Source organism: Aeromicrobium massiliense JC14 (assembly GCF_000312105.1).
Classification (GTDB): Bacteria; Actinomycetota; Actinomycetes; order Propionibacteriales; family Nocardioidaceae; genus Aeromicrobium; species Aeromicrobium massiliense.
Window position 1 is genome coordinate 297,281 of record NZ_HE978638.1, and the last position, 54,808, is coordinate 352,088.

At 72.8% G+C, this 54,808-nt stretch carries 58 protein-coding genes and 6 tRNA genes (2 of these 64 cut by a window edge); 44 read left to right on the forward strand and 20 right to left on the reverse strand.

Translation table 11 applies throughout. The features are described 5' to 3' along the window. The 3 genes in view from HGAM_RS14160 to HGAM_RS14170 are tightly spaced (at most 55 nt apart) and all read left to right on the forward strand, a layout consistent with a single transcriptional unit that may run on beyond the window. On the forward strand, positions 1-493 hold the final stretch of the coding sequence (locus tag HGAM_RS14160; RefSeq protein WP_019146159.1) for a hypothetical protein. It extends 821 nt beyond the left edge of the window; 493 of the gene's 1,314 nt are visible here — the last part of the coding sequence; its start codon lies beyond the left edge, outside the window; the stop codon is at positions 491-493. A gap of 55 nt (positions 494-548) precedes the next feature. Next, the gene (recO, locus tag HGAM_RS14165; RefSeq protein ID WP_019146160.1) at positions 549-1,277 is read left to right on the forward strand and encodes a DNA repair protein RecO; all 729 of its coding nucleotides are present in this window, start codon (positions 549-551) and stop codon (positions 1,275-1,277) included. Positions 1,278-1,288: 11 nt separating this feature from the next. After that, positions 1,289-2,047 carry an isoprenyl transferase gene (locus tag HGAM_RS14170; RefSeq protein WP_019146161.1) on the forward strand — a complete coding sequence of 253 codons (759 nt, stop codon included), beginning with the start codon at positions 1,289-1,291 and terminating at the stop codon, positions 2,045-2,047. A gap of 76 nt (positions 2,048-2,123) precedes the next feature. On the opposite strand, the gene HGAM_RS14175 is transcribed toward HGAM_RS14170, so the two are convergent. Next, positions 2,124-3,308, reverse strand: coding sequence for a zinc-dependent alcohol dehydrogenase (locus HGAM_RS14175; RefSeq protein WP_019146162.1), 1,185 nt, complete (start codon positions 3,306-3,308; stop codon positions 2,124-2,126). 106 nt (positions 3,309-3,414) lie between these two features. Here HGAM_RS14175 and HGAM_RS14180 point away from each other — a divergent pair, with 106 nt between their 5' ends. From HGAM_RS14180 to HGAM_RS14200, 5 genes are all read left to right on the forward strand, one after another. After that, complete coding sequence (locus HGAM_RS14180; protein WP_019146163.1) at positions 3,415-4,194, forward strand: fumarylacetoacetate hydrolase family protein; 780 nt, start codon at positions 3,415-3,417, stop codon at positions 4,192-4,194. After that, positions 4,191-5,693 carry a glutamate--tRNA ligase gene (gltX, locus tag HGAM_RS14185; protein ID WP_019146164.1) on the forward strand — a complete coding sequence of 501 codons (1,503 nt, stop codon included), beginning with the start codon at positions 4,191-4,193 and terminating at the stop codon, positions 5,691-5,693. The genes HGAM_RS14180 and gltX overlap by 4 nt, the downstream gene beginning before the upstream one ends. Positions 5,694-5,779: 86 nt before the next feature. Next, positions 5,780-5,851 (forward strand) — tRNA-Gln (locus HGAM_RS14190). Between the two features lie 27 nt (positions 5,852-5,878). Continuing rightward, positions 5,879-5,954: transfer RNA gene (locus HGAM_RS14195), tRNA-Glu, on the forward strand. A gap of 181 nt (positions 5,955-6,135) precedes the next feature. Continuing rightward, positions 6,136-6,211 (forward strand) — tRNA-Glu (locus HGAM_RS14200). Between the two features lie 71 nt (positions 6,212-6,282). Here HGAM_RS14200 and HGAM_RS14205 read toward each other — a convergent pair. Beyond that, complete coding sequence (locus tag HGAM_RS14205; protein ID WP_019146165.1) at positions 6,283-6,993, reverse strand: hypothetical protein; 711 nt, start codon at positions 6,991-6,993, stop codon at positions 6,283-6,285. Continuing rightward, positions 6,990-7,829: a hypothetical protein gene (locus HGAM_RS14210; protein ID WP_019146166.1), complete on the reverse strand. Its 840-nt coding sequence runs from the start codon at positions 7,827-7,829 to the stop codon at positions 6,990-6,992. Before HGAM_RS14210 ends, HGAM_RS14205 begins: the two co-directional genes overlap by 4 nt. A 118-nt stretch (positions 7,830-7,947) precedes the next feature. Between HGAM_RS14210 and HGAM_RS14215 the strand changes: the two genes are divergently transcribed. The 3 genes from HGAM_RS14215 to HGAM_RS14225 all read left to right on the forward strand — a co-directional run bounded on the left by HGAM_RS14215 (position 7,948) and on the right by HGAM_RS14225 (position 10,442). Next, entirely contained in the window at positions 7,948-9,405 is a 1,458-nt protein-coding gene (locus HGAM_RS14215) for an AlkA N-terminal domain-containing protein (RefSeq protein WP_019146167.1), read from the forward strand. Next, a complete protein-coding gene (locus HGAM_RS14220; RefSeq protein ID WP_019146168.1) occupies positions 9,402-9,863 on the forward strand; it encodes a methylated-DNA--[protein]-cysteine S-methyltransferase in 462 nt (153 codons plus the stop codon). The genes HGAM_RS14215 and HGAM_RS14220 overlap by 4 nt, the downstream gene beginning before the upstream one ends. Positions 9,864-9,929: 66 nt before the next feature. Then, positions 9,930-10,442 carry a hypothetical protein gene (locus tag HGAM_RS14225; RefSeq protein WP_038951848.1) on the forward strand — a complete coding sequence of 171 codons (513 nt, stop codon included), beginning with the start codon at positions 9,930-9,932 and terminating at the stop codon, positions 10,440-10,442. Positions 10,443-10,446: 4 nt separating this feature from the next. Here the strand turns inward: HGAM_RS14225 and HGAM_RS14230 are convergent, their stop codons facing one another. Continuing rightward, positions 10,447-11,169 carry an IclR family transcriptional regulator gene (locus HGAM_RS14230; RefSeq protein WP_038951850.1) on the reverse strand — a complete coding sequence of 241 codons (723 nt, stop codon included), beginning with the start codon at positions 11,167-11,169 and terminating at the stop codon, positions 10,447-10,449. Positions 11,170-11,251: 82 nt separating this feature from the next. Between HGAM_RS14230 and leuC the strand changes: the two genes are divergently transcribed. From leuC to HGAM_RS14250, 4 genes are read left to right on the forward strand one after another with little or no spacing between them, the layout of a single operon-like run. Continuing rightward, positions 11,252-12,673 carry a 3-isopropylmalate dehydratase large subunit gene (leuC, locus tag HGAM_RS14235; protein WP_019146170.1) on the forward strand — a complete coding sequence of 474 codons (1,422 nt, stop codon included), beginning with the start codon at positions 11,252-11,254 and terminating at the stop codon, positions 12,671-12,673. A gap of 3 nt (positions 12,674-12,676) precedes the next feature. Beyond that, positions 12,677-13,273, forward strand: a complete 597-nt coding sequence (leuD, locus tag HGAM_RS14240; RefSeq protein ID WP_019146171.1) for a 3-isopropylmalate dehydratase small subunit — start codon at positions 12,677-12,679, stop codon at positions 13,271-13,273. Between the two features lie 54 nt (positions 13,274-13,327). After that, positions 13,328-14,065, forward strand: coding sequence for a lysophospholipid acyltransferase family protein (locus HGAM_RS19530; protein WP_019146172.1), 738 nt, complete (start codon positions 13,328-13,330; stop codon positions 14,063-14,065). Continuing rightward, positions 14,065-15,066 carry an NAD(P)H-dependent glycerol-3-phosphate dehydrogenase gene (locus HGAM_RS14250; RefSeq protein WP_019146173.1) on the forward strand — a complete coding sequence of 334 codons (1,002 nt, stop codon included), beginning with the start codon at positions 14,065-14,067 and terminating at the stop codon, positions 15,064-15,066. The genes HGAM_RS19530 and HGAM_RS14250 overlap by 1 nt, the downstream gene beginning before the upstream one ends. Position 15,067: 1 nt before the next feature. Here HGAM_RS14250 and HGAM_RS14255 read toward each other — a convergent pair whose 3' ends face one another. Then, positions 15,068-16,204, reverse strand: coding sequence for a trans-sulfuration enzyme family protein (locus tag HGAM_RS14255; RefSeq protein ID WP_038951851.1), 1,137 nt, complete (start codon positions 16,202-16,204; stop codon positions 15,068-15,070). A gap of 35 nt (positions 16,205-16,239) precedes the next feature. Here HGAM_RS14255 and HGAM_RS14260 point away from each other — a divergent pair, with 35 nt between their 5' ends. Further along, on the forward strand, positions 16,240-17,307 hold the full coding sequence (locus tag HGAM_RS14260) for a D-alanine--D-alanine ligase family protein (protein WP_038951852.1): 1,068 nt from the start codon (positions 16,240-16,242) through the stop codon (positions 17,305-17,307). A 119-nt stretch (positions 17,308-17,426) separates the two neighbouring features. On the opposite strand, the gene HGAM_RS14265 is transcribed toward HGAM_RS14260, so the two are convergent. Together HGAM_RS14265 and HGAM_RS14270 are read right to left on the reverse strand one after the other, a co-directional pair. After that, on the reverse strand, positions 17,427-17,873 hold the full coding sequence (locus HGAM_RS14265; RefSeq protein WP_245532136.1) for a DUF3515 domain-containing protein: 447 nt from the start codon (positions 17,871-17,873) through the stop codon (positions 17,427-17,429). 2 nt (positions 17,874-17,875) lie between these two features. Then, positions 17,876-18,112, reverse strand: a complete 237-nt coding sequence (locus HGAM_RS14270) for an Lrp/AsnC family transcriptional regulator (protein ID WP_019146177.1) — start codon at positions 18,110-18,112, stop codon at positions 17,876-17,878. Between the two features lie 99 nt (positions 18,113-18,211). On the opposite strand from HGAM_RS14270, the gene HGAM_RS14275 reads away from it, so the two are divergent. Next, the gene (locus HGAM_RS14275) at positions 18,212-19,156 is read left to right on the forward strand and encodes a thiamine-phosphate kinase (protein WP_019146178.1); all 945 of its coding nucleotides are present in this window, start codon (positions 18,212-18,214) and stop codon (positions 19,154-19,156) included. Positions 19,157-19,166: 10 nt separating this feature from the next. Here HGAM_RS14275 and HGAM_RS14280 read toward each other — a convergent pair whose 3' ends face one another. Continuing rightward, a complete protein-coding gene (locus HGAM_RS14280; RefSeq protein ID WP_019146179.1) occupies positions 19,167-19,961 on the reverse strand; it encodes a M15 family metallopeptidase in 795 nt (264 codons plus the stop codon). Between the two features lie 102 nt (positions 19,962-20,063). Continuing rightward, positions 20,064-20,249: a 50S ribosomal protein L28 gene (rpmB, locus tag HGAM_RS14285; protein WP_038951856.1), complete on the reverse strand. Its 186-nt coding sequence runs from the start codon at positions 20,247-20,249 to the stop codon at positions 20,064-20,066. Positions 20,250-20,408: 159 nt separating this feature from the next. Between rpmB and HGAM_RS14290 the strand changes: the two genes are divergently transcribed. From HGAM_RS14290 to HGAM_RS14350, 13 genes are all read left to right on the forward strand, one after another. Then, positions 20,409-21,998 (forward strand): DAK2 domain-containing protein, encoded by a 1,590-nt coding sequence (locus HGAM_RS14290; protein WP_019146181.1) that lies wholly within the window; start codon positions 20,409-20,411, stop codon positions 21,996-21,998. Positions 21,999-22,000: 2 nt separating this feature from the next. Next, the gene (recG, locus tag HGAM_RS14295; RefSeq protein ID WP_049798360.1) at positions 22,001-24,130 is read left to right on the forward strand and encodes an ATP-dependent DNA helicase RecG; all 2,130 of its coding nucleotides are present in this window, start codon (positions 22,001-22,003) and stop codon (positions 24,128-24,130) included. Positions 24,131-24,140: 10 nt separating this feature from the next. Next, positions 24,141-24,692 (forward strand): 16S rRNA (guanine(966)-N(2))-methyltransferase RsmD, encoded by a 552-nt coding sequence (rsmD, locus tag HGAM_RS14300; protein ID WP_019146183.1) that lies wholly within the window; start codon positions 24,141-24,143, stop codon positions 24,690-24,692. Position 24,693: 1 nt separating this feature from the next. Continuing rightward, positions 24,694-25,173 carry a pantetheine-phosphate adenylyltransferase gene (gene coaD, locus HGAM_RS14305; RefSeq protein WP_019146184.1) on the forward strand — a complete coding sequence of 160 codons (480 nt, stop codon included), beginning with the start codon at positions 24,694-24,696 and terminating at the stop codon, positions 25,171-25,173. A gap of 108 nt (positions 25,174-25,281) precedes the next feature. Further along, positions 25,282-25,824: a YceD family protein gene (locus HGAM_RS14310; protein WP_019146185.1), complete on the forward strand. Its 543-nt coding sequence runs from the start codon at positions 25,282-25,284 to the stop codon at positions 25,822-25,824. Positions 25,825-25,826: 2 nt separating this feature from the next. Beyond that, positions 25,827-26,012 carry a 50S ribosomal protein L32 gene (gene rpmF / locus HGAM_RS14315; RefSeq protein ID WP_020692271.1) on the forward strand — a complete coding sequence of 62 codons (186 nt, stop codon included), beginning with the start codon at positions 25,827-25,829 and terminating at the stop codon, positions 26,010-26,012. A 3-nt stretch (positions 26,013-26,015) separates the two neighbouring features. Continuing rightward, complete coding sequence (rnc, locus tag HGAM_RS14320; protein ID WP_019146187.1) at positions 26,016-26,726, forward strand: ribonuclease III; 711 nt, start codon at positions 26,016-26,018, stop codon at positions 26,724-26,726. 3 nt (positions 26,727-26,729) lie between these two features. Beyond that, complete coding sequence (gene mutM / locus HGAM_RS14325) at positions 26,730-27,587, forward strand: bifunctional DNA-formamidopyrimidine glycosylase/DNA-(apurinic or apyrimidinic site) lyase (protein ID WP_019146188.1); 858 nt, start codon at positions 26,730-26,732, stop codon at positions 27,585-27,587. A 34-nt stretch (positions 27,588-27,621) separates the two neighbouring features. Beyond that, positions 27,622-28,848, forward strand: coding sequence for a deoxyguanosinetriphosphate triphosphohydrolase (locus HGAM_RS14330; RefSeq protein ID WP_019146189.1), 1,227 nt, complete (start codon positions 27,622-27,624; stop codon positions 28,846-28,848). Between the two features lie 327 nt (positions 28,849-29,175). Continuing rightward, a complete protein-coding gene (locus HGAM_RS19535; RefSeq protein ID WP_019146190.1) occupies positions 29,176-30,486 on the forward strand; it encodes an HNH endonuclease signature motif containing protein in 1,311 nt (436 codons plus the stop codon). A 44-nt stretch (positions 30,487-30,530) separates the two neighbouring features. Beyond that, a complete protein-coding gene (gene dnaG, locus HGAM_RS14340) occupies positions 30,531-32,423 on the forward strand; it encodes a DNA primase (RefSeq protein WP_019146191.1) in 1,893 nt (630 codons plus the stop codon). Between the two features lie 64 nt (positions 32,424-32,487). Then, the gene (locus tag HGAM_RS20160) at positions 32,488-33,084 is read left to right on the forward strand and encodes a sigma factor (RefSeq protein ID WP_038951858.1); all 597 of its coding nucleotides are present in this window, start codon (positions 32,488-32,490) and stop codon (positions 33,082-33,084) included. Next, positions 33,075-33,147 (forward strand) — tRNA-Asn (locus tag HGAM_RS14350). Before HGAM_RS20160 ends, HGAM_RS14350 begins: the two co-directional genes overlap by 10 nt. A 70-nt stretch (positions 33,148-33,217) precedes the next feature. Here HGAM_RS14350 and HGAM_RS14355 read toward each other — a convergent pair. The 3 genes from HGAM_RS14355 to HGAM_RS14365 form a co-directional block, all read right to left on the reverse strand. Next, positions 33,218-33,685, reverse strand: a complete 468-nt coding sequence (locus tag HGAM_RS14355) for a hypothetical protein (RefSeq protein WP_019146192.1) — start codon at positions 33,683-33,685, stop codon at positions 33,218-33,220. A gap of 72 nt (positions 33,686-33,757) precedes the next feature. After that, positions 33,758-34,858: a sensor histidine kinase gene (locus HGAM_RS14360; protein ID WP_019146193.1), complete on the reverse strand. Its 1,101-nt coding sequence runs from the start codon at positions 34,856-34,858 to the stop codon at positions 33,758-33,760. Further along, positions 34,855-35,520 (reverse strand): response regulator transcription factor, encoded by a 666-nt coding sequence (locus HGAM_RS14365; protein WP_019146194.1) that lies wholly within the window; start codon positions 35,518-35,520, stop codon positions 34,855-34,857. The genes HGAM_RS14360 and HGAM_RS14365 overlap by 4 nt, the downstream gene beginning before the upstream one ends. An 86-nt stretch (positions 35,521-35,606) precedes the next feature. Here HGAM_RS14365 and HGAM_RS14370 point away from each other — a divergent pair, with 86 nt between their 5' ends. Next, entirely contained in the window at positions 35,607-36,188 is a 582-nt protein-coding gene (locus HGAM_RS14370; RefSeq protein WP_019146195.1) for a M15 family metallopeptidase, read from the forward strand. A gap of 57 nt (positions 36,189-36,245) precedes the next feature. Here HGAM_RS14370 and HGAM_RS14375 read toward each other — a convergent pair whose 3' ends face one another. Continuing rightward, positions 36,246-37,286: an NAD(P)-dependent alcohol dehydrogenase gene (locus HGAM_RS14375; RefSeq protein ID WP_019146196.1), complete on the reverse strand. Its 1,041-nt coding sequence runs from the start codon at positions 37,284-37,286 to the stop codon at positions 36,246-36,248. Between the two features lie 147 nt (positions 37,287-37,433). Between HGAM_RS14375 and HGAM_RS14380 the strand changes: the two genes are divergently transcribed. From HGAM_RS14380 to HGAM_RS14390, 3 genes are read left to right on the forward strand one after another with little or no spacing between them, the layout of a single operon-like run. Then, the gene (locus HGAM_RS14380; RefSeq protein ID WP_019146197.1) at positions 37,434-38,318 is read left to right on the forward strand and encodes a helix-turn-helix transcriptional regulator; all 885 of its coding nucleotides are present in this window, start codon (positions 37,434-37,436) and stop codon (positions 38,316-38,318) included. 17 nt (positions 38,319-38,335) lie between these two features. After that, positions 38,336-38,743, forward strand: coding sequence for a (R)-mandelonitrile lyase (locus HGAM_RS14385; RefSeq protein WP_019146198.1), 408 nt, complete (start codon positions 38,336-38,338; stop codon positions 38,741-38,743). A gap of 40 nt (positions 38,744-38,783) precedes the next feature. Next, positions 38,784-39,317, forward strand: coding sequence for a DUF488 domain-containing protein (locus HGAM_RS14390; RefSeq protein WP_019146199.1), 534 nt, complete (start codon positions 38,784-38,786; stop codon positions 39,315-39,317). Here the strand turns inward: HGAM_RS14390 and HGAM_RS14395 are convergent. Together HGAM_RS14395 and HGAM_RS19540 are read right to left on the reverse strand one after the other, a co-directional pair. Continuing rightward, positions 39,314-39,613: a hypothetical protein gene (locus HGAM_RS14395; RefSeq protein WP_019146200.1), complete on the reverse strand. Its 300-nt coding sequence runs from the start codon at positions 39,611-39,613 to the stop codon at positions 39,314-39,316. The genes HGAM_RS14390 and HGAM_RS14395 overlap by 4 nt on opposite strands. 79 nt (positions 39,614-39,692) lie before the next feature. Beyond that, positions 39,693-40,385: an alpha/beta fold hydrolase gene (locus HGAM_RS19540; RefSeq protein ID WP_020692273.1), complete on the reverse strand. Its 693-nt coding sequence runs from the start codon at positions 40,383-40,385 to the stop codon at positions 39,693-39,695. 88 nt (positions 40,386-40,473) lie between these two features. Here HGAM_RS19540 and HGAM_RS14405 point away from each other — a divergent pair. The 4 genes from HGAM_RS14405 to HGAM_RS14420 all read left to right on the forward strand — a co-directional run bounded on the left by HGAM_RS14405 (position 40,474) and on the right by HGAM_RS14420 (position 43,658). Next, positions 40,474-40,547: transfer RNA gene (locus HGAM_RS14405), tRNA-Ile, on the forward strand. Between the two features lie 42 nt (positions 40,548-40,589). After that, positions 40,590-41,420 (forward strand): hypothetical protein, encoded by an 831-nt coding sequence (locus HGAM_RS14410; protein ID WP_019146202.1) that lies wholly within the window; start codon positions 40,590-40,592, stop codon positions 41,418-41,420. A 162-nt stretch (positions 41,421-41,582) separates the two neighbouring features. Continuing rightward, positions 41,583-42,842, forward strand: coding sequence for an MFS transporter (locus HGAM_RS19545; RefSeq protein WP_019146203.1), 1,260 nt, complete (start codon positions 41,583-41,585; stop codon positions 42,840-42,842). 45 nt (positions 42,843-42,887) lie between these two features. Continuing rightward, entirely contained in the window at positions 42,888-43,658 is a 771-nt protein-coding gene (locus HGAM_RS14420) for a hypothetical protein (RefSeq protein ID WP_019146204.1), read from the forward strand. Here HGAM_RS14420 and HGAM_RS14425 read toward each other — a convergent pair. Beyond that, a complete protein-coding gene (locus HGAM_RS14425) occupies positions 43,651-44,178 on the reverse strand; it encodes a DUF2243 domain-containing protein (protein ID WP_019146205.1) in 528 nt (175 codons plus the stop codon). The two genes, HGAM_RS14420 and HGAM_RS14425, sit on opposite strands and share 8 nt — an antisense overlap. A 75-nt stretch (positions 44,179-44,253) precedes the next feature. On the opposite strand from HGAM_RS14425, the gene HGAM_RS14430 reads away from it, so the two are divergent. Then, a complete protein-coding gene (locus HGAM_RS14430) occupies positions 44,254-44,847 on the forward strand; it encodes a DinB family protein (RefSeq protein ID WP_019146206.1) in 594 nt (197 codons plus the stop codon). Here the strand turns inward: HGAM_RS14430 and HGAM_RS19550 are convergent. Then, positions 44,844-47,012 carry a SpoIIE family protein phosphatase gene (locus HGAM_RS19550; RefSeq protein WP_019146207.1) on the reverse strand — a complete coding sequence of 723 codons (2,169 nt, stop codon included), beginning with the start codon at positions 47,010-47,012 and terminating at the stop codon, positions 44,844-44,846. The two genes, HGAM_RS14430 and HGAM_RS19550, sit on opposite strands and share 4 nt — an antisense overlap. A gap of 185 nt (positions 47,013-47,197) precedes the next feature. On the opposite strand from HGAM_RS19550, the gene HGAM_RS14440 reads away from it, so the two are divergent. Beyond that, positions 47,198-47,713 (forward strand): DUF3145 domain-containing protein, encoded by a 516-nt coding sequence (locus tag HGAM_RS14440; RefSeq protein WP_019146208.1) that lies wholly within the window; start codon positions 47,198-47,200, stop codon positions 47,711-47,713. A 6-nt stretch (positions 47,714-47,719) separates the two neighbouring features. Here the strand turns inward: HGAM_RS14440 and HGAM_RS14445 are convergent, their stop codons facing one another. The 3 genes from HGAM_RS14445 to aceE all read right to left on the reverse strand — a co-directional run bounded on the left by HGAM_RS14445 (position 47,720) and on the right by aceE (position 52,475). Then, positions 47,720-48,532, reverse strand: coding sequence for an acyl carrier protein (locus tag HGAM_RS14445; RefSeq protein ID WP_019146209.1), 813 nt, complete (start codon positions 48,530-48,532; stop codon positions 47,720-47,722). Positions 48,533-48,577: 45 nt separating this feature from the next. Then, positions 48,578-49,621 (reverse strand): phosphatase PAP2 family protein, encoded by a 1,044-nt coding sequence (locus HGAM_RS19555; RefSeq protein WP_019146210.1) that lies wholly within the window; start codon positions 49,619-49,621, stop codon positions 48,578-48,580. 94 nt (positions 49,622-49,715) lie between these two features. Next, positions 49,716-52,475, reverse strand: a complete 2,760-nt coding sequence (gene aceE, locus HGAM_RS14455) for a pyruvate dehydrogenase (acetyl-transferring), homodimeric type (RefSeq protein WP_019146211.1) — start codon at positions 52,473-52,475, stop codon at positions 49,716-49,718. A gap of 133 nt (positions 52,476-52,608) precedes the next feature. On the opposite strand from aceE, the gene HGAM_RS14460 reads away from it, so the two are divergent. The 4 genes from HGAM_RS14460 to HGAM_RS14475 form a co-directional block, all read left to right on the forward strand. Then, positions 52,609-52,995 (forward strand): DUF3052 domain-containing protein, encoded by a 387-nt coding sequence (locus tag HGAM_RS14460; protein ID WP_019146212.1) that lies wholly within the window; start codon positions 52,609-52,611, stop codon positions 52,993-52,995. Between the two features lie 44 nt (positions 52,996-53,039). Then, positions 53,040-53,501, forward strand: a complete 462-nt coding sequence (locus tag HGAM_RS14465) for a peroxiredoxin (protein WP_019146213.1) — start codon at positions 53,040-53,042, stop codon at positions 53,499-53,501. Between the two features lie 147 nt (positions 53,502-53,648). Continuing rightward, positions 53,649-53,722 (forward strand) — tRNA-Val (locus HGAM_RS14470). A gap of 57 nt (positions 53,723-53,779) precedes the next feature. Then, positions 53,780-54,808 carry the start of a RecQ family ATP-dependent DNA helicase gene (locus tag HGAM_RS14475; RefSeq protein ID WP_019146214.1) on the forward strand. The gene runs 1,065 nt beyond the window's last position, so only the first 1,029 of its 2,094 coding nucleotides appear in the window; it begins with the start codon at positions 53,780-53,782; the stop codon falls past the right edge of the window.

Consider the following 54,808-nt stretch of genomic DNA (forward strand, 5'->3'; position numbering starts at 1 on the left):
GCGAGCGGGCGCCGCGACGGGCGCCGTGGCCCTGGCGCTCGCGACCGTGCTCAGCCTCGTGGTCGACACCCGGAGCTCCGGTGACCCGGACGTGGGTCTCGTGGCATCACTCGTCACGGTCGGCCTGGTCGCGGGCGTCGCGCTGCTGCTGGTGTGTGGGTCGCTGGTCGTCCACGCCGTCGAGGTGCTGACCGACCGGCGCCGCTCCGTCGCCGCGATCGTGGCCGGAGGTGTGCCGGCCTCCGTCGTCCGACGGTCGGTCCGGGCGGAGGCCCTGGCGGCGACGCTGCCCCTCGCCGTCCCCGGTGCGCTTCTCGGGGGCCCTGTCTACGGCTGGCTGCTCGCCGGCGGCGGACTGGTCGAGCTGTTGCTGGTCACGGTGGGCGCGGCCGCGGTCGTCGCCCTCGTGGCGCTCGCGGTGGTCCTGGCAGCCCGGCTGGTCGGGCCTCTGGCCGATGCGGCGACGGACCCGGTGAACCTGCGGACGGCGTAGCGGGTGACGGCGTGGGGGAGAGGCCGGTGTCGGCGCCGGGTGGCACCATGGTGCGGTGAGCCTCTACCGCGACCAGGCCGTCGTCCTGCGCACGCACAAGCTCGGTGAGGCCGACCGCATCATCACGCTGCTGGCCCGCGAGCGCGGGCTCGTGCGCGCCGTGGCCAAGGGCGTCCGCAAGACGTCCTCGCGCTGGGGAGCCCGGCTCGAGCCGTTCATGCACGTCGACCTGCAGCTCGCCGAGGGGCGCAGCCTCGACACCATCACCCAGGCCGTCACCCTGTCGGCGTTCGCCAAGGACCTGGGCGGCGACTACCCGTCCTACACCGCCGGCTCGGCCATGCTCGAGACCGCCGAGCGGCTCGTCGACGGCGACGGCGAGCCCGCCGTCCAGCAGTACCAGCTGCTGGTCGGCGCGCTGAACGCGCTGGCCATGCGCCGGCACAGCCCGGGGCTCATCCTCGACTCCTACCAGCTGCGCGCGCTGTCGGTCGCCGGCTACGCGCCGACGTTCGCCGCGTGCGCGCTGTGCGGCCTCGAGGGTCCGCACCGCAACTTCCACGTCCCCTCCGGCGGCACGCTGTGCGACCGCTGCCGCGTCCCCGGCTCGTCCACGCCCGCCGCGGCGACCGTCGAGCTGCTCGGCGCGCTCCTGGCCGGCGACTGGCCGGTCGCCGACGTCTCCGACGAGCGGTCCCGGCGCGACGCCAGCGGCCACGTGTCGGCCTACCTGTCCTGGCACCTCGAGCGCGGCCTCCGCTCGCTGGCGCACGTCGATCGCTGAGGCCGACCCACATGACCTACCGCCAGCCCACCCCGCACCCGAGCGGGGCCACCGCCCCGAGCCTGCCGCCCGAGCTCGTCCCGGGCCACGTCGCCATCGTCATGGACGGCAACGGGCGCTGGGCCAAGGCCCGCGGCCTGCCGCGCACCGCCGGCCACGAGCGCGGCGAGGCGGCGCTGTTCGACGTCGTCGAGGGCGCCGTCGAGATCGGCGTGAAGGCGGTCAGCGCCTACGCCTTCTCCACCGAGAACTGGAAGCGCTCGCCCGAGGAGGTGCGCTTCCTCATGGGCTTCAACCGCGACGTCATCCGCCGCCGCCGCGACGAGATGCACGCGCTGGGGGTGCGCGTCCGCTGGGCCGGACGTCGTCCGCGGCTGTGGCGCTCGGTCATCCGCGAGCTCGAGATCGCCGAGGAGCTCACGAAGCACAACACGCGCTGCACGCTGACGATGTGCGTCAACTACGGCGGACGGGCCGAGATCGCCGACGCCGCCGCGGCCCTGGCGCGCGACGTGAAGGCCGGCCGGCTCGACCCGGAGAAGGTCACCGAGAAGGTCTTCGCCCGCTACCTCGACGAGCCCGACATGCCCGACGTCGACCTGTTCTGGCGCACGTCCGGCGAGCAGCGCACCAGCAACTTCCTGCCCTGGCAGGCGGTCTACGCCGAGATGGTGTTCAGCGACATCGCCTGGCCCGACGTCGACCGGCTCGCGCTGTGGGCCGCGGTCGAGGAGTACGCCCGGCGCAACCGCCGCTACGGCAGCGCCTGAGCACGTCGACGACGTCCGGGCACAGCCGGGCCCGCCAGGCGAGGCCTGACGGGACCCGGTGTCCCTGCCTGGGGGGTCAGGGCTTGAGGACGACCTTCACGTGGCCGTCGGCCTTCTTCTGGAACCGGTCGTACGCCATCGGCGCCTGGTCCAGCGGGAGGTGGTGGGTGGCGAAGTCGTCGACGCCCAGCGGGTCGTCGTCGGTCAGCAGCGGCAGGATGTCGTCCACCCACCGCTTGACGTTCGCCTGACCCATGCGCAGCTGGATCTGCTTGTCGAACATGCGCATCATCGGCATCGGGTCGGCCATGCCGCCGTACACGCCCGACAGCGACACGGTGCCGCCGCGGCGCACCAGGTCGATCGCGGTGTAGAGCGCGCCGAGCCGGTCGATGCCGGCGGTCTTCATCATCGGGGCGGAGATCGCCGACGGCAGCAGGCCGGTCATCTTCTGCATGACCTTGGCGACGGGGGAGCCGTGCGCCTCCAGGCCCACGGCGTCCAGCACCGAGTCCGGGCCGCGGCCGTCGGTCATCGACAGCACGACGTCGCGCAGGTCGTCGCCGTGCTCGCGCAGGTCGATGACCTCGATGCCGCGGGCGCGGGCGCGCTCGAGCCGCTCGGGCACCAGGTCGACGGCGATGATCTTGCCGATCGGACGCTGCTGGGCGACGCGGCACGCCATGTCACCGATCGGGCCCAGGCCCAGGACGAGCAGCGTGCCCCCGTCGGGCACGGCCGCGTACTCGACGCCCTGCCACGCGGTCGGCAGCACGTCCGACAGGTACAGGAAGCGGTCGTCCGAAGGGCCCTCGGGCACCTTGATGTGGGTGAACTGGGCCTGCGGGACGCGCAGGTACTCGGCCTGGCCGCCCGGCACGGAGCCGTAGAGCTCGGAGTAGCCGAAGATCGCCGCGCCGGTGCCCTGCTCGCGCACCTGCGTCGTGTCGCACTGGGTCATGAGGCCCTGGCCGCAGGGGACGCAGGAGCCGCACGAGATCTGGAACGGGATGACGACCCGGTCGCCGACCTTCAGGTCGCCGACGCTCGAGCCCACCTCCTCGACGACGCCCATCGGCTCGTGGCCCAGCACGTCGCCGGGCTTCATGAACGGGCCCAGCGGCTCGTACAGGTGCAGGTCGGAGCCGCAGATGGCCGTGGACGTGATCTTGATGATCGCGTCGGTCGGTTGCTCGATGCGGGGATCGGGCACCTCCTCGACCGAGACGTTGCGCGTGCCCTGCCAGGTGACTGCCTTCATGTAGGTCGCTCTCCTCTTCGCGGTCGGACGTCGAGGGGGTACCCGGGCGGCCACCGGGCAAACGCCGGGGCGGGCGCCGCCGCGTGCGGCCGATAGGCTGACGGACGTGCGTATCGCCAGGTTTGCCGGGGACGACGATCCCCGATTCGGAGTAGTCGGAGAGGAGGACGGCGTCCCCACGATCGCCGTCCTCAAGGGAGACCCGCTCTACGCGGGGTTCGAGCTGACCGGGCAGAAGGTGAAGGTCGAGGACGTCCGCCTGCTGGCCCCGGTCATCCCGCGCAGCAAGGTGGTGGGCATCGGGCGCAACTTCGCCGACCACGCCGCCGAGCTGGGCAACGACGTCCCCGAGACGCCGCTCGTGTTCCTGAAGCCGAACACCAGCGTGATCGGCCCGGGCGAGCCGATCTTCCACCCCGAGCAGAGCTCGAACGTCCACTTCGAGGGCGAGCTCGCCGTCGTCATCGGCCGCATCTGCAAGGACGTGCCGGCGGCCGACGCGAGCAAGGTGATCTTCGGCTACACCGTGGCCAACGACGTCACCGCGCGCGACCTGCAGAAGAGCGACGGCCAGTGGGCCCGGGCCAAGGGGTTCGACACGTTCTGCCCGATCGGCCCGTGGATCGAGACCAACCTCGACCCGGCCGACCTGCGCGTGACGACGACGGTCAACGGCGAGACCAAGCAGGACGGCCGCACGTCCGACATGGTGCACAAGGTGCCCGACCTGATCGCGTACGTCTCGTCCTTCATGACCCTGCTGCCGGGCGACCTGCTGCTCACCGGGACGCCCGCGGGCGTCGGCCGGGTGGTGCCGGGCGACTCGGTCAGCATCACGATCGAGGGTCTCGGCACCCTCACGAACCCGGTGGTGGATGCCTCGTGACCTACTCGACCGTTCCCGGCCCCGGCGACCGTCCCGTCGTCGGACGCTTCTGCCCGTCGCCGACCGGCAACCCGCACGTCGGCATGGCCCGCACCGCGCTGTTCAGCTGGGCGTTCACCCGGCACCACGGCGGGAAGTTCGTCTTCCGCATCGAGGACACCGACGCCAGCCGCGACTCCCAGGAGTCCTACGACCTGCTGCTGGACGTCATGCGCTGGCTGGGCCTGGACTGGGACGAGGGCCCGGTCGTCGGCGGCCCGAACGGCCCGTACCGCCAGTCCGAGCGCATGGGCATCTACGCCGACGTCACGCAGCGGCTGCTCGACGCGGGCCTGGCCTACAAGGCGTACGACACCGCCGAGGAGCTCGAGGAGCGTCGCGAGAAGGCGCGCGCCGAGGGACGTCCCAGCGGCTACGACGGCCTGCACCGCGACCTGACCGACGAGCAGCGCGCCGCGTTCGAGGCCGAGGGCCGCGAGCCGGTCATCCGGTTCAAGATGCCGCGCCGCGACTACACGTTCGACGACCTCGTGCGCGGCCCGATCACGTTCGGCGAGGCCGACGTCCAGGACTTCGTCATCGTCCGCGCCAACGGCCAGCCGCTGTACACGCTGACCAACCCGACCGACGACGCGCTCATGGGCGTCACCCACGTGCTGCGCGGCGAGGACCTGCTCAGCTCGACGCCGCGCCAGATCGCGCTCTACGAGGCGTTCGCGCAGATCGGCGTCGGCCAGGGCTTCGTGCCGGCCTTCGGCCACCTGCCGTACGTGATGGGCTCGGGCAACCGGAAGCTGTCCAAGCGCGACCCCGAGTCGAACCTGCTCGGCTACCGCGACCAGGGCTTCCTGCCCGAGGGGCTGCTCAACTACCTGGCGCTGCTCGGCTGGTCGTTGGACGCCGAGCGCGACGTGTTCAGCCTGGCCGAGATGGTCGAGGCGTTCGAGGTCGGCCGGGTCAACCCGAACCCGGCCCGTTTCGACCTCGACAAGTGCACCGCCATCAACGGCTCCCACGTGCGGCTGCTCCAGCCGGCCGAGCTGGTCGACCGGCTCGTCCCGCTGTTCCAGGCCGAGGGGCTGGTGGCGGACCCGCCGACCGAGTTCCAGGTCGGGCTGCTGACCGCGGCCGCCCCGCTCGTCCACGAGCGCATGGCGCTGCTCAGCGAGGGCGTCGCGATGCTGCGCTTCCTGTTCGTCTCGGACGACGAGTTCACCGTCGACGAGGCCGACCGGGCCAAGCAGCTCGACGAGAAGGGCCTGGACGTCGTCCGGGCCGCTCGCGAGGCGCTGGCCGACCTGCCCGTCTGGTCGACCGCGACGATCGAGGGTGCCCTGCGCGCGCGTCTGATCGACGAGCTCGGGCTCAAGCCGCGCGTCGCCTTCGGGCCCGTGCGCGTGGCCACGACGGGCAGCCGCATCTCGCCGCCGCTGTTCGAGTCGCTGGAGCTGCTCGAGAAGCGCCGCACGCTGGCCCGCCTCGACGCAGCCCTCGGCTGAGCGCGGGACGACCCCCGGTTTGGGACGTCCGGGGGTCGTCGGGTAACGTTGTCTCTCGGTTCGGGGACGCGAGTCCACGGCACCGGTGGGGTATGGTGTAATTGGCAACACGGCTGATTCTGGTTCAGTTGTTCTAGGTTCGAGTCCTAGTACCCCAGCTTCGAGAACCCCGGTTCTCGTCTCCTGGCCCCGTTGTGTAGCGGCCTAGCACGTCGCCCTCTCAAGGCGGTAGCGCGGGTTCGAATCCCGTCGGGGCTACCAGGAACGCAAGGCCCCCGAGCATCGCTCGGGGGCCTTCGTCGTGCTCGGCCTCGATGGACGGCTCGCTGCTCGGCGGTGTCCGGCGAGCGACGAACGTCACCGGACCCCGGCTCGAAGTCACCCGACGGCGCTGGTAAAGTTCTCTTCGGTTCAGGCGCTCCGGTGCCCGAGCCGCGCACGTGGCCCCGTTGTGTAGCGGCCTAGCACGTCGCCCTCTCAAGGCGGTAGCGCGGGTTCGAATCCCGTCGGGGCTACCACGTGGAAGGCCCCCGAGCATCGCTCGGGGGCCTGCGCCATTCCTAGGGTGCAACGCCTGGCCCCGCGGCGGCTAGACGGCGCGCGAGCCCGGGACGAGACCCGTGCGACCCTCCCAGGAGCCGTGCTCCGACAGTGGCCGGAACCGGAAGGTCGCGAACTCGTGGTGGAAGTCCCTGCGCTCGCGCTCGCGCATGGCCGCTGCGTGCCGCGAGGGATCGGACACGCTGGAGCGACCGTGGACCATCTCCACCATCTGGCGCGTGCTGTGCCAGATCGAGAAGGTCGAGATGGTGCGTGGGGGCCGGAACCCGGCGACGGCGAGGCTCACGCCGGGGTGGTCGCGCACGAGGCGTTCCACGGGCCGGCCGTGGTGCAGGAAGCGGGGGATCTCCGGCATCCGCATCCGAGCGAGCGTGACGGCCACGACCGGCTCGTCCTGGTCCCAGGCCCCCGCTCGAACCGGCAGCCCCGGGAACGCGGTGATGCTCGACCAGCGGCGCAGGTACTCCATCCGTACGTGCCATCCGGCGGCGAGGGACCTTCCCAGCGGGTCGCGGACCAGGAACCGATCGAGGGCCGCGTCGTCCTGCCACTGCGCGAAGACGGCCAGTCTTCGCAGCTGGAGCCGGTCAGGTGACACCACCGGCGCCCCGAGCCGCATGAGCGAGAGGCACTCGAGGTGGTCGAGCCCCGGCACGGCGGCGGGCGTCGGCGGGCTCAGCAGCGTCCTGGTGCCGGTCAGTCGAGCGACCTCGGCGAGGTGGAAGCTGTGGACGGTCACGACGCCCGCTCGAGCCGGTAGTGCAGTCGCAGGGCCGACGCTCCCCAGACGCGCAGCTCGTGGTCCGTGCGCAGCACTCCGTGGGGATCGACGTGGACGTGGAACGTCTCGTGGAGCGGGACCCGTGCCGCGTGCGCGCGGGCGCCGCGGACGACGACGTAGGCTCCGTCCTCCCCGAAGCCTCCGCGAGGCGACTCCAGGAGCAGCCCGCCGCCAGCCGTGACCGACGGGCGGAGGAAGACCTGCAGGTTGCCCGACTCGAGCGGGAACGCAACGTGGACGCTCGGTCGCGTGGCGCCCGGCAGCCGGCGTGCGGAGTAGGCGCCGCTGAAGACCGTCCGCCCGCTCTCACGCAGAGTCCGGGTCCACGCGGATGCGACCTGGACGCCGTCGTGGTCCCGTACCGGCGTGACGTCGCTGTCCATGCCGTGCGCGACGTCCAGCGGACGCATGGGCAGGGCGAGCTGCTCGACCCGGCGGCCCCACCACCGCGCGACCACCTCGCCGAGCGGCCAGAACAGTGGTGACCAGCCCGACCACACGTCCATCCGCCACGACGCGGTGTGCTCGTAGAAGTCGCGCACGAGCGGGTGGAGGTGCTCCGCGGCGAATCCCGGGCCGTCCAGGACGGACATGGACGGCAGCAGCCCGGCGTCGGGGTCCGGTGCGCCGAGCGTGCCTCCGTGCCGCGCCGCCTCGGCCTCGATCCACGCCGTGCTCACCCGGGCCGACGAGCTGACCGGCGCGTCCAGCCACTGCTGGTCACCGTCGAGGTCGACCCGGCGGCCGGTGACCTGCCAGAAGCTCCGGGACGCGAGGTCCAGCACGTGGGGCACGGACCGCATTGTGCCGCATCCGCAGCGCGGAGACGGACGGATCGAGCATTCCCACCCTCGCCACGTCCGCGTCCGAATCCCGCCAGAACGAGTGGGGGAGACGCGTCATGATGGACGCGTGACCGACCTCCACGAGCAGCGCCACCGCGCCGTCGCCGCCCGCGACGCGCGCTTCGACGGCATGTTCTTCACCGCGGTGCGCACGACCGGCGTCTACTGCCGGCCGTCGTGCCCGGCGGTCACCCCACGCATCCAGAACGTGGAGTTCTACGTCACCGCCGCCGCGGCGCAGGACGCCGGCTACCGCGCCTGCCGCCGCTGCCGGCCCGACACCGTGCCCGGCTCCCCGGAGTGGGACGTCCGGGCGGATGTGGTGGGGCGCGCGATGCGGCTGATCGGCGACGGCGTCGTCGAGCGCGAGGGCGTCGGGGGACTGGCCGTGCGGCTCGGGTACAGCACCCGCCACCTCACCCGGCTGCTCACTGACGAGCTGGGCGCCGGCCCGCTTGCACTCGCCCGCAGCAACCGGGCGCAGACGGCCCGGCTGCTCATCGAGACCACCGCGATGGCGATGGCCGACGTGGCGTTCGCGGCCGGCTTCTCGTCGGTCCGCCAGTTCAACGACTCGGTCCGGGCCGCCTACGGCATGACGCCGCGCGAGCTGCGCACCCGCGGAGGGCGTGCGCCCGCTGCGGCCGGCACCCTCTCGTTGCGCCTGGCCGTCCGGCAGCCGTTCGCCGCCGACGCGATGCTCGAGTTCCTCGCCGACCACCTGGTGCCGGGCATGGAGACGGTCGACGGCCGCACGTACGTGCGCACCGTGCGTCTCCCGCACGGCCACGCCGTCGTGGCCCTGACGCTGCACGACGACCACGTCCGCTGCGACCTCGAGCTCGACGACCTGCGCGACACCGCGGTGGCCGTCGGACGCGCCCGCCGCCTGCTCGACCTGGACGCCGACCCGCTCGCGATCGACGAGGTGCTGGGCGCCGACCCCGAACTAGCGCCCCACGTGGCCGCCGAGCCGGGCCTGCGGGTGCCCGGCTCCATGGACGGGTTCGAGACCGCCGCCCGGACGATCGTGGGCCAGCAGGTCTCGCTCGCCGGCGCCGCGACCGTCCTGGGCCGCCTGGTCGCCGCCCACGGCGAGCCGGTCGACCTGCCGCTCGCCCGCCGGCACGGGCTCGACCGCGCCTTCCCGTCGCCGGACGTCGTGGCCAAGGTGCCGACCGAGTCGCTGGCGATGCCACGATCCCGCGCCCGGGCCCTGGCGGCGCTCGGGCAGGCCGTGGACGCCGGCGACCTCGCGCTCGACCCCGGCGCCGACCGTGACGAGGCGCGCGCCGCGCTGCTGGCGCTGCCGGGCGTGGGACCCTGGACCGCCGACTACGTGCTGATGCGCGGTCTGTCCCACCCCGACGTCCTGCTGACCACCGACCTGGTGCTGCGCCGCGAGCTGGAGCGCCGCGCGCTGGTCTCCGCCGACACCGACCGGTGGCGCCCCTGGCGCTCGTACGCCGGCATGCACCTGTGGCGGGCCGCGGCCTCGCCCGTCCCCGAGAGGAACCGACCATGACCACACGCTGGATCGACTCGCCGATCGGCGGCCTGCGCCTGCACGCCCGCGCCGGACTGCTGGCGGCCATCGAGTTCGACGCCGAGCCGCGCGGCTCAGTTGTCGCCGACCCGGTGCTCGACGACGCCGAGCGCCAGCTCGCCGAGTACTTCGCCGGCGAGCGGCGCGACTTCGACCTGCCGCTGGCCAGCGAGGGCACCGCCTGGCAGCAGAAGGTCTGGGGCGAGCTGCGCCGCATCCCGTTCGGCGAGACGGCCAGCTACGGCGAGATCGCCCGGCGACTGGGCTACGAGCCGGTCGTGTCGCGGGCGGTCGGGGCGGCCAACGGGCGCAACCCGATCCCCATCGTCGTGCCGTGCCACCGGGTCATCGGAGCGGACGGGACGCTCACCGGCTACGCGGGCGGCCTGGAGCGCAAGCGGACGCTGCTGGCCCTGGAGCAGCCCGGCCTGTTCTGAGCCGGGCACCACCGCGTTCGCCGCGCGTTCACCTGGGTACGGCAGGCTCGACGCAGGAGGTTCCCCATGGGCAAGAAGGACACGGCTCGGCGCGAGATCGCCGAGCTGGAGGCCAAGGTCGACAGCTACCGCCAGAAGGTCAAGGCGCTGAAGGCCGCCGCGCAGGAGTCCGCGGACGACGCGGACCGCTGGAAGGCGAAGGCCAAGGAGCACAAGCGCCGGTCGGCGGAGTCGCGCGAGGCCGCCCGCCGGGCGCTCGAGGTGGCCGCCAAGGCGGAGAAGCAGGCGCGCAAGGCGCAGAAGAAGGCCAAGAAGGCGCTCGCCACGGTCACCGAGCACGCCGAGACGCCGCTCGCGCCGGTGCCCGACCTGCCGGAGGAGGCCGCGCCGGACGCCCCGGTCGTCGACGACCAGCCGCTCGCGGCCCGGGTGCTGGAGCCCGCCGTCATGGTGCCGGCCGACGAGCCGTACGCGACCTGGAGCCTCACCCGGCTGCGGGCCGAGGCCCGGGCGCAGGGCGTGCCCGGCTACTCCCGCATGCCGCGCGAGCAGCTGCTGCTCGCGCTGGGCACGCGATAGTCCGCTAGCCCTCGTTCGACCGCCGCAGCGACTGTGAGAGCCGCTCGGCGGCGGCGACGACCGCCGGGGCGTGCATGCGTCCGGGCTGACGGGTCAGGCGCTCGAGCGGGCCCGACACCGACACGGCCGCGACGACCTTGCCGGAGGGGGAGCGGACCGGCGCCGAGACCGAGCCGACGCCGGCCTCGCGCTCGCCGACGCTCTGCGCCCAGCCGCGACGCCGGACGGCCGACAGCTCGGCGGCCGAGAACGTCGCCTTCACCAGGCCCTTGTTCATGCGCTCGGGGTCCTCCCAGGCCAGCAGCACCTGGGCCGCGGATCCCGCGGACATGGTCAGCTGCGACCCGACCGGGATCGAGTCGCGCAGGCCCGTGGGACGATCGGCCGACGCCACGCACACGCGGGCGTCGCCCTGGCGCCGGTACAGCTGCGCCGACTCGCCGGTGATGTCGCGCAGCCGCGCGAGCACCGGGCCGGCGGCGGCCAGCAGACGGTCCTCGCCGGCGGCGGCGGCCAGCTCGCCCAGGCGCGGGCCGAGGATGAAGCGGCCCTGCATGTCGCGCGCCACGAGCCGGTGGTGCTCGAGCGCCACGGCCAGGCGATGCGCGGTCGGCCGGGCCAGGCCGGTGCCCGCCACGAGTCCGGCGAGGGTCTGCGGTCCGGGCTCGAGAGCGGCCAGGACGAGTGCGGCTTTGTCCAGAACGCCGACTCCGCTAGAGTTGTCCATGTCTTGATACTGCCGTATCGCATTGTGAGACGCAAGTGCGACACGACTCAGGACCGACGAACCACCAGCCGAGGAGCCAGACATGGGCAAGACGCTTGCTGAGAAGATCTGGGACGACCACGTCGTCCGCAGCGCCGACGGAGAGCCGGACCTGCTCTACATCGACCTGCACCTCATCCACGAGGTCACCAGCCCCCAGGCGTTCGACGGGCTCCGCCTCTCCGGCCGCCCCGTCCGCCGGCCGGACCTGACGCTGGCCACCGAGGACCACAACATCCCCACGACCGACCTCGACAAGCCGATCGCCGACCTGGTGTCGCGCACCCAGGTCGAGACGCTGCGCCGCAACGCCGAGGAGTTCGGCGTCCGGCTGCACCCGATGGGCGACATCGACCAGGGCATCGTCCACGTCGTCGGCCCGCAGCTGGGCCTGACCCAGCCGGGCATGACGATCGTCTGCGGCGACTCGCACACGTCCACCCACGGCGCCTTCGGCTCGATCGCCTTCGGCATCGGCACGTCCGAGGTCGAGCACGTGCTGGCCACGCAGTCGCTGTCGCAGGCCAAGCCGAAGATGATGGCCGTCGAGGTCGTGGGCGACCTGCCCGAGGGCTCGACCGCCAAGGACCTCATCCTGGCGCTCATCACGCAGGAGACCACCGGCGGCGGCCAGGGCTACATCGTGGAGTACCGCGGCGAGGCCATCCGCAAGCTGTCGATGGAGGCGCGGATGACCATCTGCAACATGTCCATCGAGTGGGGCGCCAAGGCCGGCCTCATCGCGCCGGACGACACGACGTTCGACTACCTGCAGGGACGTCCGCACGCCCCGCAGGGCGAGGACTGGGACGCCGCCGTCGCGTACTGGCGCAGCCTGGTCACCGACGACGACGCGGTGTTCGACAAGGTCGTGACGATCGACGCCAGCACCATCACGCCGTTCGTCACCTGGGGCACCAACCCGGGCCAGGGCGTGGCGCTGTCCGGCGACGTCCCCGACCCGGCCTCGTTCGAGGATCCGAACGAGCGCGTCGCCGCCGAGCGGGCGCTGGAGTACATGGGCCTGACCGCCGGCACGCCGATGCGCGACATCGCCGTCGACACCGTCTTCATCGGCTCGTGCACCAACGGCCGCATCGAGGACCTGCGCACCGCGGCCGGCCTCATCGAGGGCCACAAGGTCGCCGAGGGCACCCGCGTGCTCGTCGTGCCCGGGTCGGTGCGGGTGCGCCTGCAGGCCGAGCAGGAGGGCCTGGACGTCGTGTTCAAGGACGCCGGTGCCGAGTGGCGCGGCGCGGGCTGCTCGATGTGCCTGGGCATGAACCCCGACCAGCTGACCCCGGGGGAGCGCAGCGCCTCCACGTCCAACCGCAACTTCGAGGGCCGTCAGGGCAAGGGCGGCCGCACCCACCTGGTGTCGCCCGAGGTGGCCGTCGCCACCGGTGTGCTGGGGCACCTCGCCTCGCCCACCGACCTGCAGCAGCTGACGAAGGCAGGAGCCTGAGCCATGGAGAAGTTCACCGCGCACACCGGTGTCGGCGCCCCGCTGCGCCGCAGCAACGTCGACACCGACCAGATCATCCCGGCGGTCTACCTCAAGCGGGTGACCCGCACCGGGTTCGAGGACGGCCTGTTCTCGGCCTGGCGCAACGACGAGTCGTTCGTGCTCAACCAGGACGCCTACAAGGACGCGACCGTGCTCGTCGCCGGCCCCGACTTCGGCACCGGGTCGTCGCGCGAGCACGCCGTCTGGGCGCTCATGGACTACGGCTTCAAGGCGGTCATCTCGCCGCGCTTCGCCGACATCTTCCGGGGCAACTCGGGCAAGGCCGGCCTGCTGGCCGCCCAGGTCGACGAGGACGTCGTGGAGCAGCTGTGGGCGTACCTGGAGGCCGACCCGGGCGCGAGCGTCACGGTCGACCTGGAGTCGCGCACCGTCCGGGCCGGCGACCTCGAGGCCCCGTTCCACATCGACGACTACACGCGCTGGCGGCTGCTCGAGGGCCTCGACGACGTGGCGATCACGCTGTCGCACGACGAGGACATCAGCGCCTACGAGTCGCGTCGTCCGGCGTTCAAGCCGGCGACGCTCCCGGCCCGCTGAGCCCGCGTCGGGCCTGGGTGCGGCGCGGCCCCGTCGCGCCGTAGGCTCGCCCCCATGACGCACGCCCGGGCCCGCATCTCGACGACCGTGCGCCTGGTGAAGCTGCTGCTGCGCCGGCCGCTCATGGTGCTGACCAAGCGCGACTGGCGCGGGGCCGAGCGGCTGCCGGCCGACGGCGGCTTCGTGCTGGCCGCGAACCACGTGTCCCACCTGGACCCGATCATGCTGTCGCACTGGATGCTCGACCACGGCATCACGCCGCACTTCCTGGCCAAGGAGGGGCTGTTCCGGGTCAAGCCCCTGGTCGGTCGCGTGGTCGGCAGCGCCGAGCAGATCCCGGTCTACCGCCGCACCGACCGCGCCCGCGACGCCTTCGACGCCGCCGTCGACGCGGTCGAGCGTGGCTGGGTGGTCAGCTTCTACCCCGAGGGCACCATCACCCGCGACCCCGACCTGTGGCCGATGACCGGGCACACCGGGGCCGTCCGCGTGGCGCTGCGCACGGGCGCCCCGCTCGTGCCGGTCGCCCAGTGGGGTCCGCAGGACATCCTGTGGCCGTACACGAAGCGGCCGCACTTCTTCCCGCGCCGCACCTACCGCGTGCTGGTCGGCCCGCCGGTCGACCTGTCCGACCTGGCCGGACGCCCGCTCGAGGAGTCCGTCCTGCGCGAGGGCACGCAGCGGATGATGGCCGCCATCACCGACCTGCTGGCCGAGCTCCGGGGCGAGCGCCCGACCCGTCCACCGATCGACGCCCACACGGTGGGCGACCAGCACAGGAGGAGCGCCTGATGGCCAGGATCGCCGTGATGGGAGCCGGCTCGTGGGGCACGGCGTTCGCGCTCGTGCTCGCCGACGCCGGCAACGAGGTGTGCGTCTGGGCCCGCCGCGAGGAGGTCGCCAGCGCGATCAACGAGCGGCACGAGAACACCGAGTACCTGCCGGGCATCGCGCTCCCTGAGCTGGTCACCGCGACCACCGACCCGGCCGTCGCACTCGCCGACCGCGAGGTGGTCGTGCTGGCCGTGCCGTCGCAGCAGCTGCGGGCCAACCTGACGTCGTGGGGCCCGCTGTGCGGCGACGGCACGATCCTGGTGAGCCTCATGAAGGGTGTCGAGCTCGGCACCCACCAGCGCATGAGCGAGGTCATCGCCGACGTCACCGGCGCCACGCCCGACCGCATCGCCGTGCTCACTGGGCCGAACCTCGCTCGCGAGATCGCCGACCGCGAGCCGGCCGCCGCCGTGATCGCGTGCACCGACCTGGGCGTCGCCGAGCGGCTGCAGAAGCTGTGCCACACGCCGTCGTTCCGGCCGTACACGAACACCGACGTCGTGGGCTGCGAGCTGGGCGGCACCACGAAGAACGTCATCGGCCTGGCCGTCGGCGTCTGCGTCGGGCTCGGCTACGGCGACAACTCCAAGGCGTCCGTCATCACGCGCGGACTGGCCGAGACGGCGCGCCTCGGGGCGGCCATGGGAGCCGACCCGATGACGTTCCTCGGCTTGGCGGGCCTGGGCGACCTGGTGGCGACGTGCTCGTCGCCGCTGTCGCGCAACCGGACCTTCGGCGAGAAGCTCGGCCAGGGCATGAGCGTGGAGCAGGTGACCGCGCAGACGCGTCAGGTCGCCGAGGGCGTCAAGTCGTGCCAGTCGGTCGCCGAGCTGGCGCGCCTGCACGACGTGGAGATGCCGATCGTCGAGGCGGTCGCCCGCCTCGTCGACGGCACGCTGTCACCCGCCGACCTCGTGCGCGAGATGATCGCCCGCGAGACCAAGCACGAGCGTCACTGACCTACTGCTTGGCCGCCCGGGCGGCCGCTCGCGCCGCCCGTCGGGTCGCCGCCTTCAGCGCATGCTCGACGTCGGCCCACAGGTCGTCGACGTCCTCGATGCCGACCGACAGGCGCACCAGGTTGTCCGGCGTCGTGCCCGGCTCGGCCGGGTGCCGGCGGCGACGCTCCCAGGTGCTCTCGACGCCACCGAGGCTGGTGGCGTGCGTGACCAGCTCGCTGATCGAGCAGGCGTCCTCGGCGACGTCCGCACCGGCGGCGACGTCGAAGGACACGATCGTCCCGAAGCCGGGGTAGCGGACCTTGTCGACTAGGTCGGAGGCGTTCAGCCGCTCCACGAGCTGCTGGGCGTTGGCCTCGGCCCGGTCGAGCCGGACGGCCAGGGTGCGGATGCCGCGGACGGCCAGCCAGGCCTCCATCGCACCGGGGATGGCGCCGTGCTGGGTGCGCCGGCCGACCAGGGCCTTGTAGCCACGCGGGTCGCGGGTCACGACGGCGCCGAGCACGAGGTCGGTGTGACCCGACAGCAGCTTGGACGCCGAGTGGACGACGAAGTCGGCGCCGAGGTCGAGCGGACGCTGGCGCAGCGGCGTGGCGAAGGTGTTGTCGACCGCGACGGCCGTGCCGTTCGCCGATACCGCCGTGGCGATGGCCTCGACGTCCGCGACCTGCAGCATCGGGTTGGTGGGGGACTCCAGCCACAGCAGGGCGGCGTCCTCGGCGGCCTTGACGATGTTGTCGGTGCTCGTGTGGCTGACCAGGCGCAGCTCGATGGCGCCGCGCTTCGCCCGCTCCTTGAGCAGCGCGAGCGTTCCGTTGTACGGACCCTTGGACGCGACCACGACGCCGCCGTGCGGCACCAGGTCGAGCACCGCCGTGGTGGCCGCCTGGCCGGAGGAGAAGCCGACCGCCTGGCCGCCCTCGAGGTCGCCCACGACCTGCTCGAACGCCTCGAACGCCGGACTGCCGTGGCGGGCGTACGACGACTCCGCGCCGGGGTGCAGGGCACTGGCCATCGTCAGGGGTGCGGACAGCGGCCCACCGGGCACCCGGTCGGGCCGGCCGCTGCTCACGGCGATGGTGCTGGGGGAGAGATCGAGTCCTGACGAGTCCTGGCGGGCGCGCGGGTGTCGGGGCATGAGCCCATTGTGCCTGCACGGTAATGTCGCTGCCCATGGACGTCTCGCCCCTGGGAACCCCTGACCGTCCGCGCGTCGCGGTGCTCTTCGGCGGACGCTCGAGCGAGCACGGCGTGTCGTGCCTCACCGCCCGCGAGGTCATCGCGGTCATCGACCCCGAGCGCTACGACGTCGTGCCGGTCGGCATCACCCGCTCCGGCGACTGGGTCCTGGAGACCGCCCGCTGGGACGACCTGCAGGGCGGCCTGCCCGAGGTGCGGGGTGACCTGCCCGCGTTCAGCTGGGACGACGTCGCCTCGTTCGACGTCGTGCTGCCGCTGCTGCACGGCCCGTGGGGCGAGGACGGCACGGTGCAGGGCCTGTTCGAGATGGCCGGCGTCCGCTACGTCGGCTCCGGCGTCCTGGCCAGCTCCGTGGCGATGGACAAGCCGTTCACCAAGACCGTCTTCTCGGCCGCCGGCCTGCCCCAGCTGCCGTACGTGACCATCGCGCCGGGGGCGTGGAAGACCGACCGTGAGCGGGTCGAGGCCCGCGTGCACGCGCTCGGTCTGCCGGTCTTCGTCAAGCCCGCGCGCGCCGGCTCCAGCTCGGGCGTGCAGCAGGTGTCGAGCTGGGACGAGCTCGAGCCCGCCGTCCTCGCCGCCGCCGAGCTCGACCCGAAGGTGGTCGTCGAGGCCGCGGCCCGGGGCCGCCGCGAGCTCGAGGTCGGCGTCATCCAGCAGCCCGACGGCACGGCCGTCGCCAGCGTGGTGGGCGAGATCGTCGTGGCCGAGGACGCCTCGCACGAGTTCTACGACTTCGACGCCAAGTACCTCGACGGCACGAGCACCAATGTCGTCCCCGCCGACGTCCCCGAGACGCTGTCCGAGCGCATCCGCACCTACGGCGTCCAGGCGTTCGAGGCGCTGGGCTGCGAGGGCCTGGCCCGCGTCGACTTCTTCCTCACCGACGACGGCCTGGTCATCAACGAGATCAACACGATGCCCGGCTTCACGCCGTTCTCGATGTTCCCCGGCCTGTGGGCAGCCAGTGGCGTGCCCTACGCGGACCTCGTCGACCGGCTGCTGCAGCTGGCCCTCGCGCGTCCCACCGGCCTGCGCTGAGCCTCACCCGAGCGGGTCGGTCCCGCTCCCGCTGAGTGTGACGATTCGGGGCTCCTCGAGCCGGTTCGACCCCCGGAACGTCACGCTCAGCGAGGACGCGCGGCGCAGGTGCGAGCAGGTCAGACGCAGGGCTGCTCGACCGGGACGTGCTTTTGCACGACCTCGGCCACGTCGACGAGCACGTCCGCCTCGGGCGCGTAGTCGTCGGGCACCTCGACGCTGACGTTGAACCGGCGTCCGATGGTCGTGAACAGGAACCCGCCGGCGACCTCCTCGGTGAACCAGCCGACGTCCGCGACCATGTCGCAGCGCGAGGCGGGCGTGAGCGCGGCGGGGTCCTCGACGCCGCAGCGCAGGACGATCGGCGGGTCGCCCCAGGCGGCGGCGACGTCGTCGGCCACCCGGCGGGCGGCGCGGCCGCCGACGGCCTGCGGCGTGTCGGCGATCATGCTGCGGCAGTCCAGCTCGGTGCCGTCCTCGGTCGGGTACGTGTCGACCTGCAGGCCGCCCGAGCAGCCGCCCAGGACGAGCAGCGAGGCGGCGGCCGCGAGCACGCCGCGGCGCACCGTCAGAACCGGACGATCGGGCAGGTCAGCGTGCGCGTGATGCCCGGGACGGACTGGACCTTGGAGACGACCATCTGGCCGAGCGCGTCGACGCTCTGGCCCTCGGCGCGCACGATGACGTCGTACGGTCCGGTGACGTCCTCGGACTGGACGACGCCCTCGATCTCGGCGATCGCCTGCGCGACCTCGGTGGACTTGCCGACCTCGGTCTGGATCAGGATGTAGGCCTGCACGGTCATGGCGCTGCCCCTCTCGGCCTGGTGAGCGGCGACGGATCCGTCGCCTCCGAAACGCTACAGGATGCGTGCTCCAGCGAGCCGGTCGGCCAGAATACGACCATGGACGCGCAGACGACGGTGCAGCAGCTGGGGGAGTTCGGCCTGGTGGCGGAGGTGACGGCCCTCGCCGGTGGCGGCGGCAAGGTGCTGATCGGCCCCGGTGACGACGCCGCCCACGTCGCGGTGCGCACCGGCGGGTACCTGGTCTCGACCGACCTGCTGATCGAGGACCGGCACTTCCGGCGCGACTGGTCCAGCGCCTACGAGGTCGGCCGCAAGGCGGCCGCCTGCAACCTGTCCGACATCGCCGCGATGGGCGGCGTCGCGGACGCGCTGACGGTGGGGCTCGGCGTGCCGGGCGACCTGCCCGCCCAGTGGGCGCTCGACCTGGCGCGCGGCGTCGTCGACGAGTGCAAGTCCGTCGGTGCGCACCTGGTCGGCGGTGACGTCACGGCGAGCGAGGCGATCGTGGTCGCGGTGACGGCGATCGGCGAGGCGACCCGGCCGGTGCGCCGCGACGGCGCGCGTCCCGGCGACGTCGTCGCGTTCGCGGGCAACCTCGGGCTGGCCGGGGCCGGCTTCGCCGCCCTGAGCCGTGGCTTCCGCTCGCCGCGGGCCGCGGTCGAGTCGCACCGTGTCCCCGCGCCGCCCTACGCGGCCGGCCCGCAGGCCGCCCTCGCCGGGGCGACCGCGATGGTCGACGTCAGCGACGGCCTGCTCGCCGACCTGGGCCACGTGGCCACGGCCAGCGAGGTCGCCATCGACCTGGACCCGGCGCTGCTGCCCGTGGCCGAGCCCGTCGCGACCGTCGCGGAGGCGCTCGGGCTGGAGCCGCTCACGCTCGTCCTCACCGGCGGTGACGACTACGCGCTCGTCGCGACGTTCCCCGAGGGCGCCGAGCTGCCGTCCGGCTGGACTCGCATCGGCGCGGTCGCGGAGGGTGCCGGCGTGACGGTGGCCGGGGAGCCCTGGGAGGGCTCGCCCGGCCACCGGCACTTCGCCTGAGCGGGGTCGGTCAGTCGCGGGGGCTGCTCCACGCGCGCGACGGGTAGCCGGTGTCGAAGTGCATGTAGTCGGCGACCTTGATGTTCTGCCAGATCCAGCCCTCGCGCTCGAACAGTCGCACGACGCGGTCGTCCTTCAGGATCTTGCCGGGCGCGGCGACACGCGGGTGGTGCTTGGCGCGCGGCGACCAGCACTTGCAGCGCAGGTCCATCCACGGGTTCAGGTCCGGGTTGATGTCGATGGCGCGGCCGTTGGCGTGCGGGGACTCGTCCTGCGGCGCGTTGATCTGGTCGGGGCGGCGGCAGTTGTAGGCCGAGGTGTTGTTGGCCTTGAGGCTCTCGAGCGTGTCGCCGTCGAACTCCTCGACCGGCTTCATGCTGGCGATCGGGAACTTCCAGGTGAACAGGCGCTCGAAGATGCGGCTGAGGCTCTTCATGACGTCCCGGTTGGCGACGAGGCGTCCGCGCTGAACGTCGCCGGAGAAGTCGACGTAGTTGACCTCCAGGACGCGCAGGTCGCCGCGGCCGGCCGGGCAGCCGCTGCGCCAGCTGCCGGTGCTGCGCATGAGCGCCCACTGCTCGTCGCCGATGCGGCTGACGACCGGGTCGGCCGACGTGGGCTCGGCCGGCGTGGCGCTGGGAGTCGGGCTGGGGGAGGGCGAGGGAGTCTCGGTCGTCGCCGACGGTGACGGCGTCGCGCTCGAGGACGGGGTGTCGCTCGGCGCCGGGTCGTCGTCGCCGGCGCTGCAGGCGGTGGCCAGCAGCGCGACGCTGAGCAGGGCGGCCAGGGCGGTGCGGGACGTCATGGCCAGCCACCGTAGCGGGTCACCGTCAGCGGGCACGACGAAGGCGACCTCGACAGGAGTCGAGATCGCCTCGGTCGTACGGTCGGGCCGGAGCCCGAGGGGTCAGCGAGTGACCTTGCCCGCCTTCAGGCACGACGTGCACACGTTCAGACGCTTGGGAGCGCCCGACACGATGGCGCGAACGCGCTGGATGTTGGGGTCGAAACGACGCTTCGTGCGCCGGTGCGAGTGCGAGACGTTGTGGCCGAAGCCGGGTCCCTTGCCGCACACATCACAGACCGCTGCCACAGCGACCACTCCTGGAAAGTCTCGTTGGAATCGGGGATCGCCCGCGACTTCGCCGCAGGCAACCGCTCAAGGATAGCCGATGGCCACCGTGGGAATCCAATCGGCCCTCGTGACGCTCGTGACGCCCTCCGGCTCCGGCTGCCCGATACCCTCGGGCGCATGTCCGTGACCCTCGACGCCGCCGCGTTCCGACGCTGGAGCCGGGCGTGCGTGGAGGCGCTGGGCGAGGCGCGGGCGGAGATCGACGCGCTCAACGTCTTCCCGGTGCCGGACAGCGACACCGGCACCAACGCCTACCTCACCTTCGTCGCCGCGGACGACGCGGTCAAGGCGCTCCCGGGCGACACCCGGGTCGAGGTGTGCGTGCGCGCCCACGTCGACGCGCTGCTCACCGGCGCCCGTGGCAACTCCGGCGTCATCCTGTCCCAGCTCGTGCGCGCGTACTTCCGCGAGGCCGTCCGTCACCCCGAGCCGTCGGCGGCCGACGTGGCGCGCTGCTTCGGGCTGGCCGCGGACGCCGCCTGGGCCGCGGTGGCCCGCCCGGTCGAGGGCACGATCCTGTCCGTGGCGCGCGCCGCGGCCGAGGGAGCGACGGCCGCCGCTGCGGCGGGCACGGGGGTGCGCGAGACGTTCGCGACGGTCGCCCGCGAGGCGCGTGAGGCGCTGGCCCGTACGCCGCAGCAGCTCGACCGGCTCGCCGCCGCCGGGGTCGTCGACTCCGGCGGGCGCGCGCTGGTCGTCGTGCTCGACACCACCGAGCAGGTCATGACCGGCCGCTACCGGGGCACGTCCCCGGCCGTCGCGCCGCTGCCCGTGCCCCAGGCCGGCGACCTCGTCGAGGGCGGCCCGGCCTACGAGGTGATGTACCTGCTGCAGGCCGACGACGACGCGGTCACGACCCTGCGCACGACGCTCGACGGGCTCGGCGACTCGCTCGTCGTGGTCGGGGGCGACGGGCTGTGGAACGTCCACGTCCACGTCGACGACGTCGGTGCCGCCATCGAGGCGGGCATCGCGGCCGGCCGGCCCTACCGCGTCCGGGTCACCCATTTCGCCGACCAGCGCGGGACGCCGCTGCCCGCGCGTCAGGGACGCATGGTGCTGGCCGCCACCACCGGCGACGGCCTGGGCGAGCTCGCCGCCAGCAGCGGCGCGGTCGTGCTGCCGTTCACCCGCGAGCAGCCGCTGGACGTCGACCGGATGCGCGCGGCGATGACGTCCGGCGAGGCGGCCGAGGTGGTGGTGCTGCCCAACAACGTCCGCTACGTGTCCCTGTTCGAGGCCGCCGCCCGGGAGGCGCGCGAGGCCGGCGTGCGGGTCGCGATCATCCCCACCCACGCCCAGGTGCAGGGGCTCGCCGCCCTCGCGGTGCACGACCCCGGACGTCCGTTCGACGACGATGTCGTGGCGATGTCCAGCGCCGCCGCGCACGTCCAGCACGGCGCCCTCACCGTCGCCGCCGAAGCCGCGATGACCATGGCCGGTCCGTGCGAGGCCGGCGACGTCCTCGGCGTCGTCCAGGGCGACTTCGCGCTCGTCGGCGACGACCCCGTGGCGATCGGCCGGAGCGTCGTCGACCAGCTGCTCGCTCCCAGCGCCGAGCTGCTGACCCTCGTGGTGGGGGCCGGCGCGCACGACGGCCTCGCCGACGCGCTGTGCCGGCACGTCCGCGTCGTCCGGCCCGACGTCGACACGGTCGTCTACGACGGCGGTCAGGAGCACTACCCCCTGTTCGTGAGCGTGGAGTGAGCATGGCCGTCACCCCGTCGTCGAAGCTGTCGTCCGCGGTGGGCGGCAAGGACGCCAAGAAGCTCGAGGCCGCGTTCGGCATGCAGACCGTCGGCGACCTGCTCGGCCACTACCCACGGCGCTACGTCGACCTGGGCGACCGCACGCGGCTGTCCGACCTGGTCGTCGGCGAGCACACGACGGTCGTCGCGGAGGTCGTCAGCGCCAAGAACTACTCGTTCGGTCCCGGGGGACGCCGCACCCGCACCGAGGTCGTCATCACCGACGGCACCGGACGCCTGACGCTGACCTTCTTCCAGCAGCCGTACCTGCTCAAGCAGGTGCAGGCCGGCATGGTGGGCATGTTCTCCGGCGTGGTGGGGGAGTTCCGCGGCCAGCTGCAGCTCACCCACCCCATGCACAACCTGTTCGAGGAGGACTCCGCGGTCGAGCGCGGCATCATCCCGATCTACCCGGCCAGCGCGAAGATCTCGTCCTGGGCGATCGGCCGCACCATCCGGGTCGTCCTGGACGTCGTGGAGGGCCTGGACGACCCGCTGCCCGAGGACGTCCGGCTCGCCCGCGATCTGCCCGAGCTGTGCACGGCCTACGAGGGCATCCACCGCCCCCGCGAGAAGCGCGCCTGGCAGGACGCGCAGCGCCGCTTCCGGTTCGAGGAGGCGTTCGTCCTGCAGACCGTGTTCGCGCTGCGCCGGCGCGCCCTCGCCGACGGCGTGGCCGCCGCCCGCCCGCCGCGCGACGGCGGGCTGCGCGACCGGTTCCTCGAGCGTCTGCCGTTCAGCCTCACCGCCGGGCAGCAACGCGTGCTGGACGAGCTGACCGCCGACCTGTCCGGCACCCACCCGATGCACCGGCTGCTGCAGGGCGAGGTCGGCTCGGGCAAGACGGTCGTGGCCCTGCTGGCGATGCTGCAGGTCGTGGACGCCGGCGGACAGGCCGTGCTGCTCGCCCCCACCGAGGTGCTCGCCGCGCAGCACCACCGCTCCTTCACCCGCATGCTCGGCGATCTCGCCGCCGGCGGGATGCTCGGCGGCGCCGAGGGGGCCACCCGGGTCCGGCTGCTGACCGGGTCGATGGGCGCCAAGGCCCGCAAGGAGGCGCTTCTCGACGCGGCGTCCGGCGCGGCCGGCATCGTCGTCGGCACCCACGCCGTGCTGCAGGAGAACGTGCAGCTCGCCGAGCTCGGCCTGCTCGTGATCGACGAGCAGCACCGCTTCGGCGTCGAGCAGCGTGCGGCCCTGGTCGACCGCTACGACGTCCGCCCGCACGTGCTCGTCATGACCGCCACGCCGATCCCGCGCACGCTCGCGATGACCGTGTTCGGCGACCTCGAGACGTCCACCCTCGACGAGCTGCCCGCCGGCCGGCAGCCGATCCAGACCAGCGTCGTGCCCGCCCTCGAGCGTCCGGCCTGGCTGGAGCGGGCCTGGCAGCGAGTGCGCGAGGAGGTCGGCAAGGGCCGGCAGGCGTACGTGGTGGTCTCGCGCATCGGCGACGCCCAGTCCGAGCCGTCCGAGGACGACCGCCACTCGCTGGTCGAGCTGCACGAGGAGCTCGAGGGCGGGGCGCTGCACGGCCTGCGCCTGGGCATGCTGCACGGGCGCCTGGCCCCCGAGGACAAGGACGCCGTCATGAGCGCCTTCGCCGCCGGCGACCTCGACGTGCTGGTCGCGACCACGGTCGTCGAGGTCGGCGTCGACGTGCCCAACGCCACCGTCATGGTCGTCATGGACGCCGACCGCTTCGGCATCTCCCAGCTGCACCAGCTGCGCGGCCGGGTCGGGCGGGGGAGCGAGGCGGGCCTGTGCCTGCTGGTCACCGAGTCCGAGGAGGGCAGCCCCGCCCGCGAGCGGCTGGACGCCGTCGCGTCCACCACCGACGGGTTCGAGCTGAGCCGGCTGGACGTCGAGCTGCGCCGCGAGGGCGACGTGCTCGGCGCGCGGCAGTCCGGCGTCCGCTCGAGCCTGCGGCTGCTCTCGGTCATCAAGCACGAGGACGTCATCGCCGACGCCCGCGAGGCGGCCACGGCGCTCGTCGACGCCGACCCGGCGCTGGCCGCCCAGCCGGCGCTCGGCACGATGGTGCGCGAGCTCGACGAGAGCGAGCGCGCCGACTACATGGAACGCACCTGAGAGGCCCGTCTTGACCCGCATCATCGCCGGCGTCGCCGGCGGCCGTCGCCTGGCCACGCTGCCGGGCGACACCACGCGACCCACCACCGACCGCGTCCGCGAGTCGCTGTTCTCGTCGCTGGAGTCCGCCCTCGGCGGCCTGGCCGGGCTGCGCGTCCTGGACCTGTTCGCGGGCTCCGGTGCCCTGGGCCTCGAGGCGGCGTCCCGCGGCGCCGCCGCCGTCGACCTGGTCGAGAAGGACGCGCGCGCGGCGACGGTCGTGCAGCGCAACGCGGCCACCGTCGGCGCGCCCGGGGCGAAGGTGCACCGCACCACGGCCGAGCGCTTCCTGACGACCACGCCGGCGGCGCCGTACGACCTGGTGCTGCTCGACCCGCCCTACGCCCTGCCGCACCTGGCCCTCGCCGACCTGCTCACCGGCCTGCGCGCGCCCGGCTGGCTGGCCGAGGACGCGCTCGTCGTCGTCGAACGCTCCAGCCGCGACGCCTTCGCGTGGCCCGAGGGGTACGAGGCCGTCCGGGACAAGACGTACGGCGAGACACGGCTTTGGTACGGTCGCTGACATGACGACGGTGGTCTGCCCCGGGTCCTTCGACCCCGTCACCAACGGGCACCTGGACATCATCGAGCGCTCGGCCCACCTGTTCGACGAGGTGGTCGTCGCCGTCCTGGTCAACGAGTCCAAGCGGGGCCTGTTCACCATCGAGGAGCGGCTCGAGCTGCTCACCGAGGCGACCCAGGGACTCGACAACGTCCGGGTCGACTCGTTCAAGGGCCTGCTGGTCGACTTCTGCGCCGATCGCGGCATCGACGCCATCGTCAAGGGACTGCGCGCGGTCACCGACTTCGACTACGAGCTCCAGATGGCGCAGATGAACGGCAAGCTCACCAGCGTCGACACCGTCTTCATCCCGACCAGCCCGGCGTACTCCTTCCTCGCCTCGAGCCTGGTCAAGGAGGTCGCGAAGCACGGCGGCGACGTCTCCGGCCTCGTGCCCGAGCACGTCCTGGACGCGCTGCACGCCAAGTTCGCCGGAGCGTGACGGACGTGACGGTGGCGATTCGCCTCCCGTCGCCGCCGCACGCTAGGATGGTCGCTGGCCTGCTTGCAGGCCGAAGTTCTGTCTGCACCGATCGACGGGAAGTGAAGCGTGCGCCCCGGCCCCCTGGTCATCGACACCCACGAGCTGGGTCGACGTCCCGGGACCGAACGTACCTACGACCTGACCGTCCCGGCGCCGGCCGAGCTGGGCGTCGACCTCATCGGCGTGCCCGAGGGCAGTGACATCGCGATCGAGCTCCGGCTCGAGGCCGTCATGGACGGCGTGCTCGCGACCGGCACTTCCACCGTGCACCTCGTGGGGGAGTGCGTCAGGTGCCTCACGGAGATCCAGGACGACGCCGTCGTGGACTTCCAGGAGCTGTACCTGTACGCGGACGCCAGCGAGGAGGAGCTTCAGCTCGAGGGCGACCTGCTCGACCTCGAGCCCGTCCTCCGGGACGCGGTGGTGCTCGCACTGCCGATCAACCCGGTGTGCGATCCGGAATGTCCGGGACTCTGTCCCGAGTGCGGGGCACGACTCGCGGACGATCCAGATCACACACACGGCGAGGCGATCGACCCCCGGTGGGCCGCGCTGAGCCAGATGACCGACCCAGAGTCGGGCGACACGCCCGACGGACCCAAGGAGTAACCGTGGCTGTCCCGAAGCGGAAGATGTCGCGCAGCAACACCCGTCACCGTCGTTCGGCGTGGAAGGCTGTCGCCGTCCAGACCGTCGAGTGCCCGAACCCGGCGTGCGACTCGCGCGTCGTCCCGCACCGCGCCTGCGGCGAGTGCGGTCAGTACGGCGCTCGTGGCGAGCGTCGCCAGGTCCTCTGACAGGTGGACTCGCTCCGAGAGATCCTCGGAGTTCCTGACCTCGACGACGAGCTGCTCCGGCACGCGCTGACGCACCGTTCGTACGCCTTCGAGCACCCCGGCGTGCTGCACAACGAACGTCTCGAGTTCCTCGGGGACTCCGTGCTGGGCCTCGTCGTCACCGACACGCTGTTCCGCAAGCATCCCGACCTGCCCGAGGGGCAGCTCGCGAAGCTGCGGGCGGCGGTCGTGAGCGCCAAGGCGCTCGGCGAGATCGCCCGGACGCGTCTCCACCTCGGCCAGCACATCCTGCTGGGCCGCGGCGAGGAGACCACGGGCGGTCGCAACAAGACGTCGATCCTGTCCGACACCGTCGAGGCTGTGCTGGGCGCGATCTACGTCCAGTTCGGCATCGAGCGGTCGGCCGAGGTGATCCATCGCGTCTTCGACGACGCGATCGAGGCCGCCGCCGACCTCGGTGCGGCGCTGGACTGGAAGACGTCCCTGCAGGAGATCTGCGCCGACCACGACTTCGGTCCGCCGGCGTACGTCCTGGAGGGCACCGGCCCCGACCACGACAAGGTGTTCACCGCCGACGTCGTCATGGGCGAGCGCCGCTACACCGGCGGGCACGGCCGCTCCAAGAAGGAGGCGGAGCAGATGGTCGCCGAGATCGCCTGGCGTGCGCTCAAGGCCGAGCTCGAGCCCGACGCGAGCCCCGCCACCCAGGCCTGAGCCGTGCCCGAGCTGCCCGAGGTCGAGGTCGTCCGGCGCGGCCTCGAGGGTCACGTCGTCGGCCGCACCGTCGAGCGGGTCGAGGTGCTCGACGTCCGCTCGCTGCGCCGCCACCTCGCCGGGGCGCGCGACTTCGCCGCCCGGCTCGAGGGCCGCACCGTCACCGCCGCTCGCCGCCGCGGCAAGTTCCTCTGGCTCGTCCTCGACGACGACACCCCCGTCGTGTGCCACCTGGGCATGAGCGGGCAGATGCTCGTCGAGCAGCCCGACGCCCCGCGCGAGAAGCACCTCAAGGTCGCTCTCGACTTGTCCGGCGGCACCCAGCTGCGCTTCGTCGACCAGCGCATCTTCGGCGGCATGCTCGTGTCCGGCGGCACGCCGGACGTCCCCGACGAGGTCGCGCACATCGCGCTGGACCCGCTGGACCCCGCCTTCGACGTCGAGGACGTCGTGCGCCGCGCCCGCGCCCGGCGCACCGGCGTGAAGCGGGCGCTGCTCGACCAGACGCTCGTGTCCGGCGTCGGCAACATCTACGCCGACGAGGCGCTGTGGCGCACCCCGCTGCACTACGCCCGGGCGACCGACCGGCTGCGCCCGATCGACGTCCGCCGCCTGCTCGGTCACGTCGCCGACGTCATGCGCGACGCGCTCGCTCAGGGCGGCACGTCGTTCGACGCGCTGTACGTCAACGTCAACGGCCAGAGCGGCTACTTCGACCGGTCGCTGAACGCCTATGGCCAGGAGGGCGAGCCCTGCGCGCGCTGCGGCACACCGATCCGTCGCGACACCTGGATGAACCGGTCGTCGTACTGGTGCCCGCGCTGCCAGCCGCGCCCGCGCGGCGCCAACGCCCGTTCCTGAGGCGGCGTCGGCGTCCGGCGCTAGGCTGCACGCGATGAACAGCCCCTACGGCGTCGAGGCCCGCGCGCGGCGCGTGCCCGAGCCGCCCAAGCGCTCCGGCCGCACGCCGTTCGAGCGCGACCGCGGGCGCATCGTCCACTCCGCCGCGCTGCGCCGGCTGTCGGCCAAGACCCAGGTGATGGGAGCCGGCACCGACGACTTCGTCCGCACCCGGCTGACGCACTCGCTCGAGGTCGCCCAAGTGGCTCGCGAGCTGGGCAAGGCGCTGGGCTGCGACCCGGACGTCGTCGACTCCGCCGCGCTGGCCCACGACCTCGGGCACCCGGCCTTCGGGCACAACGGCGAGGACGCGCTCGACGCCGTGTCGCAGGCCTGTGGCGGGTTCGAGGGCAACGCGCAGACGCTGCGCATCCTCACCCGGCTGGAGTCCAAGACGTTCGACGGCCAGGGGCGCAGCGTGGGGCTGAACCTGACGCGCGCCACGCTCGACGCCTGCGTGAAGTACCCGTGGGCCCGCGGTGAGGGACCCCGGCCCGAGAGCCGCAAGTTCGGCGTCTACCCCGACGATCGCAGGGTCTTCGACTGGCTGCGCGAGGGCGTCGACGGCCACCGGCGCAGCATCGAGGCGCAGGTCATGGACGTCTCCGACGACATCGCCTACTCCGTGCACGACGTCGAGGACGGCGTCGTCGGCGGGTGGTTCTCGCTCTGCGACCCGCTCGACACCGCCGCGGCCTGGCAGGTCGGCCGCGAGTGGTACCTGCCCGAGGCGGGCGACGAGCGCCTCGACGCCGCCTGGGACCGGCTGCGCGCCATGCCCGAGTGGCCGGTCGAGCCCTACGACGGCGGACGCCGCGCGCTGGCGGTGCTCAAGAGCCTCACCAGCGCCCTCATCGGTCGTTTCGCGAAGGCGACCGAGGCGGCCACGGTCGCCGCCGCGGGGGAGGGCCCGCTCGTCCGGCACGCAGCCGACCTGGTCGTGCCCGAGCACACCCGCGACGAGATCACGGCCCTGAAGTCGGTGGCCGCCCACTACGTCATGCGCTCGGACGAGCGGGTGCGGATGCTCGCGGAGCAGCGCGAGCTGATCACCGCCCTCGTCGAGCACCTGGTCGCGACCGGCGACCGGCACCTCGAGACCGAGTTCGCCCACGACTGGGCCGACGCCACGGACGACGCGGCCCGGCTGCGGGTGGTCGTCGACCAGATCGCCAGCCTCACCGACGTCTCCGCCCGCGAGTGGGCCCAGCGGCTGCTGTAGGGAGTCGCTCCTGGAGGTTGTCGTAGGGAGCCTTCTCGTGGGGTCGCCCGAGGAGCTGATGACGACGGAGCTGGGTGCTTGGCGAGGTCGGCCATCGGCTCGCCCGACCCCGCTCGCCGGGCCTGTCGAAGCGCGCCTCTCTGCTCGGTCGCCGGGGGCTGATGACGACGGAGCTGAGTGCGCGGCGTGGTTGGTTCATCGGCTGGCCCGAGCTCCGCTCGCTGAGCTCGTCGAAGTGCGAAAAGTATTGACATTCCGGGGATTTCCCGTTGTCTCTGTCGCCGGTTCGAGGTAGACTAGAACAAACGTTCGACACGGGGGTCCCGGATGATCATCGACCAGCTGGAGGGTCTGCGCGACGACCTGCGCGCTCTCGAGGAATGGTCGCTGACCGATGCCGAGCTGCGGGTCGTGAACGCCGAGATCCACCGGACGATCGCGAGCCTGACCGAGACGGCCGTACGGCTGGCCGGTGCGGCCGAGGACCGGGGCATCCCGCGGGAGGACGGCTCCGCCTCCACGACGGCCTGGCTGGCAAGCACTACGGGCATCGCCCGGCGCGAGGCCTCGAAGCTGGTCGCTCTGTCCCGGCTCGACCCGACGCGCGGCACGGTCACGCGTGAGCGGTGGGCGACCGGCCGACTCGCGACCGAGCAGGTGCACATCATCCTCAAGGCGCTCGATGCCCTGCCTGAGTGGTTCGTCGACGAGCAGCACGACGATGCCGAAGCCACCCTCCTGCAGCATGCGCGCGAGTTCGGTGCGGACGACCTGCGACGGCTCGCGAACCGGATCGTCGAGGTCGTCTACCCGGACTCGGCCGACGAGATCATCGGCGCCCAGCTGGAGCGGCAGGAGAAGCAGGCCTGGGACGAGACCCACCTGTCCATCACCCGCATGGGCAAGGGACGGTCGTCGATCCGAGGCGTTCTCCCGGACGCGCAGGCCGACATGCTCAAGACCGTCCTCGAGGGTCTCGCCTCACCCCGCCGCGAGGGCGCGATCTTCCGCGACGTCGATGGAGAGCACTCCGATCAGGAGATCGGACGGCTCGACCATTCGCGTCGGGTGGGTCTAGCGCTCTGCGAGCTCGTCGAGCACCTCCCGCAGGACTGCTTCCCGCAGGCCGGCGGCGTCGCGGCGACCGTCACGATCTCGATGAAGCACGACGACCTCATCCGCGACCTGGGCCGGGCGACGCTCTCCACCGACACCGGACTCAGCGCCTCACAGGCCCGCCGCCTCGCCTGCAACGCCAACCTGATTCCGGTCGTCCTGGACGGCAAGAGCCAACCGCTGGACGTCGGGCGGCGCAAGCGACTCCACGACCAGCACCAGCGAGTCGCCCTCGCCAAGCGCGACGGCGGCTGCTCCTGGAAGGGCTGCGACCGGCCACCCGGATGGTGCGAGGCCCACCACCTCACACCATGGAGCCACGGCGGCGACACGAGCATCGACAACGGCGCCCTGTTCTGCTTCTTCCACCACCACCTGCTCCACGACAGCGACTGGCAAGCCAGATTGGGCCACGACGGCGTCGTCGAAGTCGTCCCACCACCACGCATCGACCCGATGCAGCGACCCCTCCGCCACGCCCGACACGTCCGCCACCGACCACGCGTCCTCGAGCCCGTGTGAGCGCGGCCCAGCGGTCTGGCGCTGCGCACTAGACTGCGAGCACCATGGCACGCATCAAGGACGACGACATCCAACTCGTCCGTGAACGTGCCCGGATCGACGAGGTCGTCGAGGCTGCGGGCATCACGCTGCGCAACGCCGGCGGCGGTTCGCGCAAGGGCCTGTGCCCCTTCCACGACGAGAAGTCGCCGTCGTTCAACGTCCGCCCGGCCCAGGGGTTCTACCACTGCTTCGGCTGCGGGGCGGGCGGCGACTCGATCAAGTTCCTCATGGAGCACGACCACGTCACCTTCGTCGAGGCCGTGGAGCGGCTGGCCGGCAAGTACGGCATCCAGCTGCGGTACGAGGAGGACGGCGCGCCGCGCGGTCCCCAGCGCGACCCCCGCCAGCGCGGACGCCTGCTCGAGGCCCACCAGCTGGCCGCCGAGTTCTACGCGCAGCACCTGTTCAGCGCGCCTGAGGCCCAGGCCGGACGCACCTTCGTCACCGACCGGGGCTTCACGCAGGCCGCCGCCGAGACGTTCGGTATGGGGTTCGCGCCCCGCAGCGGCGAGGCGCTCGTCGGGCACCTCAAGGCACGCGGCTTCAGCGACGAGGAGCTCGTCGTCGCGGGTCTGGTCGGACGAGGTTCGCGCGGCCTGTACGACCGCTTCCGCGGGCGCCTGCTGTGGCCGATCCGCGAGATGAGCGGCGAGGTCGTGGGCTTCGGTGCCCGGCGCATCTTCGACGACGACCGCATCGAGGCCAAGTACCTCAACACGTCCGAGACGCCGATCTACAAGAAGAGCCAGGTGCTCTACGGCATCGACCTGGCCCGTCGCGCCATCTCCTCGTCCAGCCAGGCCGTCGTCGTCGAGGGCTACACCGACGTCATGGCCTGCCACGAGGCGGGCGTGAAGACCGCCGTCGCCACCTGCGGCACCGCGTTCGGCGAGGACCACGCCCGCATCCTGCGCCGCATCATGCTCGACCACGACGCCTTCCACGGCGAGGTCATCTTCACGTTCGACGGCGACGCGGCCGGCCAGCGCGCGGCCATCAAGACGTTCGAGGGCGACCAGCAGTTCGTCGCGCAGACCTACGTGGCCGTCGAGCCGCGCGGCATGGACCCGTGCGACCTGCGCCTGGCCGACGGCGACGAGGCCGTCCAGGAGTTGGTGTCGTCGCGCATCCCGCTGTACCGGTTCGTGCTCGACAACACGCTCTCCAAGTACGACCTCGACCGCGGCGACCAGCGCGTCGACGCCGTGCGCGAGGCTGTGGGGCTGGCTACCGCGATCCGCGACAAGGCGAAGACCGACGAGTTCGTCCGCGAGATCGCCACCAAGGTCGGCGTCGAGGTCGACCAGGTCCGCTCCGAGCTGCGTCGTCGCAGCGGCAAGAACGGTGCGCCCAAGGGACGTCAGGCCCGCCCCGAGCTCGTCGACGAGCGTCCGGCCGCGCCCACTGCGCCCGCGGCTCCAGAGCCGAGCCTGGGGGAGGCCCGGTTCAACGACGAGCGCGAGGCGCTGAAGGCGATCGTCCAGCACCCGGAGATCGCCGTGCGGCACGTCGGGGAGATCTCCGAGGACGACTTCACCCATCCGCGCGCGAGGGCGATCTGGCAGGAGGTGTCGGCCCGCGGGCTGCCGCAGCGCCAGGACGCCTCGTGGCTGCCGGCCGTCGCGGACGCTCTCGACGACGCATCTCGGCGCATCCTGATGATCTGTGCGTCCGACCCGCTGCGCTCGCGCGAGGCCACGGCCGAGCGCGTCGTGGCGTCGCTCATCGCCCGGCTGCAGGAGGTCACGCTCATGCGCCGCATCGCGGACGTGAAGAGCCGACTGCAGCGCGCCGACCCCGCTGCGGACGCCGCGGGCTACGGCGAGCTGTTCCAGCAGCTCGTCACGCTCGAGGAACAGCGGCGCGCCCTGCGCGACCGGGCGCTCGGCGCCTGACGCTCGTCCACAGCCCCGCGCTCGGGGGTCGCGGCGGGGGAGTCCGTCGGACGACGCTCGTCGCATGGACGCCTTCGTCACCCGCCTGCTGTCTCTGCCGCCGCTCACCGCCGACCACGAGCACGAGCTCGCCCTCCGCAGCAGGGCCGGCGACGCGTCCGCCCGCACCGAGCTGATCGAGTCGGCGCTGCGGCTCGTCCCGCTGCACGCTCTGCGCCTCGGGGCTCGCGGCGAGACGCTGCTGGACGCGGTGCAGGCCGGCTCGGTCGGGCTGATCGAGGCGGTCGACCGCTTCGATCCCGATCGCGGGGTGCGCCTCGCGACCTACGCCTGGCCGTGGATCGCCCACGCGGTGGGAGCCGTGCTGCGCGAGCGGGAGCAGGCCGCACCGTGGAGCCCGGCCGGCGACGACGAGCCGCCGAGCCTGGTCGTCGAGGCGATCCACGGACTCGAGACGACGTTCGCGGACGTCCTGCGGGTGCGGCACCGGCTCGACGGAACGCCCGGGCCGCCGCGCTCCCGCGAGGTCGTCGCGGTGCACCTCGGACTGTCCGTCAGCCAGGTCAGGACACGCGAGGGGGAGGCGATGCGACAGCTCCGGGGGAGGCTTGCTAAGGTTGTGCACCGTGCTGAGCCGCAAGGCGAGGCCGGTCCCCCGTAGCTCAATTGGCAGAGCATTCGACTGTTAATCGAAGGGTTATTGGTTCGAGTCCAATCGGGGGAGCCGCACGAGGAAGGGCCGCTGCGAGAGCAGCGGCCCTTCGTCGTTCCCGGGTGCCGGCTCTGTCGAACCTTCAGCGGTCGCGTCTGCGCAGCAACGTCAGGCGCATCGCCACGAGCGTGGCGGCGTACGCGGTGAACAGCACGAGGTAGGTCAGGGCCGCCGCCGTGAGCTCGGAGCGGGACACCCGGGGCTGGAGCTGAAACGCTGCCGGCACGATGCTGACGACGGCGACGACCGAGGTCCCGATCCAGGCCATTAGACGGGGGACCCATCGGTGTCCCAGCCGCAGTGTCCCCGCCTCGACCATCAGGAAGCCGCTGGACACGAGCCACAGCAGCGCGAGACCTGCCGGGCTGTAGACCCACGCCTGGTCGCCACCCATCCCCGTCTTGCGGTCGACGACGTCGTACACCGAGATCGTGTAGACGACGAGCGCCGGGAAGGCGGTGACCGCCGCGACGACGTGCGTGACCCAGGGGACAGCGGCCGGCTTCGGCGCGGCGAGGCGTTCGTCGAGAGAGATCGTGGCGTCGGGCACGGTTCATCCAACCGCGCCCGGAGAGCGCGCGTCGGCGATTCGGTGTTCCGGCGGTAGGACTCGCTCGTTCGGTCAGGACGTTGCCGGGAAGGTCACCGTCACGACCAGGCCGCCGCCCGGCCGAGCCCGCAGGGCCAGGTCGGCGCGGTGGACGCGGGCGACGGAGGCGACGATCGCCAGCCCGAGGCCGCTGCCGGTGTCGGCCGAGCCCGACCGTGAGCGCCCTCGGCCGCGGACGAACGGCTCCACCAGGGTCGCCACCACCGCGGGGTCGAGCTCGTCGCCGGAGTTCTCGACGGTCAGCCGGGCGTCCCCGCCGGCGTCCCGGTCGGTCGTCACCGCCACGAAGCCGTCGGACGCCGTGTTGTGCCGCACCGCGTTGGCGAGCAGGTTCGCGACCAGGCGCTCGACCAGCTCGCGGTCCGCGACCACGGGCGCGGGCGCGAGGTCGAGGTCCAGCCGGACGCCGTCGCGCGCCGCCGGGTCGAGGTCGTCGACCCCTGACCGCACCACGTCCGCCAGGTCGAGCACCTCGGTCGGGCCGGTGTGGCCCTGCTCGGTCTGGGCCAGGCGCAGCAGAGCGTCCACGATGGCGGTGGAGCGCGCGTTCATCTCGAGCGTCCGGTCGATCAGCCGGTCGACGTCGCGACCCTCCGGATCGGCCTTGGCGACGTCGAGCATCGCCTTGACCACGGCGTTCGGCGTCCGCAGCTCGTGGGACGCGTTCGCGGTGAACCGGCGCTGCTCCTCGAACGCCGCCTCCAGCCGGTCGAGCATGGTGTCGAACCCGTCGGCCAGCTGCCGCAGCTCGTCCTCCGGGCCGGGCAGGTCGATGCGGTGCGTGAGCGAGCCGCCGGCGGCGGTCGTCGCCGCCTGCGAGATCGCCTGGAGCGGGCGCAGCACCCGGCCGGCGAGCAGCCAGCCGCCGAGCAGGCCGACCGCCGCCAGGACGAGCGTGCCCGCCACGACCGGCCGCACGGCGGCCTCCGCCAGGTCCGACCGGTTGGGTGCGGGGATGCCGCCCCGGGCGTCCACCAGGTTGGCGTCCGGCAGGTACCGCAGCACGAAGGCCAGCACGAGCACGAAGCCGGCCCAGGCGACCATGAGGAAGCCGGCGTAGCTCAGCGTGAGCTTCAGCCGGATGCTCAGGCCCGGACGCCGGGTCCGGGTCACGCGGGCTCGCCGAACCGGTAGCCGACGCCGGCGACGGTGTGGATGACGCCGGGGGAGCCGAGCCGCTTGCGCAGCGTCGAGATGGTGATGCGGACGGCGTTCGTGAACGGGTCGGCCGCCTCGTCCCAGGCCTGCTCCAGCAGGTCCTCGGCGCTCACGACGCCGCCGTCGGCGGCCATCAGGACGCGCAGGACCGCGAACTGCTTGCGGGTCAGCGCGACGTAGTGACCGTCGCGGTGCACCTCGCGCCGGAACGGGTCGAGCCGGACGCCCGCCGCCTCCAGCACCGGGGGAGTGTGGCGCCCGGGACGGCGCGCGAGCGCGCGCAGCCGCAGCACCAGCTCGCGCATCTCGAACGGCTTCGTCAGGTAGTCGTCCGTACCCAGCCCGAATCCGGAGACCTTGTCGTCGAGGGTCGCCGCGGCCGTCACCATGATCACGCGGACGTCGGGATGCGCGGACGTCAGCCGGCGAGCGACCTCGTCGCCGTGCACGACCGGCACGTCACGGTCGAGCACGACGGCGTCGTAGTCGTTGAGGTCGACCAGGTCGAGCGCGGTCTGCCCGTCGTGGGCCAGGTCCGCAGCGATGGCCTCGAGCCGCAACCCGTCGCGGATCGCCTCGGCGAGGTACGTCTCGTCCTCCACCACCAGTACGCGCACGCACCGATGCTACGAGCCGGGACCTTTCGTCGGCGTATCCGAAAGTGCGTACGTCCTGGCAACACGCGCGGCGGTGCAGTGGACGCATGACCCAGCACCCGCTCCGCGCCCTCGTCCTCGCGCTCGTCCTGACCCTCGGGCTGGGCGCCCTCGTCCTGGCCGGCCTGCGGTCGTCCGGCGAGGCATCAGCCGTCCCGGGCCTCACCTTCCTGCCGGGCCCGTCCGAGCCGGCCGTCGACGACGCCGCCAGGAGCGAGGGCGACCTGGAGGACCGGACGGTCGACGTCGACGCCGACGAGCCCGCCGTCGCCCGGCTCGACCCGGCCCTGCGGAAGGCCGTGCGCGCGGCCGCCGCGGCCGCCGCCGAGGAGGGCGTGGAGGTGCGGCTCAACAGCGGCTGGCGCAGCCCGGCGTACCAGGAGCGGCTCTTCGACCGTGCTCTCGTGAAGTACGGCTCGCAGGAGGAGGCGCTGCGCTGGGTCGCGACGCCCGAGACGTCCTCGCACGTCACCGGCGACGCGGTCGACGTCGCCCCGACCGCGGCGGCGTACTGGATGAGCCAGCACGGCGACCGGTTCGGCCTGTGCCAGGCCTACGCCAACGAGATCTGGCACTACGAGCTGCTCACCGAGCCCGGCGGCACCTGTCCGGACGCCCAGGTGCGGTAGGACGCCGCCGGCCCGCTCCCCGGAAGGGAAGCGGGCCGGCGGGACGTGCGGTGTCGGTCAGGCGAGCGTGGCCGCGTCGATGACGAAGCGGTAGCGCACGTCCGAGGCCAGCACGCGCTCGTACGCCTCGTTGACCTGCGCTGCGTCGATGACCTCGACCTCGGCCCCGATGCCGTGCTCGCCGCAGAAGTCGAGCATCTCCTGGGTGAGTGCGATGCCGCCGATCATCGATCCCGCGTACGAGCGGCGGGCGCTGATGAGCGACATGGCGTTGAGGCTCAGCGGCTCGGCCGGGGCGCCGACGTTGACCAGAGTGCCGTCGACGGCGAGCAGGCCCAGGTAGGCGTCGACGTCGATGACCGCGCTGACCGTGTTGACGATCAGGTCGAAGCGTCCGGCCAGGTGCTCGAACGTGCTGGGGTCGGACGTCGCGAAGTACGTGTCCGCACCGAGGCGCAGCCCGTCCTCCTGCTTCTTCAGCGACTGCGACAGCACGGTCACCTCGGCGCCGAGCGCGTGCGCGATCTTGACCGCCATGTGGCCGAGCCCGCCGAGGCCGACGACGGCGACCCTCCGGCCGGGTCCGGCGCCCCAGCGGCGCAGCGGGGCGTAGGTGGTGATGCCTGCGCACAGCAGCGGCGCCGCGGCGGCGGGGTCGATGCCGGCGGGCACCGACAGCACGTAGTCGGCGTCGACGACGACGTGCGTGGAGTAGCCGCCCTGCGTCGTCGTGCCGTCGCGGTCGGTGCCGGCGTAGGTCGGCACCATGCCCTGCTGGCAGTACTGCTCGTCGCCGTTGCGGCAGCTCTCGCACTCGCCGCACGAGTTGACCATGCAGCCGACGCCGACCCGGTCGCCGACGGCGTGACGGCTGACGTCGGAGCCGACCTCGGTGACGGTGCCGACGATCTCGTGACCCGGGACGACCGGGAACGGCTGCGGACCCCAGTCGCCGTTGACGGTGTGGATGTCGGAGTGGCAGATGCCGGCGTACTCGATGGCGATGAGGACGTCGTTCGGTCCGACGGCCCGACGCTCGACCGTCGTCGGGACCAGCGGCTCGCCCGCAGCGGGGGCGGCGTACGCGTTGACGCGCATGATGAGCTCTTCCTGTCGGTGGGCGGACGCCCTGGGGCGTCCGGGTTCCCCACCATGGAAGCGTGGGCACCAAGCGCGTACCAGGGCGGGCTTGTGGGGGTACAAGCTCGACCTGGCTCCCGCCCGTCCGCGGCCTACCGTGGAGACGTGGACAACCGCGACGACATCCGTGACTTCCTCGCCACCCGGCGGGCCCGGCTCACGCCCGAGCAGGTCGGCCTGCCCTCGGGCGGCGGACGCCGGCGCGTCCCGGGGCTCCGCCGCGAGGAGGTTGCCGTCCTGGCCGGGGTGAGCACCGAGTGGTACACCCGGCTCGAGAAGGGCCACATCTCCGGCGTCTCCGAGGACGTCCTCGAGGCCGTCGCCCGGGCGCTGCGCCTGGACGAGGCCGAGCACACGTACCTGTTCGACCTGGCCCGGGCCGCGCGGACGATGAAGCGTCCGGCCCGCCGGCGCAAGGCCGACGACCTGCCCGAGCCGGTGCAGTGGATGCTCGACTCGATGGTCGACTCGGCCGCGTTCGTCGCCAACGGTCGGCTCGACCTGGTCGCCTCCAACGCGCTCGGCCGGGCGCTCTACTCGCCGGTGATCGACTTCGACCCGGCGCGGCCGAACATCGCGCGCTACCAGTTCCTCGACCCGACCGCCGACACCTACTTCACCGACCTCGAGGGGGCGGCGAAGGTCACCGTGGCGCTGCTGCGCACCGAGGCCGGCCGCCACCCCGACGACAAGGAGCTGCGCGAGCTCGTCGGTGAGCTGTCGACCGTCAGCGAGACGTTCCGCACCCGCTGGGCGTCCCACGACGTCCGTCTGCATCACGCCGGCCAGAAGCAGTTCAACCACCCGGCCGTCGGGCTCATCGACCTGTCGTACCACTCGATGGACATCGCTCCGGGCAGCCCGCGACCGCTCACCATGACGGTCTACACCGCCGAGCCCGGCAGCGCGTCGGACGAGCAGATGCGCCTGCTCGCCAGCTGGGCCGCGACCGAGGCGCCCGAGCACGTCCGCGCCGACCAGACCTCCTGAACCCCGAAGGACCCGCCATGCAGATCACCCGCAGCTCCGTCGCCACCGTCAAGGGCCCGGCCGACTGGTTCACCGGCGACGTCTACATCGACGCGGTCGCCGCGGCGCCCGAGCCGTCGCGCGTCAGCGCGAACCTGGTGCACTTCATGCCCGGGGCCCGCACGCACTGGCACCGGCACCCGCTCAGCCAGACCGTCTTCGTCACCGAGGGCGTCGGCCTGTGCCAGCGCCGCGGCGGGCCGGTCGAGGTCATCCGTCCGGGCGACCGGGTGCTGTTCGAGGCCTACGAGGAGCACTGGCACGGCGCCGCGCCCGACCGGCTCATGGTCCACCTGGCCATCAACGAGGGCGACGAGCACCACGCGGTTGTCCACTGGGGCGAGCCGGTCACCGACGCCGAGTACCGGGCCGAGCCGGCGGGCTGAGCGCCGTTTGGCGTCCGGTGCGGCCGGGCACCGACGAGGCGTGGGAGAGCTGCTGTCGGTCGGGCACGGGACGGCCGGACGCGAGGCGCTGGCCGCGCTGCTCGGTGCCGCCGGCGTGACGCGGGTCGTGGACGTCCGGCGCTTCCCGGGCAGCCGGCGCAACCCCGACGTCTCCACCGATGCCATGGGGGAGTGGCTGCCCGCGGCGGGCGTCGCGTACCGCTGGGACGCACGCCTCGGCGGTCGTCGGAGGGTGCCCGAGGGCGGGCAGGACGTCGACCGGTGGTGGCGGGTGGAGGCGTTCCGCGGCTACGCCGCGCACATGCGCACGCCCGAGTTCCACGACGGGCTGGACGCGCTGGCCGCGGACGCGGAGGCCGCCGACGGCGCCGTCGCGTTCCTGTGCAGCGAGAGCCTGTGGTGGCGCTGCCACCGGCGCATGGTCAGCGACGCGCTGGTGCTGCTGCGCGGTCGCGACGTGCGCCACCTCGGCCACGACGGACGCACGACGGTCCACGTCGCGTCCGAGGGCGCCCGGGTGGACGGCGACGCGATCTACTACGACGCGGGCTAGACCGGCGCGTCGACCTCGGCCGGACGGTGGGCCTCCGAGCCGTCGCCCTGCAGGGCCTCCATGACGTCCTTCATCGGCAGCACCTTGGTGCCGGCCAGCAGCATGAATGCCTCGACCTTCGCCGCGCTGCGCCCGACGAACGGCGCGCTGCGCACGGGGTTGTCGCCGATGCGCTCGCCCTCGTCCATCGCCGCCAGGGCGCGGGTCGCCTGGTCGATCACGTCGTGCAGGTGCCGTCGCAGGTCGCCGGCCTCCGTCCGCAGGGTGTTGGCGAGGAAGGCGTTGACGTTGCTCATGAGGTCCTCTCGACGGCGATCGACCCATCCGTGGTCATCGTCACCATCGGCCCGGGATCCGCGGACCTGAGTGGCCGGATCAGGACGCCAGGAACGCGCGGACGTGTGCCGTGAACTGCTCGGGCTCGCGCTCGTGCACGAGGTGCCCGGCGTCGACGGTGACCGCCCGGGCGTCGGGCATGGCGGCGACGAGGTCGGCGATGCCGTCCTGCGGGACGCTGCTCGTCGGGCCGCCGGCGACGACGAGCGTCGGTGCCGCGACGGCTCGCGCGGTGTAGGGCCAGTGCCCGGCGGGCTGGTCGATCTCCGGCCGCACCTGCTCCACGACCGCCCAGTCGAACGGCAGCGCTCCGTCCGGGCGGGCGGGCAGCGACGGCAGTCGCGGCTGCGGCAGCCCGACGTCCTCGAGCACGAGCCGCCGGACGAGCGCGGGCTCGCGCGCCGCCACCAGCATGGCCACCAGACCACCGAGGGAGTGCCCGACGAGGTCGACCGGACCGTGCTCCAGCGCCACCAGGGCGGTGGCGACGTCGTCGGCCATCCACGCGATCGAGTAGGTGCCCGGCCGGTCGCTGCGCCCGTGCCCGCGCAGCGACAGGGCGACCACGTCGCGGTCGGCGCTCAGCACCGGCCCGACGGCGTCCCACGTCGCGGCCGTGTCGCCGGTGCCGGGCAGAAGCACCGTCGTCGCCTCCGCGGACGCTCGCCGGCGCCGCGGGTGCAGCACGCCGCGCAGCACGACGCCGCCTGCGTCCAGCTCGACAGGTCTCACCCCGGAAGCATGCCTCGGCCGGGGGTGCGGCTTCGCTAGGCTGCGGGCGGAGCCGCACGTCCGTCCCGCGCGACGGGGCCGGCTCCCCGGGGCGGTAGCTCAGCCGGTCAGAGCAGAGGACTCATAATCCTTGGGTCGTGGGTTCGAGCCCCACCCGCCCTACGAACGGCCCCGCGGAGGCGCGGCTTCGCCTAGGGTCCTGCCGTGCGCACCACCGTCCTCGCGACCCTGACCGTCCTCATCGCCACCACCGCCGCCTGCGGGGGCGGGGCCGAGGTCGCGCCCACCTCCGCCGTTCCCTCCGTGTCACCGACGCCCGTCGCGCGGGTCGACCCCGACGCGGCGCGCCGAGCGTTGCAGGAAGGGGTCGAGCAGGTGCTCACGGAGGAGTTCACCGACTTCGACGCGCTCGTCTCGGTCGACCACGAGACGCTCGAGCAGACGCGGGGGACGGCCGGGGCCGAGCGGTGGCGAGCCACGTCCTGGCTGTCGACCCTCGGCGACTCGCAGTCGCGCACGGTCCTGCAGTCGCTCAGCGTCGACGGTCAGGTGTGGGCGCGTCCGGAGGAGGCGCCCGAGGCGGGGGGTGCGAGCCTGGGATGCTGGGAGGCCGTCCCGGAAGGCCAGGTGCCCGGCGGGGTCAGCGCCCTGCGCGCGCAGGAGCCGGCCTACGTCAGCGTGCTGGGCCAGCTGCAAGCCCACGACTTCACGACGGCCGAACGCATCGCCGTCCGCGGCGAGCTCTCGTCCGCGCACGCGGTGGCCCTTATGCCGGCCGGGATGATCGCCGCCCTGGGCGCCGACGCCGGCCGGTCCAGCGCGCCCGTCGACGTCGAGATCGACGTGATGGACGGTCGGGCCAACCGGCTGACGCTGCACGGCGAGGACGTCCTGACCGCCCTGCGGAAGGACGGGGTCGAGGTCGACGAGGACCTCGGCCACGCGCTGACCGCGGTGGACCTCACGGTCGACTACACGCCGGGTGCCGACCTGAGCACGCTGCGTCCGCCGGGCGAGGCCTGCGGTCGCACGTAGCAGCCACGGGCCGCGGGCCGTCCGGCCCATCTGGCGCGACCGGGTACCCTGGTGAGGCCGGTCCACCGACCGGCCGGCGGGCTCGTCCCGCCGAAGGACGTGCATCTACCTCGGGCCCACGCGGGCCGTCCAAGGCGGCACCCGCGTATCGGAGACCCCTGCATGACCCTTCCCGACGAGCTGCTTCGCACCGCCGGAACCGACCAGAGCCCCACCCTGCGGCGCGCCGTCGGCCCCACGTACTTCCCGGTGGCCTTCGTGGCCCGCTTCCCCTACGCGATGATGATCGTCGGCGTCCTCACGCTGGTCGTGGCCGCCCGCGACTCGGTCGCGCTCGGTGGCCTCAACTCCGCCGCGGTCGGCGCCGGCACCGCGATCTTCGGCCCCCTGCTCGGCATGGCCGCCGACCGGTTCGGCCAGCGTCCGGTGCTGCTGGTCGCCGGCGCCGCCAACAGCCTCGCGCTGCTCGCCATGGCGGCCGTCGCGTTCAGCTCGCTGCCCGACCTGGCCGTGCTCGCCACCGCGTTCGTCATCGGAGCCACCGCGCCGCAGGTCGCCCCGATGTCGCGCAGCCGCCTGTTCGGCGTCATCACCCGCCAGCTCCCGGCCGGACGCCGGGTGAAGACGCTCAACGGCGTGATGGCCTACGAGTCGGCCGCGGACGAGACCGTGTTCGTGTTCGGCCCGGCCATCGTCGGCCTGCTGGCGACCACGATGAACCCGGTCGCCCCGGTCATCGGCGCGGCCGTCCTGACCGTCCTGTTCGTCACGGCGTTCGCGCTGCACCCGACCGGACGCGTCGAGGTCTCGGCGTCGGACGTCCCGGTCGTGACCGCGCCCGCCCGTGACCTGCTGCGGCCCGGCCTGCTCGTGGCGGTGCTCGGCACGCTCGGCGTCGGCATGTTCTTCGGCAGCATGCTCACCTCGCTGACGGCCGTCATGCGCGACCAGGGCGCGGGCGACGCGGCGGGCCTCGTCTACGGCGTCATGGGCATCGGCTCGACGATCCTGGCCCTCGCCGTGGCGGTCTTCCCGGCCTCGTTCGCGCTGCGCACCCGGTGGCTCGTCTTCGGCGCCACGATGCTGCTCGCGGCCCTCGGGTACGCGGTCGCCGACGGCTCGGTCGCCCTGGTCGGCGCGATGCTGCTCGCCGGCGTCGGCATCGGCCCCACGCTGGTCACCCAGTACAGCCTGGCCGCGACCCGCAGCCCGGAGGGCCGCTCGGCCACGGTCATGACGATGCTCGGCTCGGCGGTCATCGTCGGCCAGTCCGCGGCCTCGGCGCTCACCGGCGCGATCGCGGAGTCGTCCGGCTCGGACGCCGCCCGCTGGATCCCGGTCGTCGCCGCTGCCGTCGTCGTCCTCGCGGCCGCGCTCAACACGCGGGTGCGGGACGAGGATCCGAGCCCGCACCGCGACTGAGCTGGAACCGGCCCGCTCGCACCACGCGGGCGGCATGCTGGACCGATGAGCCTCCGGTCCGCCGTCCTCGCGCTCGCCGCGACCATGCTGCTGACCGCCTGCACGGCGTCCGGGACGCCGGAGGTCCGCTCGAGCCCGACGCCAAGGGCCGAGGCCCCGATCCGCATGGTCGGCGGGGAGTCGCTGCTCACGTGCGCGGACCACGAGTTCCCGGTGTCCGCGATGGTCGACGGCATCGAGCCCCGGACGCCCGCGGCGGACATCGTGAAGACGCTGGACGACCTCGTCCGACGTGCTGGCATGGACGCCCCGCTCGGACTCAGCAAGTACGGGGTCCGGCCCGGCGAGTGGAAGGTGCTGGCCGAGGACGCGGACTCCCTGCTGGTGGCCACGGGCCGGTGGGACGAGCGCGGCCCCGGGGGACGCGCGCACCGGGTGGGCCTCGAGAAGCAGGGGGACCGCCTGCGCGTCGCCGGCTGGGGCGACTGCCGGCTGGAACCGGTGCCGACGGACTCGGCGGGGTGGGCCATGGTGACCGCGTCGGCCACCGACCTGGATCCCGACGCCACGAGCGTCCCGGTCCGGGTGACCGAGGTGGAGTGCGCGTCGTCCCGTGATCCGGAAGCGCACCTGCACGAACCCGTTGTCGTCGAGACCGACGAGTCGGTGACGGTCTACTGGACCGCGGAGAAGCCCACCGGGCCTCAGAAGTGCCCGGGCAACCCGCTGGCCGATCGCGTCATCGAGCTCGCCGAGCCGCTCGGCGACCGGACCGTGCTCGACGGCTCGACCTGGCCCGCAACCCCGGTCACGTAGCTGCGCTAGCCCGCCTCCGCATCGCGCGGCGTCCGCGGCGGTGCAGCAGCCACCCGCCGACGACGAGCAGCGCGCCGAGGGCCAGGAAGCCCAGGTCCCACGACAGCGGCCCGCCCAGGTCGTCGCGGACGTGGTGGACGCCGAGGACCTGGTGGTCGATGAGTCCCTCGACGAGGTTGAACACGCCCCAGCCGGCCAGCAGCAGCCCGAGGTGGAACGACCAGCTCGGCGCCAGCCGCCCCTGCCGCCACGCGTCGATCAGCAGCAGCGAGCCGGTGAGCACGAAGATCCAGGTCACGACGTGGAACAACCCGTCGGCCATCGTGTTGATCTCCAGCCCCGACAGCGTGGTCGGCTCCCGGTCGTGGACGTCGCTGATCATGTGGTGCCACTGCAGCACCTGGTGCAGCAGCACGCCGTCCACGAAGCCGCCCAGGCCGAGACCCATCAGCAGGCCGCCGGCGATCGAGGGCGGCTCGGCCGGGTCGGTGCGGGCACGGGGCTCGTCCGGGTGCGTCATGGCCCGGACGTACCCCGCTCACGCCCTGGGCGAACACGCGGGCCATGGGCCCCGCCCCGGTGCGACGCTGGGCCCATGGACCAGGACCAGCTCAAGCAGCACCTGCACCGCTACCTGCAGGCCGGACGCGACGCGCTCATGTGGAAGCTCGACGGCCTCTCCGAGTACGACGTGCGGCGCCCCATGACCCGCACCGGCACCAACCTGCTGGGGCTGGTCAAGCACGTCGCCAGCATCGAGCTGGGCTACCTCGGGGACGTCTTCGACCGGCCGTCGCAGATCCCGCTGCCGTGGCTCAGCCCGGACGCCGAGCCCAACGCCGACCTGTGGGTGCAGCCGTACGAGACCCGCGCCCAGGTCGTGCAGCTGTACCGCGACGCCTGGGCGCACGACGACGCCACGTTGCGCGAGCTCGACCTGGACGCCGTCGGGCACGTCGAGTGGTGGGGCGAGAACAGCCGCGTCACGTTGCACCAGATCGTGCTCCACGTCATCGCCGAGACCCACCGGCACGCCGGGCACGCCGACATCGTCCGCGAGGCGATCGACGGGGCGGCCGGGATGCGCTCGCGCGACGACAACCTGTGGGGCCCGCCCGGGGGCTGGGACGCGCACCGCGAGCGCCTCGAGCAGGCTGCCCGCGAGGCGCAGGACGAGCCCACCTCCTAGGCCGGCACCTGGGCCCAGACCGTCTTGCCGTCGCGGCGCTCCATCGTGCCCCAGCGCGACGACAGCGCCTCGATCAGCAGCATGCCGCGTCCACCGGTCGCCTCGGCGGGTGCCAGGCGCGGGCGGGGCTCGTGCGGGCTGTCGTCGGTCACCTCGATGCGCACCGCGTCGCTGAGCTGCCACAGCACGAGGCTGGCGGCGCTGCGCGCATGCACCAGCGCGTTCGTCACCATCTCGCTGACGAGCAGCAGCACGGCGTCCTCGACCTTCTCCAGACCCCAGCGGTGCAGCGCCTCCGCGGCCACCGACCGGGCCGTGGCCACCTCGTCGCGGCGCTCGACGACGACGGCCACGCGGTCGCGTCCGCCATGGCCCTGGTAGTCGCACACGAGCAGCGCCAGGTCGTCGTCGGCGTGCGTCCGGGCCGCCTGCACGACCGCGTCGGCCGTCGTCTCGGGATCCTGCCGGTGCAGGCCCTGCACGGACGCGAGGAGCTCGCCCACGGTCACGTCCAGGCCCGCGTCGCGGCGCTCGACCAGGCCGTCGGTGTACAGCAGCAGGCGCGACCCCGGACGCAGCGTCGACCGCGTCACCGGCCAGGTCGCGTCCTCGGCCGTGCCCAGGGGCAGGCCGCCCTCGCAGTCGAGCTCGGCGGCGTCGCCGGACGGGTCGACGACGATCGGCAGCGGGTGGCCGGCGCGGACGACGAGCAGCTCGCCGGTGCAGGGCGACAGGGTCGCGAGGCAGCACGTGGCCAGCAGGTTGGTGCGCAGCGACAGCATGAGCTGGTTGACCTGGGCCATGGCGACGTCAGGGTCGTGGCCCTCGGCGATGTACGCGTGCAGGGCCATCCGCAGCTGGCCCATGACCGCCGCCGCGCTGATGCTGTGTCCCTGGACGTCGCCGATGACGAACGTGACCGTGCCCTGCGGCGACGAGATGACGTCGTACCAGTCGCCGCCCACGGCGGCACCGGCCGCGCCGGGCCGGTAGCGCACCGCCAGCTCGACCGTGTCGAGCTCGGGAAGCTCCTGGGGGAGCAGCGACCGCTGCAGGGTCAACGACGAGTCGGTCACGGCGGCGACGTGGGCGCGCAGCTGGGCCTGCGACCGCACCTGCGCCTCGTCCAGCCGCGCCCGCTCCATCGCCGAGGCGAGCTGGCCGGCGACGGCGACGAACATCGAGACCTCCGGCGTCTCGAGCGCGCGCGGACGATCCCAGGCGACGGCCAGCACGCCGAGGGACGCCCCGCGCACCAGCAGCGGGACGCACAGCAGCGATCCGGCCTGCGGCAGCTGCGCGGCGATCTGCGGGTACGCAGACTCGATCGAGGCGCGGTCGGTCATCCGGACCGGGTGCTGGGTGCGGAAGGCGTCGGCGACCGGGCTCGCCACGTCTCGCGCGACGGTGCGGGGCCCGGACGGCTCGGGCAGGGGAGTGGCGCCGCGGACGGCGACGAACTCCTCGCCGTCCGGCTCGAACAGCGCGATGCGCAGCGCGTGGGTGCGCCGGCGCAGGGAGTCGCGCAGGGCGTCCATCGCGTCGGCCGTCGTGCGGGCGTCGGCGAGCCAGGACGTGACCTCCTGCAGCAACGCGAGCCGGTCGGCGCCCTGCTCGGCCCGGCGGCGGGCCTGCTTCTCGGCCGCGAACAGGCGCGCGTTGTCGAGGGCGACCGAGGCGTGCGCCATGATCGCGGCCACGTCCGCCTCCGCGGCGTCGTCGAAGACGTCCGGGTCGGGATGCCCCAGCAGGAGCGCTCCGGCGAGCTCGCCGTCACGCCCGCGCACGGGGCCGGCGAGGTAGCTGCGCAGCGGTGGGTCCGCGACGGCGTCGAAGCGACTGTCGGCCGTCACGTCGGCCGACCGCACGAGGGTGCCGGCGCCCAGCGCCGGGGAGAGCAGCGCCGCGACGGCGTCCGGGTCGTTCGTCAGAGCAGCAGGCGCGCGGCCGGCGGTGACGTCGAGGCTGGCCCCGTGACCGTCCACCTCGGGATCGACGTGGCGCAGGACCGCGAAGCGCGCGCCGGACAGCTGCACGCCCGCCTCGGCGACGCGTCGCAGGACGCCCTGCAGCTCGAGATCGGCGTAGATGACCTCGGCGAGGTGCGTCGTCGGCTCCCCGCCCGGCGAACGTCCGGCCCGGCGGTGTCGTGGGTGCTGGTCCACGGACCCTCCTGTCGTGCAGCGGGCCCTCGCCCGACGGGCACCACGGTAGCCCGTGGGACGGTCGGCCAGGCGCCCAGGCCTCGGCGCCTTCCCGGTCTTGGCACGCGCTGGTGGCGTCGGGCACAATGGCTGCGTCGGGTGCCGTCCGCCGGGTCGTTGGGGAAGACGTATCCAGGGAGGCACCGATGAAGTCGAGCCGTACGGACGTCCCCACGCGGGGCGTGCTGTTCGTGCACTCAGCGCCGTCCGCGCTCTGCCCCCACGTGGAGTGGGCAGCGGCCGGCGTCCTTGGCGCGCCCACGGACTGGGACTGGGTCGACCAGCCCGCCGAGTCCGGCAGCTACCGCGCCGAGCTCTCCTGGCAGGCGAAGGCCGGCACCGCCGCCGAGCTCGCCTCGGCCCTGCGCGGCTGGGAGCGCATCCGCTTCGAGGTCACCGAGGAGCCGACCGCCTCGACCGAGGGAGCGCGCTACTCGTACACGCCGGCGCTCGGCCTGTTCCACGCGCTCACGGGCCTGCACGGCGACGTGCTCATCCCCGAGGACCGCATCCGCGCGTTCATGGTGAAGGCCGCCCGCGGCGACGTGTCGATGGACCAGGCGCTCGAGGGCCTCCTGGGTGCCCGCTGGGACGCCGAGCTCGAGCCGTTCCGCCACGCCGGCGACGGTGCGCCGGTGCGCTGGCTGCACCAGGTGATCTGAGGGCGGTCAGCCGACGGTGACCGTGGCGACCGGCGTCGCGGTGCGCGAGTCGCGGTCGAGCAGGCGGATCTGCCGCTGGCCGGTGCGCGTCGTGTAGATCTGCGTGCTGAAGCTGCCCTCGTCGTCGCTGACCTGCACGGTCACCGGGAAGTCGGTCCAGCCGCCGTCGCCGTCCTTGGTCTGCACCTGCAGCACCGCGTTGTCGTCGGCGGTCGGCAGGCGTCCGGACAGCGTCATGCGCTCGCCGGCCGAGACCTGGCGCGGGGTGATGCTCAGCTCGGGCTGCGGCTCGTCCTGCACGGGCGCGGTGGGGCTGGGCGTCTGCGTCGGCGTGGGGGCGGGGGTGGTCGGCGCGGCCGTGGTGGGCGACGCCTTCGGCACGTCCTGCGAGCCCAGGCCCATCACCTTGCCGACCGCGGCCAGGCCGAAGCCGCCGACCACGCCGATGACCAGGCCGACGCCGACGAAGCCCGCGGCGTACGAGACGGCCTTGCGCTTGCGCTGCTTGACCTCCTCGGGCGGGAGGCTCGGGTCGAGCAGCGGCGGCACCGCGAACGTCGTGCCGGACGTCGCAGGGGCAGGGGCGTCGTCGGAGACGGCGTCGGCGAGGTCCTGCACGGTGACGACGGCGTCGAGCCGGGCGTCCGGCACCGGACGTCCGAGCTGCTGGGCGGCCCCCTCGGCGATCTCGACCAGGGCCAGGGAGTCGACGCCGAGGTCGCGCAGGCGCGCGTGCGGGACGACCGCCGACGGTTCGCAGTCGACGACCCGCACGATGATGTCCGTCAGCGCGCGGCTGACCTGGCTGTCGGAAGGCACGGGCTCAGCCTACCGATCCCGCGCCGGGCGCGACGGGCGCCACGATCACGCGGCCGGGCTCGGCTGCGGGTCCGGAGCGGGGTCCTTGCGCCGCCGGAAGAACGGCCGTCGTTGGCGGAAGTTGCCGGTGACCAGCGCGCCGATCGTGACCGACGCCCAGGCGATGAACGCGCCGGCGAAGTCGTCCAGGATGTAGTGCCAGCCGAAGTACAGCGTCGCGATGACGGTGAGCACGAAGTAGGCCCACGCGATGTAGCGCAGCGCCGGCTTGAGGCCGATGTGGTGGAAGAACAGGGCGGCCGTGAGGGTGACCGAGACGTGCAGCGACGCGAAGCCGGCGATGCCGTAGATCGTCTCGCCCGTGGGGTCGCTCTTGAAGATGACGCCGTTCTTGAACAGGCTCTGCTGCAGCGCCGTGACGCCGGTGTCGGGCAGGTCCAGGAACATCGACGGCTGCGCGAACGCCGGGCCGAGCGTCGGGAAGATGTAGTAGCTGACCGTGCCCAGCACCCAGTTCAGGCACAGCGCGGTGGCGTACCAGGCGCCGATCGACACGTCGCGGTTCAGCACCAGGAACGCCGCCAGGGTGACCGGGATGAGCGGCAGGTACGAGACGTAGACGAACGCCAGCACCTGGGCCATGACGGTCGTGCCGAGCACGGCGTGCAGCAGCTCGGCCGGGTTGTTGCCGAACGCCAGCCAGTGGTCGATGCGCAGGAAGTCGGTGTCGTAGATGACGTCCTCGCGGATCAGCGGCAGCAGGCTCTTGAGGTTGCGGTAGCCGACGTAGCTGACGTAGAAGCACAGCAGGCCGGTCGCGATGTAGCCCGCGCGGCGCCAGGTCCACTCCTCGCGCACGATCGTGCGCATGCCGCCCCAGAAGCCCTTGAGCCCGAAGCGCTTGAGCGCCTGCGGGACGATCCCGATCGCGAAGAACCCCAGGCCCATCACCGGCAGGCGGACGTAGGCCGGACCGAGGAATCCCTCGGGGTCCTTGAGCGTGACGTCCAGCGCCAGGGTGGCCACGATCGCCGTCGCTCCGGTGATGAGGGACAGCACGACGGCAAAGGTGTAGGGCCAACGACGCATGGGCGACATCCTAGCGACGGCACGCTGAGGAGTTCCTGAGGACGGCGACGGCCCCCGCTCCTGTGGGAGCGGGGGCCGTCGGGACGCGCCTGGGTCAGGCGTCGCCGCCCTCCTGCGGGACGCCGGCGACCGCGGTCGGGTCGTCGATGCGGAAGCGGTTGAACGCCTCGCTGACGCGCTCGCGCGGCACCTCGTCGCGCTGGGCCAGGCTCTGCAGCACGCCGACCACGATCGACTCGGCGTCGATCTGGAAGTAGCGCCGCGCCGCCGCGCGGGTGTCGGCGAAGCCGAAGCCGTCCGCGCCGAGCGACTGCCAGGCGCCGGGCACCCAGCGGGCGATCTGGTCGGGCACCGCACGCATGTAGTCGCTGACGCCGAGCGTGACCGCGTCGGAGTCGAGCAGCTTCTGCGTGATGTAGGGCACGCGCTGGTACTCGCCCGGGTGGTTGAGGTTCCAGCGCTCGACCTCCTCGGCGTCGCGGGCCAGCTCGTTCCACGACGTGACCGACCACACGTCGGCGCGGACGCCGTAGTCGTCGGCCAGGACCTGCTGGGCCTTGAGCGCCCACGGCACCGAGACGCCGGACGCCATGATGCGCGCCCGCGGTCCCTCGCCGCCCTCGGCGGGCTTGTACAGGTAGGCGCCGCGCAGGATGCCGTCCACGTCGACGTCCTGCGGCTCGGCCGGCTGGACGATCGGCTCGTTGTAGACCGTCATGTAGTAGATGACGTCCTCGCCCTGCGGGTGGGCGTCGCTCGTGCCGTACATGCGCTGCATGCCGTTCTGCACGATGTGGCTGATCTCGAAGCCGAACGCGGGGTCGTAGTGCACGACCGCCGGGTTCGTCCGCGCGATGAGCGGGGAGTGGCCGTCGGCGTGCTGCAGGCCCTCGCCGGTCAGCGTCGTGCGGCCGGCGGTGGCGCCGATGAGGAAGCCGCGCGAGAGCTGGTCGGCCATCGCCCAGATCGAGTCGGCGGTCCGCTGGAAGCCGAACATCGAGTAGAACAGGTAGACCGGGATCATCGGCTCGCCGTGCGTGGAGTACGCCGAGCCCGCCGCGATCGCCGACGCCATGGCGCCGGCCTCGCTGATGCCCTCGTGGAGCAGCTGGCCCTGCTGGGACTCCTTGTAGGCGAGCAGCAGCTTGCGGTCGACCGACTCGTACTGCTGGCCCGACGGGTTGTAGATCTTCGCCGACGGGAACATCGAGTCCATGCCGAACGTGCGGTACTCGTCCGGCGCGATCGGGACGACCCGCTTGCCGATCTCGGGGTCCTTCATGAGGTCGCGCAGCAGCCGGACGAACGCCATGGTGGTGGCGATCTCCTGCTTGCCCGAGCCCTTCTTCAGCTCGCCGTAGAGCTCGTCGGCCGGCAGCTTGACGCCGGTGGCCAGCACGCGGCGCTCGGGCACCGAGCCGCCCAGCGCCTCGCGGCGGGCCATCATGTACTGGATCTCGTCGCTGTCGGCGCCCGGGTGGTAGAACGGCGCGATCTCGGAGGCGTCGATCGCCTCGTCGGTCACGGGGATCTTCAGCTTGTCGCGGAAGCCCTTGAGGTCGTTCTTGGTGAGCTTCTTCATCTGGTGCGTGGCGTTGCGGCCCATGAAGGAGTCCAGCAGCCAGCCCTTGACCGTGTGGGCCAGGATCACCGTCGGCTGACCGGTGTGCTTGGTCGCCGCGTCGAAGGCCGCGTAGACCTTGCGGTAGTCGTGGCCGCCGCGGGGGAGGCGCTCGATGTCCTCGTCCGACAGGTGCTCGACGAGCTTGCGCAGACGCGGGTCGGGACCGAAGAAGTTCTCGCGGTTGTACGCGCCGGTCTCGACCGACAGCGTCTGGAACTCGCCGTCCGGGGTGCGGTTCATCTGGTTGACCAGGACGCCGTCGACGTCGCGGGCCAGCAGGTCGTCCCACTGACGGCCCCAGACGACCTTGATGACGTTCCAGCCGGCGCCGCGGAAGAACGACTCCAGCTCCTGGATGACCTTGCCGTTGCCGCGCACGGGCCCGTCGAGCTGCTGCAGGTTGCAGTTGATGACGAACGTGAGGTTGTCCAGCTCCTCGCGGGCCGCCAGCGCGATCGCGCCCAGCGACTCCGGCTCGCCCATCTCGCCGTCGCCCAGGAACGTCCAGACGTGCTGCTGGCTGGTGTCCTTGATGCCGCGGTGGTGCAGGTAGCGGTTGAACCGCGCCTGGTAGATCGAGTTGATCGCCGCCAGGCCCATGGAGACCGTGGGGAACTCCCAGTAGTTGCTCATCAGGCGCGGGTGCGGGTACGACGACAGGCCCTGGCCGGCGCCGTGCGAGTGCTCCTGGCGGAACCGGTCGAGCTGGGTCTCGGTGAGACGTCCCTCCAGGTACGAGCGCGCGTACACGCCCGGGGCCGCGTGGCCCTGGAAGTAGATCTGGTCGCCGCCGCCGGGGTGGTCCTTGCCCTTGAAGAAGTGGTTGAAGCCGACCTCGTACAGGCTCGCCGCCGACTGGTACGTGGCGATGTGGCCACCGACGCCCAGGCCGGGGCGGTTCGCGCGCGACACCATGACCGCCGCGTTCCAGCGGATGAAGGAGCGGATGCGTCGCTCGATGTCCTCGTTGCCGGGGAACCACGGCTCGCGCTCGGGCGGGATGGTGTTGATGTAGTCGGTGCTGCGCAGCGCCGGCACGCCGACGTTCTGCTCACGGGCACGCTCCAGCAGGCGGAGCATGACGTAGCGGGCGCGCTCGCGGCCGTTCGTGTCGATCATGTCGTCCAGCGAGGCAACCCACTCGTTGGTCTCGTCGGGATCGATGTCAGGCAGCTGCGTGGGCAGGCCCTCGTGGATGACCGGGGTGCGGTCCGAGCCGGATTGCGGCATTAGATCTCCTGAAAGTCTCGTGGACGTGTCCATCATTCCACGCGACATTCGCTAGGGTGAGACCGGCGAGGGGGTCCGAAACCGTACTCGCGAGTAGGAAATTCGGTACGAAAGGACGCCTGAGGAGGCACCGTTGGACGCGGCTCGACTGGGCTTCAAGCCCGGAACCGTCATCCAGGAGCTCGGCTGGGACGAGGACGTCGACGACGACCTGCGCTCGGCCATCGAGAAGCATGTCGGTGCTGAGCTCGTCGATGGGGAGTACGGCGACGTCGTCGACGGGGTGATCCTGTGGTGGCGCGACGGCGACGACGACCTCGTCGACTCGCTCGTCGACACGCTGCAGGACCTGGTCGAGGGCGGCACGATCTGGCTCTTCACCCCCAAGGTCGGGCAGACCGGCTACGTCCCGGGGGCCGACATCGCCGAGGCCGCTCCGGTCGCCGGCCTGTCGACCACCACGACGTCGTCGACCGGCACCGACTGGGCCGTGACCCGGCTGACCTCGCAGAAGCGCTAGACCCACCGGGTGCCGAGGTCGTGGTGAGGGAGTAGAAACGCCTCATGACGATCGAGATCGGCGACCTCGCACCCGACTTCACGCTCAAGAACCAGCACGGGGAGCCCATCACGCTCTCCGAGCTGGTGACCGACGGGCCCGTCGTGGTCGTGTTCTTCCCGTTCGCCTTCACCGGCGTCTGCACGGGCGAGATGTGCGAGATCCGCGACAACCTCGGCGACCTCGAGGACGTCGGTGCCCAGGTCGTGGCGATCTCGTGCGACTCCACCGCGACCCTGCGGACGTTCGCCGACACCGAGAGCCTGAACTTCCCGCTGCTGAGCGACTTCTGGCCGCACGGCGCGACGGCCCAGGCGTACGGCGTGTTCAACGACGTCACCGGGTCGGCGCTGCGCGGCACGTTCGTGGTCGATCCCGAGCGCGTCGTGCGCTGGAAGATCGAGAACGGCATGCCCGACGCGCGCAGCTTCGAGGACTACCGCGTGGCGCTCTCGGGCACCGCCTGAGGAAACTTCCGCAAAACCAGTGCACGCGTGTACGCGATGCGCTTACATGGACGTGCTGCGGCCGCTGGGGACCCGAGACCCCGGCGGTCGCAGTCTCTTTCCTCGGTCCGCCGCGCCGTCGTGCTGCGGTAGTCTGTGCCGCTGACCGGGCGAATAGCTCAGCTGGTCAGAGCATCCGGCTTACACCCGGAAGGTCGGGGGTTCGAGACCCTCTTCGCCCACCGCACGCGTGTGGACGCCGCCCCGGGTCCGTCGGACTCGGCTGTCACGATGGCTCGGTGACCACGACCGCCGATGCCGCCCTCGCCACCCTGCGCCGCCTGACCGGGCGCGACGACGCCGTCTTCCACCCCGGCCAGCTCGAGGCGATCACCGCGCTGGTCGACGAGCAACGCCGCTCGCTGGTCGTGCAGCGCACCGGCTGGGGCAAGTCGGCGGTCTACTTCATCGCCACGAGCCTGCTGCGCGAGCGCGGTGCCGGCCCGACGCTGCTCGTCTCGCCGCTGCTGGCCCTCATGCGCGACCAGGTCTCGGCCGCCGAGCGGGCGGGCGTCCGCGCGGTGTCGATCAGCTCGGCGAACGCGCACGAGTGGGACGAGGTGCGCGGCCGGCTGGCCGCCGACGACGTCGACGTGCTGCTCGTGTCGCCCGAGCGGCTCAACAACCCGCAGTTCCGTGAGGAGCAGCTGCCCGAGCTCGTCGCCCGCATGGGCCTGCTCGTGGTCGACGAGGCGCACTGCATCTCCGACTGGGGCCACGACTTCCGGCCCGACTACCGCCGCCTGCGCGACCTCATCGGCACGCTGGGGGAGAAGGTGCCGGTGCTGGCGACCACGGCTACCGCGAACGCCCGCGTGGTCGCCGACGTCGCCGAGCAGCTCGGCGGCGACGTGCTGACCCTGCGTGGGTCGCTGGCCCGCGACTCGCTGCGCCTGGGCTGCCTCGTGCTGCCCACCGCGCGCGACCGGCTCGGCTGGCTCGTCACCCACCTCAAGGACCTGCCGGGCAGCGGCATCGTCTACGCGCTCACCGTCTCGGCGGCCGAGGACACCGCCCGGCTGCTGGCCGAGGCCGGCTACCCGGTCAAGGCGTACACCGGGCGCACCGACCCCGAGGAGCGCGAGGCGCTCGAGCGCGCGCTCAAGAACGACGAGGTGAAGGCGCTCGTGGCCACGTCCGCGCTGGGCATGGGGTTCGACGCGCCCCGGCTCGGCTTCATCGTCAACCTGGGCGCGCCCTCGTCCCCGGTGGCGTACTACCAGCAGGTCGGCCGTGCCGGCCGCGGCACCGACCACGCCGACGTCCTG

What these genes read in the sequence shown, in the direction of transcription:
- HGAM_RS14170 (WP_019146161.1), top strand. Translation starts at nt 1,289, where the DNA reads ATGACCTACCGCCAGCCCACCCCGCACCCGAGCGGGGCCACCGCCCCG.
- HGAM_RS14175 (WP_019146162.1), bottom strand. Translation starts at nt 3,308, where the DNA reads ATGAAGGCAGTCACCTGGCAGGGCACGCGCAACGTCTCGGTCGAGGAG.
- HGAM_RS14220 (WP_019146168.1), top strand. Translation starts at nt 9,402, where the DNA reads ATGACCACACGCTGGATCGACTCGCCGATCGGCGGCCTGCGCCTGCAC.
- HGAM_RS14225 (WP_038951848.1), top strand. Translation starts at nt 9,930, where the DNA reads ATGGGCAAGAAGGACACGGCTCGGCGCGAGATCGCCGAGCTGGAGGCC.
- HGAM_RS14230 (WP_038951850.1), bottom strand. Translation starts at nt 11,169, where the DNA reads ATGGACAACTCTAGCGGAGTCGGCGTTCTGGACAAAGCCGCACTCGTC.
- leuC (WP_019146170.1), top strand. Translation starts at nt 11,252, where the DNA reads ATGGGCAAGACGCTTGCTGAGAAGATCTGGGACGACCACGTCGTCCGC.
- leuD (WP_019146171.1), top strand. Translation starts at nt 12,677, where the DNA reads ATGGAGAAGTTCACCGCGCACACCGGTGTCGGCGCCCCGCTGCGCCGC.
- HGAM_RS19530 (WP_019146172.1), top strand. Translation starts at nt 13,328, where the DNA reads ATGACGCACGCCCGGGCCCGCATCTCGACGACCGTGCGCCTGGTGAAG.
- HGAM_RS14250 (WP_019146173.1), top strand. Translation starts at nt 14,065, where the DNA reads ATGGCCAGGATCGCCGTGATGGGAGCCGGCTCGTGGGGCACGGCGTTC.
- HGAM_RS14255 (WP_038951851.1), bottom strand. Translation starts at nt 16,204, where the DNA reads ATGCCCCGACACCCGCGCGCCCGCCAGGACTCGTCAGGACTCGATCTC.
- HGAM_RS14260 (WP_038951852.1), top strand. Translation starts at nt 16,240, where the DNA reads ATGGACGTCTCGCCCCTGGGAACCCCTGACCGTCCGCGCGTCGCGGTG.
- HGAM_RS14270 (WP_019146177.1), bottom strand. Translation starts at nt 18,112, where the DNA reads ATGACCGTGCAGGCCTACATCCTGATCCAGACCGAGGTCGGCAAGTCC.
- HGAM_RS14275 (WP_019146178.1), top strand. Translation starts at nt 18,212, where the DNA reads ATGGACGCGCAGACGACGGTGCAGCAGCTGGGGGAGTTCGGCCTGGTG.
- HGAM_RS14280 (WP_019146179.1), bottom strand. Translation starts at nt 19,961, where the DNA reads ATGACGTCCCGCACCGCCCTGGCCGCCCTGCTCAGCGTCGCGCTGCTG.
- HGAM_RS14290 (WP_019146181.1), top strand. Translation starts at nt 20,409, where the DNA reads ATGTCCGTGACCCTCGACGCCGCCGCGTTCCGACGCTGGAGCCGGGCG.
- recG (WP_049798360.1), top strand. Translation starts at nt 22,001, where the DNA reads ATGGCCGTCACCCCGTCGTCGAAGCTGTCGTCCGCGGTGGGCGGCAAG.
- coaD (WP_019146184.1), top strand. Translation starts at nt 24,694, where the DNA reads ATGACGACGGTGGTCTGCCCCGGGTCCTTCGACCCCGTCACCAACGGG.
- HGAM_RS14330 (WP_019146189.1), top strand. Translation starts at nt 27,622, where the DNA reads ATGAACAGCCCCTACGGCGTCGAGGCCCGCGCGCGGCGCGTGCCCGAG.
- HGAM_RS19535 (WP_019146190.1), top strand. Translation starts at nt 29,176, where the DNA reads ATGATCATCGACCAGCTGGAGGGTCTGCGCGACGACCTGCGCGCTCTC.
- dnaG (WP_019146191.1), top strand. Translation starts at nt 30,531, where the DNA reads ATGGCACGCATCAAGGACGACGACATCCAACTCGTCCGTGAACGTGCC.
- HGAM_RS20160 (WP_038951858.1), top strand. Translation starts at nt 32,488, where the DNA reads ATGGACGCCTTCGTCACCCGCCTGCTGTCTCTGCCGCCGCTCACCGCC.
- HGAM_RS14370 (WP_019146195.1), top strand. Translation starts at nt 35,607, where the DNA reads ATGACCCAGCACCCGCTCCGCGCCCTCGTCCTCGCGCTCGTCCTGACC.
- HGAM_RS14375 (WP_019146196.1), bottom strand. Translation starts at nt 37,286, where the DNA reads ATGCGCGTCAACGCGTACGCCGCCCCCGCTGCGGGCGAGCCGCTGGTC.
- HGAM_RS14385 (WP_019146198.1), top strand. Translation starts at nt 38,336, where the DNA reads ATGCAGATCACCCGCAGCTCCGTCGCCACCGTCAAGGGCCCGGCCGAC.
- HGAM_RS14395 (WP_019146200.1), bottom strand. Translation starts at nt 39,613, where the DNA reads ATGAGCAACGTCAACGCCTTCCTCGCCAACACCCTGCGGACGGAGGCC.
- HGAM_RS19545 (WP_019146203.1), top strand. Translation starts at nt 41,583, where the DNA reads ATGACCCTTCCCGACGAGCTGCTTCGCACCGCCGGAACCGACCAGAGC.
- HGAM_RS14420 (WP_019146204.1), top strand. Translation starts at nt 42,888, where the DNA reads ATGAGCCTCCGGTCCGCCGTCCTCGCGCTCGCCGCGACCATGCTGCTG.
- HGAM_RS14425 (WP_019146205.1), bottom strand. Translation starts at nt 44,178, where the DNA reads ATGACGCACCCGGACGAGCCCCGTGCCCGCACCGACCCGGCCGAGCCG.
- HGAM_RS14430 (WP_019146206.1), top strand. Translation starts at nt 44,254, where the DNA reads ATGGACCAGGACCAGCTCAAGCAGCACCTGCACCGCTACCTGCAGGCC.
- HGAM_RS14440 (WP_019146208.1), top strand. Translation starts at nt 47,198, where the DNA reads ATGAAGTCGAGCCGTACGGACGTCCCCACGCGGGGCGTGCTGTTCGTG.
- HGAM_RS19555 (WP_019146210.1), bottom strand. Translation starts at nt 49,621, where the DNA reads ATGCGTCGTTGGCCCTACACCTTTGCCGTCGTGCTGTCCCTCATCACC.
- aceE (WP_019146211.1), bottom strand. Translation starts at nt 52,475, where the DNA reads ATGCCGCAATCCGGCTCGGACCGCACCCCGGTCATCCACGAGGGCCTG.
- HGAM_RS14465 (WP_019146213.1), top strand. Translation starts at nt 53,040, where the DNA reads ATGACGATCGAGATCGGCGACCTCGCACCCGACTTCACGCTCAAGAAC.